The sequence below is a fragment of the Rahnella sp. RFA10(1/100) genome, from assembly GCF_004195115.1.
In the GTDB taxonomy this organism is placed as follows: Bacteria; Pseudomonadota; Gammaproteobacteria; order Enterobacterales; family Enterobacteriaceae; genus Rahnella; species Rahnella perminowiae.
Map to the genome: position 1 here is coordinate 1,211,103 of NZ_SEWR01000001.1, position 56,928 is coordinate 1,268,030.

General features: G+C 54.2%; 58 protein-coding genes and 1 pseudogene (2 of these 59 running past the window's edge). 40 read left to right on the forward strand and 19 right to left on the reverse strand.

Annotation, left to right across the window (positions count from 1 at the left end; genetic code table 11):
* Positions 1–1,113, forward strand: the 3' portion of a protein-coding gene (gene cycA, locus ETV65_RS05490) for a D-serine/D-alanine/glycine transporter (RefSeq protein WP_129951877.1). Its footprint begins 288 nt before the window's first position; only the last 1,113 of its 1,401 coding nucleotides appear in the window; the start codon falls outside the window, past its left edge; it ends in the stop codon at positions 1,111–1,113.
* A gap of 48 nt (positions 1,114–1,161) precedes the next feature.
* On the opposite strand, the gene ETV65_RS05495 is transcribed toward cycA, so the two are convergent.
* Positions 1,162–2,151, reverse strand: a complete 990-nt coding sequence (locus ETV65_RS05495; protein WP_129951878.1) for a metal-dependent hydrolase — start codon at positions 2,149–2,151, stop codon at positions 1,162–1,164.
* Positions 2,152–2,160: 9 nt separating this feature from the next.
* A complete protein-coding gene (gene rutR, locus ETV65_RS05500; protein WP_129951879.1) occupies positions 2,161–2,850 on the reverse strand; it encodes an HTH-type transcriptional regulator RutR in 690 nt (229 codons plus the stop codon).
* A 335-nt stretch (positions 2,851–3,185) separates the two neighbouring features.
* Here rutR and rutA point away from each other — a divergent pair, with 335 nt between their 5' ends.
* The 16 genes from rutA to ETV65_RS05580 all read left to right on the forward strand — a co-directional run bounded on the left by rutA (position 3,186) and on the right by ETV65_RS05580 (position 20,113).
* The gene (rutA, locus tag ETV65_RS05505; protein WP_129951880.1) at positions 3,186–4,277 is read left to right on the forward strand and encodes a pyrimidine utilization protein A; all 1,092 of its coding nucleotides are present in this window, start codon (positions 3,186–3,188) and stop codon (positions 4,275–4,277) included.
* Positions 4,274–5,026, forward strand: coding sequence for a pyrimidine utilization protein B (gene rutB, locus ETV65_RS05510; RefSeq protein ID WP_015690206.1), 753 nt, complete (start codon positions 4,274–4,276; stop codon positions 5,024–5,026). Before rutA ends, rutB begins: the two co-directional genes overlap by 4 nt.
* A gap of 26 nt (positions 5,027–5,052) precedes the next feature.
* Positions 5,053–5,439, forward strand: coding sequence for a pyrimidine utilization protein C (gene rutC, locus ETV65_RS05515; protein WP_129951881.1), 387 nt, complete (start codon positions 5,053–5,055; stop codon positions 5,437–5,439).
* 42 nt (positions 5,440–5,481) lie between these two features.
* A complete protein-coding gene (rutD, locus tag ETV65_RS05520; RefSeq protein WP_129951882.1) occupies positions 5,482–6,321 on the forward strand; it encodes a pyrimidine utilization protein D in 840 nt (279 codons plus the stop codon).
* Entirely contained in the window at positions 6,306–6,896 is a 591-nt protein-coding gene (locus ETV65_RS05525) for a malonic semialdehyde reductase (protein ID WP_129951883.1), read from the forward strand. The genes rutD and ETV65_RS05525 overlap by 16 nt, the downstream gene beginning before the upstream one ends.
* Positions 6,897–6,925: 29 nt before the next feature.
* On the forward strand, positions 6,926–7,513 hold the full coding sequence (gene rutF, locus ETV65_RS05530; RefSeq protein ID WP_235173151.1) for an NADH-dependent FMN reductase RutF: 588 nt from the start codon (positions 6,926–6,928) through the stop codon (positions 7,511–7,513).
* 31 nt (positions 7,514–7,544) lie between these two features.
* Entirely contained in the window at positions 7,545–8,894 is a 1,350-nt protein-coding gene (gene rutG, locus ETV65_RS05535; protein WP_129951884.1) for a pyrimidine utilization transport protein G, read from the forward strand.
* Positions 8,895–9,166: 272 nt separating this feature from the next.
* Entirely contained in the window at positions 9,167–10,807 is a 1,641-nt protein-coding gene (locus tag ETV65_RS05540; protein ID WP_129951885.1) for a TIGR04028 family ABC transporter substrate-binding protein, read from the forward strand.
* Between the two features lie 17 nt (positions 10,808–10,824).
* Positions 10,825–11,787, forward strand: coding sequence for an ABC transporter permease (locus ETV65_RS05545; RefSeq protein WP_129951886.1), 963 nt, complete (start codon positions 10,825–10,827; stop codon positions 11,785–11,787).
* Entirely contained in the window at positions 11,784–12,647 is an 864-nt protein-coding gene (locus ETV65_RS05550; protein ID WP_129951887.1) for an ABC transporter permease, read from the forward strand. The genes ETV65_RS05545 and ETV65_RS05550 overlap by 4 nt, the downstream gene beginning before the upstream one ends.
* Positions 12,644–14,263: an ABC transporter ATP-binding protein gene (locus tag ETV65_RS05555; RefSeq protein WP_129951888.1), complete on the forward strand. Its 1,620-nt coding sequence runs from the start codon at positions 12,644–12,646 to the stop codon at positions 14,261–14,263. Before ETV65_RS05550 ends, ETV65_RS05555 begins: the two co-directional genes overlap by 4 nt.
* A gap of 26 nt (positions 14,264–14,289) precedes the next feature.
* The gene (locus tag ETV65_RS05560; protein ID WP_129951889.1) at positions 14,290–15,351 is read left to right on the forward strand and encodes a putative FMN-dependent luciferase-like monooxygenase; all 1,062 of its coding nucleotides are present in this window, start codon (positions 14,290–14,292) and stop codon (positions 15,349–15,351) included.
* A complete protein-coding gene (locus ETV65_RS05565) occupies positions 15,348–16,457 on the forward strand; it encodes an alkylhydroperoxidase domain protein (RefSeq protein ID WP_129951890.1) in 1,110 nt (369 codons plus the stop codon). Before ETV65_RS05560 ends, ETV65_RS05565 begins: the two co-directional genes overlap by 4 nt.
* Entirely contained in the window at positions 16,450–17,310 is an 861-nt protein-coding gene (locus ETV65_RS05570) for a VOC family protein (protein WP_129951891.1), read from the forward strand. Before ETV65_RS05565 ends, ETV65_RS05570 begins: the two co-directional genes overlap by 8 nt.
* Before the next feature lie 314 nt (positions 17,311–17,624).
* Entirely contained in the window at positions 17,625–19,106 is a 1,482-nt protein-coding gene (locus ETV65_RS05575) for a sugar ABC transporter ATP-binding protein (protein WP_129952145.1), read from the forward strand.
* Positions 19,107–19,117: 11 nt separating this feature from the next.
* Positions 19,118–20,113 carry an ABC transporter permease gene (locus ETV65_RS05580; RefSeq protein WP_129952144.1) on the forward strand — a complete coding sequence of 332 codons (996 nt, stop codon included), beginning with the start codon at positions 19,118–19,120 and terminating at the stop codon, positions 20,111–20,113.
* Positions 20,114–20,617: 504 nt separating this feature from the next.
* Here ETV65_RS05580 and ETV65_RS05585 read toward each other — a convergent pair.
* Both ETV65_RS05585 and ETV65_RS05590 read right to left on the reverse strand, forming a co-directional pair.
* The gene (locus ETV65_RS05585) at positions 20,618–21,154 is read right to left on the reverse strand and encodes a GNAT family N-acetyltransferase (protein WP_129951892.1); all 537 of its coding nucleotides are present in this window, start codon (positions 21,152–21,154) and stop codon (positions 20,618–20,620) included.
* A gap of 25 nt (positions 21,155–21,179) precedes the next feature.
* Positions 21,180–21,749, reverse strand: a complete 570-nt coding sequence (locus tag ETV65_RS05590) for an XRE family transcriptional regulator (RefSeq protein WP_129951893.1) — start codon at positions 21,747–21,749, stop codon at positions 21,180–21,182.
* A gap of 180 nt (positions 21,750–21,929) precedes the next feature.
* Between ETV65_RS05590 and ETV65_RS05595 the strand changes: the two genes are divergently transcribed.
* From ETV65_RS05595 to ETV65_RS05635, 9 genes are read left to right on the forward strand one after another with little or no spacing between them, the layout of a single operon-like run.
* Complete coding sequence (locus tag ETV65_RS05595; protein WP_129951894.1) at positions 21,930–22,790, forward strand: MerR family transcriptional regulator; 861 nt, start codon at positions 21,930–21,932, stop codon at positions 22,788–22,790.
* Complete coding sequence (locus ETV65_RS05600; RefSeq protein ID WP_129951895.1) at positions 22,783–23,235, forward strand: nuclear transport factor 2 family protein; 453 nt, start codon at positions 22,783–22,785, stop codon at positions 23,233–23,235. Before ETV65_RS05595 ends, ETV65_RS05600 begins: the two co-directional genes overlap by 8 nt.
* A complete protein-coding gene (locus ETV65_RS05605) occupies positions 23,235–23,951 on the forward strand; it encodes an SDR family NAD(P)-dependent oxidoreductase (RefSeq protein WP_129951896.1) in 717 nt (238 codons plus the stop codon). Before ETV65_RS05600 ends, ETV65_RS05605 begins: the two co-directional genes overlap by 1 nt.
* A 1-nt stretch (position 23,952) precedes the next feature.
* A complete protein-coding gene (locus tag ETV65_RS05610; RefSeq protein WP_129951897.1) occupies positions 23,953–25,311 on the forward strand; it encodes an FAD-dependent oxidoreductase in 1,359 nt (452 codons plus the stop codon).
* Positions 25,308–26,024, forward strand: a complete 717-nt coding sequence (locus tag ETV65_RS05615; RefSeq protein ID WP_129951898.1) for a DUF1365 domain-containing protein — start codon at positions 25,308–25,310, stop codon at positions 26,022–26,024. The genes ETV65_RS05610 and ETV65_RS05615 overlap by 4 nt, the downstream gene beginning before the upstream one ends.
* 2 nt (positions 26,025–26,026) lie before the next feature.
* Positions 26,027–27,259 carry a cyclopropane-fatty-acyl-phospholipid synthase family protein gene (locus ETV65_RS05620; protein WP_129951899.1) on the forward strand — a complete coding sequence of 411 codons (1,233 nt, stop codon included), beginning with the start codon at positions 26,027–26,029 and terminating at the stop codon, positions 27,257–27,259.
* Complete coding sequence (locus ETV65_RS05625) at positions 27,256–27,759, forward strand: DUF2878 domain-containing protein (protein ID WP_129951900.1); 504 nt, start codon at positions 27,256–27,258, stop codon at positions 27,757–27,759. The genes ETV65_RS05620 and ETV65_RS05625 overlap by 4 nt, the downstream gene beginning before the upstream one ends.
* The gene (locus ETV65_RS05630) at positions 27,756–28,283 is read left to right on the forward strand and encodes a hypothetical protein (protein ID WP_129951901.1); all 528 of its coding nucleotides are present in this window, start codon (positions 27,756–27,758) and stop codon (positions 28,281–28,283) included. The genes ETV65_RS05625 and ETV65_RS05630 overlap by 4 nt, the downstream gene beginning before the upstream one ends.
* Positions 28,284–28,303: 20 nt before the next feature.
* Positions 28,304–28,840, forward strand: coding sequence for a DUF3833 domain-containing protein (locus ETV65_RS05635; protein WP_129951902.1), 537 nt, complete (start codon positions 28,304–28,306; stop codon positions 28,838–28,840).
* 39 nt (positions 28,841–28,879) lie between these two features.
* Here ETV65_RS05635 and yedA read toward each other — a convergent pair whose 3' ends face one another.
* Entirely contained in the window at positions 28,880–29,797 is a 918-nt protein-coding gene (gene yedA / locus ETV65_RS05640) for a drug/metabolite exporter YedA (protein WP_129951903.1), read from the reverse strand.
* 224 nt (positions 29,798–30,021) lie between these two features.
* Here yedA and ETV65_RS25360 point away from each other — a divergent pair.
* Positions 30,022–30,123, forward strand: a pseudogene (locus ETV65_RS25360) (hypothetical protein); the annotation flags it as partial.
* 63 nt (positions 30,124–30,186) lie between these two features.
* On the opposite strand, the gene ETV65_RS05645 reads toward ETV65_RS25360, so the two are convergent.
* Genes ETV65_RS05645 through ETV65_RS05660 form a run of 4 tightly spaced genes read right to left on the reverse strand, consistent with a single transcriptional unit; the run spans position 30,187 to position 34,063 of the window.
* A complete protein-coding gene (locus ETV65_RS05645) occupies positions 30,187–30,957 on the reverse strand; it encodes an ABC transporter permease (protein WP_129951904.1) in 771 nt (256 codons plus the stop codon).
* Entirely contained in the window at positions 30,954–31,898 is a 945-nt protein-coding gene (locus ETV65_RS05650) for an ABC transporter ATP-binding protein (RefSeq protein ID WP_129951905.1), read from the reverse strand. Before ETV65_RS05650 ends, ETV65_RS05645 begins: the two co-directional genes overlap by 4 nt.
* Positions 31,895–33,064 (reverse strand): ABC transporter permease, encoded by a 1,170-nt coding sequence (locus ETV65_RS05655; protein WP_129951906.1) that lies wholly within the window; start codon positions 33,062–33,064, stop codon positions 31,895–31,897. The genes ETV65_RS05650 and ETV65_RS05655 overlap by 4 nt, the downstream gene beginning before the upstream one ends.
* A 60-nt stretch (positions 33,065–33,124) precedes the next feature.
* Complete coding sequence (locus tag ETV65_RS05660; protein ID WP_129951907.1) at positions 33,125–34,063, reverse strand: ABC transporter substrate-binding protein; 939 nt, start codon at positions 34,061–34,063, stop codon at positions 33,125–33,127.
* A gap of 406 nt (positions 34,064–34,469) precedes the next feature.
* On the opposite strand from ETV65_RS05660, the gene ETV65_RS05665 reads away from it, so the two are divergent.
* Entirely contained in the window at positions 34,470–35,969 is a 1,500-nt protein-coding gene (locus tag ETV65_RS05665; RefSeq protein ID WP_129951908.1) for an MFS transporter, read from the forward strand.
* Between the two features lie 119 nt (positions 35,970–36,088).
* Here the strand turns inward: ETV65_RS05665 and ETV65_RS05670 are convergent, their stop codons facing one another.
* Together ETV65_RS05670 and ETV65_RS05675 are read right to left on the reverse strand one after the other, a co-directional pair.
* Positions 36,089–37,195 carry a suppressor of fused domain protein gene (locus ETV65_RS05670; protein WP_129951909.1) on the reverse strand — a complete coding sequence of 369 codons (1,107 nt, stop codon included), beginning with the start codon at positions 37,193–37,195 and terminating at the stop codon, positions 36,089–36,091.
* A gap of 140 nt (positions 37,196–37,335) precedes the next feature.
* Complete coding sequence (locus ETV65_RS05675) at positions 37,336–38,232, reverse strand: LysR family transcriptional regulator (protein ID WP_129951910.1); 897 nt, start codon at positions 38,230–38,232, stop codon at positions 37,336–37,338.
* Positions 38,233–38,434: 202 nt separating this feature from the next.
* Between ETV65_RS05675 and ETV65_RS05680 the strand changes: the two genes are divergently transcribed.
* The 3 genes from ETV65_RS05680 to abgT all read left to right on the forward strand — a co-directional run bounded on the left by ETV65_RS05680 (position 38,435) and on the right by abgT (position 42,822).
* Complete coding sequence (locus ETV65_RS05680; protein ID WP_129952146.1) at positions 38,435–39,751, forward strand: M20 family metallo-hydrolase; 1,317 nt, start codon at positions 38,435–38,437, stop codon at positions 39,749–39,751.
* Positions 39,751–41,205, forward strand: a complete 1,455-nt coding sequence (locus ETV65_RS05685) for a M20 family metallopeptidase (protein ID WP_129951911.1) — start codon at positions 39,751–39,753, stop codon at positions 41,203–41,205. The genes ETV65_RS05680 and ETV65_RS05685 overlap by 1 nt, the downstream gene beginning before the upstream one ends.
* Positions 41,206–41,298: 93 nt before the next feature.
* On the forward strand, positions 41,299–42,822 hold the full coding sequence (abgT, locus tag ETV65_RS05690; protein WP_129951912.1) for a p-aminobenzoyl-glutamate transporter: 1,524 nt from the start codon (positions 41,299–41,301) through the stop codon (positions 42,820–42,822).
* A 3-nt stretch (positions 42,823–42,825) separates the two neighbouring features.
* Here the strand turns inward: abgT and ETV65_RS05695 are convergent, their stop codons facing one another.
* Together ETV65_RS05695 and ETV65_RS05700 are read right to left on the reverse strand one after the other, a co-directional pair.
* Complete coding sequence (locus ETV65_RS05695; protein ID WP_129951913.1) at positions 42,826–43,692, reverse strand: oxygenase MpaB family protein; 867 nt, start codon at positions 43,690–43,692, stop codon at positions 42,826–42,828.
* 17 nt (positions 43,693–43,709) lie between these two features.
* Positions 43,710–44,369 carry a TetR/AcrR family transcriptional regulator gene (locus ETV65_RS05700; protein WP_129951914.1) on the reverse strand — a complete coding sequence of 220 codons (660 nt, stop codon included), beginning with the start codon at positions 44,367–44,369 and terminating at the stop codon, positions 43,710–43,712.
* Between the two features lie 198 nt (positions 44,370–44,567).
* On the opposite strand from ETV65_RS05700, the gene ETV65_RS05705 reads away from it, so the two are divergent.
* The 7 genes from ETV65_RS05705 (at position 44,568) to ETV65_RS05735 (ending at position 48,645) form a co-directional block, all read left to right on the forward strand.
* On the forward strand, positions 44,568–44,825 hold the full coding sequence (locus ETV65_RS05705; RefSeq protein WP_129951916.1) for a hypothetical protein: 258 nt from the start codon (positions 44,568–44,570) through the stop codon (positions 44,823–44,825).
* A 414-nt stretch (positions 44,826–45,239) separates the two neighbouring features.
* The gene (locus ETV65_RS05710; protein WP_129951918.1) at positions 45,240–45,497 is read left to right on the forward strand and encodes a YdgH/BhsA/McbA-like domain containing protein; all 258 of its coding nucleotides are present in this window, start codon (positions 45,240–45,242) and stop codon (positions 45,495–45,497) included.
* Positions 45,498–45,666: 169 nt separating this feature from the next.
* Positions 45,667–45,924 carry a DUF1471 domain-containing protein gene (locus tag ETV65_RS05715; protein ID WP_129951920.1) on the forward strand — a complete coding sequence of 86 codons (258 nt, stop codon included), beginning with the start codon at positions 45,667–45,669 and terminating at the stop codon, positions 45,922–45,924.
* A 152-nt stretch (positions 45,925–46,076) separates the two neighbouring features.
* Positions 46,077–46,334: a DUF1471 domain-containing protein gene (locus tag ETV65_RS05720; protein WP_129951921.1), complete on the forward strand. Its 258-nt coding sequence runs from the start codon at positions 46,077–46,079 to the stop codon at positions 46,332–46,334.
* A 243-nt stretch (positions 46,335–46,577) separates the two neighbouring features.
* The gene (locus ETV65_RS05725) at positions 46,578–47,792 is read left to right on the forward strand and encodes an MFS transporter (protein WP_129951923.1); all 1,215 of its coding nucleotides are present in this window, start codon (positions 46,578–46,580) and stop codon (positions 47,790–47,792) included.
* A gap of 177 nt (positions 47,793–47,969) precedes the next feature.
* Complete coding sequence (locus tag ETV65_RS05730; RefSeq protein WP_129951924.1) at positions 47,970–48,323, forward strand: type II toxin-antitoxin system RelE/ParE family toxin; 354 nt, start codon at positions 47,970–47,972, stop codon at positions 48,321–48,323.
* The gene (locus ETV65_RS05735; RefSeq protein ID WP_129951925.1) at positions 48,307–48,645 is read left to right on the forward strand and encodes an XRE family transcriptional regulator; all 339 of its coding nucleotides are present in this window, start codon (positions 48,307–48,309) and stop codon (positions 48,643–48,645) included. The genes ETV65_RS05730 and ETV65_RS05735 overlap by 17 nt, the downstream gene beginning before the upstream one ends.
* A 68-nt stretch (positions 48,646–48,713) precedes the next feature.
* Here the strand turns inward: ETV65_RS05735 and ddlA are convergent, their stop codons facing one another.
* On the reverse strand, positions 48,714–49,811 hold the full coding sequence (gene ddlA, locus ETV65_RS05740) for a D-alanine--D-alanine ligase (RefSeq protein ID WP_129951926.1): 1,098 nt from the start codon (positions 49,809–49,811) through the stop codon (positions 48,714–48,716).
* 73 nt (positions 49,812–49,884) lie between these two features.
* Positions 49,885–50,214 carry a DHCW motif cupin fold protein gene (locus ETV65_RS05745; protein WP_129951928.1) on the reverse strand — a complete coding sequence of 110 codons (330 nt, stop codon included), beginning with the start codon at positions 50,212–50,214 and terminating at the stop codon, positions 49,885–49,887.
* A 334-nt stretch (positions 50,215–50,548) separates the two neighbouring features.
* Here ETV65_RS05745 and ETV65_RS05750 point away from each other — a divergent pair, with 334 nt between their 5' ends.
* Entirely contained in the window at positions 50,549–51,928 is a 1,380-nt protein-coding gene (locus ETV65_RS05750) for an NAD-dependent succinate-semialdehyde dehydrogenase (protein WP_129951929.1), read from the forward strand.
* A 283-nt stretch (positions 51,929–52,211) separates the two neighbouring features.
* Entirely contained in the window at positions 52,212–53,333 is a 1,122-nt protein-coding gene (locus ETV65_RS05755) for a cupin domain-containing protein (protein WP_129951931.1), read from the forward strand.
* A 68-nt stretch (positions 53,334–53,401) separates the two neighbouring features.
* Here the strand turns inward: ETV65_RS05755 and phnE (ETV65_RS05760) are convergent, their stop codons facing one another.
* The 4 genes from phnE (ETV65_RS05760) to phnC form a co-directional block, all read right to left on the reverse strand.
* Entirely contained in the window at positions 53,402–54,325 is a 924-nt protein-coding gene (phnE, locus tag ETV65_RS05760; protein WP_129951933.1) for a phosphonate ABC transporter, permease protein PhnE, read from the reverse strand.
* Entirely contained in the window at positions 54,325–55,188 is an 864-nt protein-coding gene (phnE, locus tag ETV65_RS05765) for a phosphonate ABC transporter, permease protein PhnE (RefSeq protein WP_129951935.1), read from the reverse strand. Before phnE (ETV65_RS05765) ends, phnE (ETV65_RS05760) begins: the two co-directional genes overlap by 1 nt.
* Before the next feature lie 63 nt (positions 55,189–55,251).
* Complete coding sequence (gene phnD / locus ETV65_RS05770) at positions 55,252–56,184, reverse strand: phosphonate ABC transporter substrate-binding protein (protein ID WP_129951937.1); 933 nt, start codon at positions 56,182–56,184, stop codon at positions 55,252–55,254.
* A gap of 71 nt (positions 56,185–56,255) precedes the next feature.
* Positions 56,256–56,928, reverse strand: partial view of a phosphonate ABC transporter ATP-binding protein gene (gene phnC / locus ETV65_RS05775; protein WP_129951939.1) — the 3' portion only. 164 nt of this gene lie beyond the right edge of the window; the window shows 673 of its 837 coding nt (coding positions 165–837); the start codon falls outside the window, past its right edge; its stop codon occupies positions 56,256–56,258.

A 56,928-nucleotide genomic window follows, 5' to 3' on the forward strand; every position in this document is an offset into this window, starting at 1 on the left:
CCGTGGGCCGGGTATTTCACCGGCTGGACCTACTGGTTTTGCTGGGTGGTCACGGGTATCGCTGACGTCGTGGCGATTACCGCCTACGCACAGTTCTGGTTCCCCGGCCTCTCGCAATGGGTCGCCTCGCTGATCTGCGTGCTGGTGCTGCTGAGCCTGAATCTCGCTACCGTGAAAATGTTTGGTGAAATGGAGTTCTGGTTCGCGATGATCAAAATCGTCGCCATTGTCGGGCTGATCATCGCCGGGCTGGTGATGGTGCTGACTCACTTCCAGACGCCAACCGGCACCGTCGCGTCATTCAGCAACCTGTGGAATGATGGCGGATTCTTCCCGAAAGGTGTCAGCGGTTTCTTTGCCGGTTTCCAGATCGCCGTGTTTGCGTTTGTCGGCATCGAACTGGTCGGCACCACCGCCGCCGAAACTAAAGATCCGCAGAAATCCCTGCCGCGTGCCATCAACGCTATCCCTTTGCGCATCATCATGTTCTATGTGTTCTCGCTGATCATGATTATGTCGGTGACGCCCTGGAGCCATGTGGTGGCAGATAAGAGCCCGTTTGTTGAACTGTTTGTGCTGGCCGGTCTGCCGGCGGCGGCGAGCATCATCAATTTTGTGGTACTGACCTCTGCCGCCTCTTCAGCTAACAGTGGCGTATTCTCCACCAGCCGCATGCTGTTTGGTCTGGCACAGGAAGGCAACGCGCCGAAAGCATTCGGTAAGCTCTCTTCCCGCGCAGTGCCGTCGAACGGCCTGACCTTTTCGTGTATCTGTCTGCTCGGCGGTGTGGTGCTGATTTACCTGATCCCGAATGTGGTGACGGTCTTCACACTGGTCACCACCGTTTCTGCGATCCTGTTTATGTTCGTCTGGACCATCATCCTCTGCGCTTACCTGGTCTACCGCCGTAAACGTCCGCAACTGCACGAAGCCTCAATCTACAAAATGCCGCTCGGCAAACTGATGTGTTGGGTCTGTATGGCATTCTTTGCTTTTGTTCTGGTACTGCTGACCTTGCAGGATGATACGCGACAGGCGCTGTTGGTCACGCCGCTGTGGTTTGTGATCCTGGGGATAGGCTATGGGTTGCGCAGCCGCAGTCGTAAAGCCTGAATGATGAACTCATGATGTCAAAAAGGAGCCATCTGGCTCCTTTTTGTTTTAATCAACGTCCAGTGCCTGCCTGAACTGCTCCCACATTTTTGTGGCAGACGGTCTGGCCGACGCCACTTTCACCGGCAGTGCCGGCGGCGCACCGGCTTTCATATCGCCGAGATCGAATACAAACGTGTAATCAGGTTCCTGCCCCATGCGTAAGTCACTGACCAGAATATGGCCGCCCTGCTCTTTAACGCTGAAAAAACCGTGGCTGAACCAGGCGACACGCGCCAGAAACGGGTTATCTTTGTGGGCTTCATACAATGCCTCACCGCGGGGATAGAAGCGGAAACGGATCGGTGAATCCGGGTGCAGCAATGAGGTGAAACCTTCGCCGTAACTGTCTTTACTCATCACGACCACACGCCACACCAGCGAATTGAGGGGTGTCGGCGTGACCAGAACCTGCGTACTGTCAATATTTTGCCGTTGCAGCTCTGTACCGACATGCCGTGTCACCTGATATTGTTCAATCATGGTACAGGCCAGATACAGGCAACTGATGCCCAGTAACACGTTATTCCACATAATGCCGCGCTGCTGCTCGCGATACAGCGCCAGACCAACACCGGTAATCAGCGGCAGGGTATAGAGCGGATCGATAATAAAAATGCTGCCGACCGCAAAAGGATAATGCGTAAAAGGGATACCGAGTTGGGTGCCGTAAACCGTCATCACATCCAGCAGCGGATGGGTGATCAGAGCCAGCCAGACAGTTCCCCACCAGCGCCGGAAATGTTGCCCGGCGCTGAACAGTTTGGCCATCAGCCAGGCCATCAGCGGAGATATCAGCGTCAGATAAAACAACGCATGGCTTTCGGTGCGGTGCAGGGTCATATTGCTGATGACATCACCGTGATCGTAAAACACATCCAGATCGGGCAAGGTTCCGCAGACCGCGCCAGCCAGTGCAGATTTCCATACCGGCGCACGTTTGCCCATCACCGCAATGCCCACTGCAGCGCCAAGCACTAATTGTGAAACTGAATCCATTCTGCCCCCTTAAGCCCGAAGCTGAATGCCTTCGGTAATAATGCGCTGCACATTACACACGGTTTGTTCAAAGAATTCAGGATCACTGAGCGTTTTACCGGTGATGGCTTCGACCTGTACCCCGAAATCGGCGTAGTGCTGCGTGGTCGCCCACAGCATAAAAATCAGCTGCATCGGATCAACCGGCGCGATCAGTTCTGCTTTAATCCAGCCGCGGATCACATCCGATTTATCTTCCACCAGCGTTTTCAGGCTGCCGCCCAGCTCCTGTTTCAGCAGCGGTGCCCCCTGTACCATCTCGAGACAAAACAGCCTGGATGCCTGCGGGTGATCGCGGGAAACGCACAGCTTCAGGCGGATATATTCACGGATAGCTTCCAGCGGATGCTGATCAGATTGCAACGCTTTCAGCGGTGCCAGCCAGATATCCAGCAACCCTTTGAGCACGGCGATATACAAATCTTCTTTTGACGGGAAGTAATACAGCAGATTGGTTTTGGACACATCGGCACGCTCGGCAACCTGATCCAGACTGGTGCCATGCATGCCGTACAACGAGAAAAACTCAAGTGCCGCTGCCATGATATTGCCACGTTTGGCAGCGACTGCCCGCGAACGTCGCGTCGGGGCTTTCGTCAGCGGCTGGCGGGATTTCTTCTCTCCGGCGTCAGCCTGCACAGATTCGACCAATGGCTTCACAATGTCTCCCTGAGACGAATAGCAAGGCTGAAATCATAGCAAATGGCGATACAAGCGACTATCGCTATGCATCCCGGTGATTGCAGTAACACCCACGACAACAATCAGTAACCACAAAGAGTTATGAATTTAACAAATTTGCACCATTTCCGTTCAATCCTGCCTGATAAACGTGCAGCCATTTTTGACCAGATGGTCTGAAACAGACCATTTGCTCTACCAAAAACCAACACCGAAATTTAACTCACTGATAATTAAAAAGATTAAAAAACTGGCATCCCGCTTGCAATACCCATCATGAATTCCTTCCTTCGCGTTGCATCATGAGGTGAGCTATGAAAATCGGTGTCTTCATTCCTATCGGCAACAACGGCTGGTTAATTTCAGAAACTGCGCCGCAGTACAAACCCACCTTCGAACTGAACAAAACCATCGTGCAGAAAGCGGAGCACTATCATTTTGATTTCGCGCTGTCGATGATCAAACTGCGCGGCTTCGGCGGCAAAACCGAATTCTGGGAACACAATATGGAGTCGTTCACGCTGATGGCCGGTCTGGCCGCCGTGACTTCCCGCATTCAGCTGTATGCCACCGCCGCCACGCTGGTGATGCCACCGGCAATCGTTGCGCGCATGGCCGCTACCATTGATTCCATCTCCAACGGCCGTTTCGGCGTAAACGTCGTCACCGGCTGGCAGAAACCCGAATACGAACAAATGGGCATGTGGCCGGGCGATGATTATTTCAGTCGCCGCTATGACTACCTGACCGAATACGTCAGCGTATTGCGCGATCTGTGGGGCACCGGTCACTGCACGCTTGACGGTGAATTCTTCAAAATGGACGACTGCCGCGTCAGCCCGCGTCCGCAGAGTGAAATGAAAGTCATCTGTGCCGGGCAAAGTGATGCCGGCATGGCGTTCTCCGCTAAACACGCGGACTTCAACTTCTGCTTCGGCAAAGGCGTCAACACGCCAACCGCCTTTGCGCCCACCGCTGCCCGCATGAAAACGGCGGCTGAAGCTGAAAACCGCGATGTTTCCTCTTATGTGCTGTTTATGGTGATTGCCGACGAAACCGACGCCGCCGCCCGCGCTAAATGGGATTTGTATAAATCCGGAGCTGACGCCGATGCGCTGGCATGGCTCACCGATCAGAGCAGCAAAGACACCAAATCCGGCAGCGATACCAATGTCCGCCAGATGGCCGACCCGACCTCCGCCGTGAATATCAACATGGGTACCCTGGTCGGTTCTTACGCCAGCGTGGCCAGAATGCTCGACGAAATCGACACCGTGCCCGGGGCCGGCGGCGTGCTGCTGACCTTTGATGATTTCGTGGAAGGCATCGAAAACTTTGGCCGCTACATCCAGCCATTAATGAAAACCCGCCAGCACATCGGCACTGAGCAGAAAGAGGTCGCATGATGAACGTTGTTGAGAATCAAACTGTGGTCCGCCGCGAACCCCACAATACCGGCGAGGAAACGATCCTCACAGCACGCCCTGAAGCCATTGCTTTCACGCCGCAGCAAACGGCGCTGATTGTGGTGGATATGCAAAATGCCTATGCCTCACAAGGCGGCTATCTGGATCTGGCCGGTTTTGATGTCTCCGCTACCGCGCCGGTGATTGCCAATATTAAAGTGGCGATTGCCGCCGCCCGCGCCGCTGGCATTAAAGTGATTTTCTTCCAGAACGGCTGGGACAATCAATACGTCGAAGCCGGTGGGGCCGGTTCGCCGAACTTCCACAAATCCAACGCACTGAAAACGATGCGCAAGCGTCCGGAACTGATGGGCAAACTGCTGGCGAAAGGTGACTGGGATTATGACCTGGTCGATGAACTACAGCCGCAACCCGGCGATATCGTACTGCCCAAACCGCGCTACAGCGGCTTCTTCAATACCCAGCTCGACAGTCTGCTGCGCAGCTACGGTATCCATCATCTGGTATTTACCGGTATCGCCACCAACGTCTGCGTGGAGTCCACACTGCGCGACGGATTCTTCCTGGAATATTTTGGCGTGGTACTTGAAGACGCCACCCATCAGGCCGGACCGGAGTTTGCGCAAAAAGCCGCGATTTATAACATTGAAACTTTCTTTGGCTGGGTCTCCAGCGTGCGCAATTTCTGCGACGCCGTGGGTTATAAAACTGAACAAAACGCGGCCTGACCGCTTTCTTAAAAGGACAATTGACGATGCCTAAAAGTGCCATTATTCCGGCTGGCAGCGGCGTTCCGCTGGCTCCTTTTGTTCCGGGTACCCTCGCCGACGGCGTGGTATACGTTTCCGGCACGCTGCCATTTGATAAAGACAATAACGTCGTACATGTCGGCGATGCCGCCGCACAAACCCGTCACGTACTGGAGATCATCAAAAACGTGATTGAAACGGCGGGCGGCACAATGGATGACGTCACCATGAACTCTATTTTCATCACTGACTGGGCGAACTACGGTGCCGTTAATCAGGTTTACGCTGAATACTTCCCGGGCGAAAAACCGGCACGGTTCTGCATTCAGTGCGGGCTGGTGAAACCGGATGCGCTGATCGAAATCGCCTCCGTGGCGCATATCGGTAAATAATCATTTTGCAACAACCTGTCCTGAACACCTTGAGGAATCAGCATGTATTACCAGGTATTGGGGAAAAAAAATGCCGATGCGGAAACCGTCGTGCTCTCATCGGGGCTGGGGGGGACGGGAAGCTTCTGGCAACCGCAACTGACAATGCTGGCGGCGCATTTTCGCGTGGTGGTGTACGACCAGCACGGCACCGGCGTCAGTCAGGGCACAGTGCCCGCCGGGTACCGGATGGAAGACATGGCCGATGAACTGGCCGGCATGCTCAATGAGCTGGATATCAGCCGCTGTCATCTGGTCGGCCATGCGCTCGGCGGCATTATTGGCCTGCATCTTGCTCTGCGTTATCCGGCACTGCTGCAAAGTCTGGTGGTCATCAACGGCTGGACGAAACTCGACAGCCAGACGCGCCGCTGCTTTGAAGTGCGCCAGAATCTGCTGCTCAACAGCGGGGTCGATGCCTACGTGCAGGCGCAGCCGCTGTTTCTGTATCCGGGTGACTGGCTTTCAGCTAATGATGCCTTATTACAGAAAGAGCGCCGGCATCAGGTGGCGCATTTTCAGGGAATGGAAAACTTACTGCACCGTTTGCAGGCGCTGATGGAGTCTGATCTGACTGCCAGCCTCGGGCAGGTGATTACGCCGACGCTGGCGTTCAGTTGCAAGGATGACCTGCTGGTACCGTGGTCGCGTTCGGTCGATCTCGCATCCCGCCTGCCCCACGGCGAACATACGCAAATGCTGTACGGCGGCCATGCAATGAGCGTGACCGACCCGGAAACCTTTAACCCGATTTTACTGGACTGGCTGCGGCGGCATTCATCGTCATCTTCCGCCACCCCGTCCGGTCACCTGCCCACGGAGACATCATGGCCGAAGCATTAACCGCCAGCGCACTGGCAACTTTATTCACCGAAGCCCGCACACATAACGGCTGGCTGGATAAACCGGTCACCCGCGAACAACTTAAGACGGTTTACGAACTGGCGCGCATGGGACCCACATCGGCCAACTGCAGCCCGGTACGTATCGTGTTTGTTCAGAGCCAGGCGGCGAAAGAACAACTCGCACCGGCGCTTTCAGGCGGCAATCTGAAAAAAACCATGACGGCGCCGGTCACCGCGATCATTGCCTGGGATGCGGAATTCTACGAACTGCTGCCGGAACTGTATCCCGCCGGTGATGCCCGTTCCTGGTTCACCTCCAGCCCGCAACTGGCACACGACACGGCATTTCGCAACAGCAGTTTGCAGGCCGCGTATCTGATCATGGCCTGCCGCTCACTCGGCCTGGATACCGGGCCGATGTCCGGTTTTGACAACACCATCGTCGATAAAACCTTTCTGGCGCAGGAAGGCTGGAAATCTAATTTCCTGATCAATATCGGTTACGGCGACAGCAGCAAAGTGTATCCGCGCGCGCCGCGCCTCGATTTCGACCGCGCCTGCCGCGTGCTGTAAGCATCACTGAAAAATCAGAGGACATCACCATGCCATCAACCCTGAACGCTACATTACCGGCAACCGGCCGCCCTTTCGCCCCGGTGCCTGCGGTGGAAAAACAAGCTGCCGCTGACCAATACGCTGCCGTTGAGAAACAAGAGTATCGCGATGCGATGGCGCGCCTCGGTTCGGCCGTCAACATCATCACCACCGACGGCCCCGGCGGACGCGCAGGTTTCACCGCCTCCGCCGTATGCAGTGTCACCGATTCGCCGCCGACATTGCTGGTATGTCTGAACCGTTCAGCCTCGGTGTATCCGGTCTTCAAAGAGAATCAGGTGCTGTGCGTTAACACGCTGGCCGATTGCCATGAGTCTCTGTCCAATTTATTCGGTGGAAAAACACCAACGGAGCAACGTTTCGAAGCCGCCCGGTGGATGCGTCTCGCTACCGGCTCACCGATCCTTACCGACGCGCTGGTGTCGTTTGACTGCAAGGTTACGCAGATCACCAGTGTCGGTACCCACGACATTTTGTTTTGTGAAGCCGTTGCGTTACGGCGCAACGACGACAGCCACGGACTGGTGTATTTCGACCGGCGCTATCACCCGCTGATGCGCCAGTTAGCCTGTTAACTCCATCCCCTCAACTTAGTAAGGGTCGTGCATGGCAAAGACTTCCTGGTTTCCACAATGGCGTAAAAGAGAAGGCAATCTGGATGGCGCGGTGATCGCGCCGGATGAACGGCTGCCGTTAGGAGCAACGGTCATCATGGGGCTGCAGCATACGGTCGCGATGTTTGGCGCCACCGTGTTAATGCCATTGCTGATGGGTTTTGATGCCAACATGGCAATTTTGATGTCAGGCATCGGTACCCTGCTGTTCTTCCTGCTGGTCGGCGGACGCGTACCGAGTTATCTCGGTTCCAGCGCCGCTTTTGTCGGGCTGGTGATCGCGGTGACCGGCTACAGCGGCCATGGAGCGAACCCGAATATCGGGGTGGCGCTGGGAGGGATTATTGCCTGTGGCGTGATTTACACGCTGATCGGTTTTGTGGTGATGGCGCTCGGTACACGCTGGATTGAGCGCCTGATGCCGCCGGTCGTTACGGGTGCGGTGGTGATGGCAATTGGTCTGAATCTGGCACCGATTGCCATTAACAGCGTGTCGGCATCCTCATTTGACAGCTGGATGGCGGTGATGACCGTGCTGTGTATCGGGTCGGTGGCAGTATTCACCCGCGGTCTGGTGCAGCGTCTGTTGCTGTTACTCGGACTGGTGGCGGCGTACCTGATTTACATGGTGATCACCAACGGCCTGGGGCTTGGCGCACCGGTTGATTTCAGCGCCGTGGCACAGGCACCGTGGTTTGGCATCCCGACCATTACCACGCCGGTGTTCAGTTCTCACGCCATGCTGATGATTGCGCCGGTGGCAGTGATTCTGGTGGCGGAAAACCTGGGCCATATTAAAGCGGTGGCGGGCATGACCGGCAAAAACCTCGACCCGTACATAGGCCGCGCGTTTGTCGGTGACGGTCTGGCGACCCTGCTTTCCGCCTCGGCGGGCGGTACCGGTGTTACTACGTACGCAGAAAACATCGGGGTAATGGCGGTCACCAAAATTTACTCCACGCTGATTTTTGTTGCGGCGGCAATGGTTGCCATTGTGTTGGGCTTCTCGCCCAAATTTGGTGCACTGATCCACACCATTCCCGGCCCGGTGCTCGGTGGCGCGTCGATTGTGGTGTTCGGTCTGATTGCCGTGGCCGGTGCCCGCATCTGGGTACAAAACCAGGTGGATCTGGGACTTAACGGAAATTTGATCATGGTGGCGGTCACGCTGGTGCTGGGCGCAGGCAACTTTACCCTGAGCCTGGGCGGCTTCAGCATGGGTGGCATCGGCACGGCGACGTTTGGCGCCATTTTGCTCAATGCCTTCCTGAGCCGCAGCAAACAGGCAAAAATTCAGCCTGAAATAAAAACTGGCACAGAAGCTGCATTAAAAGATCACTGACGACCTCAGTTTCTCCTTAGCTCATCATTTTTGATGATCGCCAGCGGTTAGCCGGTCCACCCGTCCGGATTAGCCGCTGGTTTTTTTCTTTCTGCCTCCCGTACATTTCTTCTCATGCCATTTTCTCTCCTAATGCTGTTTCCAGCTAACGATTGCAAAATTCCTTCGTTCACCTGTCCTTTAAATTGGTTTGTTATGGGTTCAGCACTTTGGTTCTAAGAACGCCAAAGTCATCACCTGCAACCATGCCAGATAAGAAAAAGGGTTTAACGATGAATAACATTCGCCGGATTAACGCGGTTACCCGCGCACTGGCTTTAGGGGCACTTCTCACCAGCACATTTTCCGCCATTGCCGCTGACGGTACGCCCGTGCAGGGTGGCACGCTGATTTATCTTGAACAGCAGGCACACACCAATCTGTATCCGCCTGCGGGCGGCTTCTATCCGAACGGCGGTATTCTCAATCAGATCACCGACAAACTGACCTACCAGAATCCGAAGACACTGGAGATAGAACCCTGGATCGCCGAATTCTGGTCATTCAACGCCGATAAAACTGAATACACTTTTAAACTGCGACCGGGTGTGACCTTCTCCGACGGCACGCCGCTGGATGCCAACGCGGTGGCCAAAAACTTTGATACTTACGGTCTGGGCAATAAAGAGCATCATTTGCCGGTCTCCGAAGTCATCAACAATTACGACCACAGCGAAGTGATTGATCCGCTGACGGTGAAGTTCTATTTCAAAAAATCGTCGCCGGGCTTCCTGCAGGGTACCGCCACGATTGGTTCCGGGCTGGTGTCACTGAGCACCCTGAACCGTAATTTTGACGCGCTGGGCGACGCCACACATATCATCGGCTCCGGCCCGTTCGTGGTCAGTAAAGAAACCCTGGGTCGCGAAGTCGATCTGACTGCCCGTAAGGATTACCACTGGGGGCCGAAAAACCTTAAACAGCAAGGGCGCGCTAATCTTGACGGCATTAAAGTGATCGTCACCGGTGAAGACAGTGTGCGTATCGGCGCATTGCTGGCCGGTCAGGCTGATTTCATCCGTCAGGTTCAGGCATATGACGAGAAACAGGCCAAAGACCAGAACTTCCCGATTTATGCGGCGCCGACCAAAGGCGTCAATGACAGCATTTCGTTCCGCCCGGACAACGCGCTGGTGTCTGACCTGAAAGTGCGTCAGGCGCTGCTGCACGCCACCAACAGCAAACAGGTGGTCGATACGCTGTTTTCGCCAAACTATCCGCAAGCCACGTCTGTGATCGCCAAAACCGCCGCCGGTTATGTCGACCTGAGCAGCAAACTGACTTACGACCCGACGCTTGCCAAAAAGCTGCTGGATGAAGCGGGCTGGAAGCCAGGCCAGAACGGCATCCGTCAGAAAGACGGCAAAACGCTGTCGCTGACCATTTATGAATCACTGCCGCAACCGCAAAACAAAGAAGTATTACAGCTGGTTTCCCAGCAATGGAGCCAGGTTGGCGCGAAGCTGAATATTCTGGCGGGCGATGCGGGCAGCCGCGTGGCGGATAACCTTGATCCGGAGAAAACCCCGGCTAACGTGGTGGAAGTCGGACGCGCCGATCCGGACGTGATTAAAAGTTCCTTCTACCCGACCAACCGCGATGCATTGCTGCAAAAGGGCGGCCTGAGCAGCAAGGTGAAAAACTTCCGCGACGACAAACTTAACGACCTGCTGACCGCAATTTCTGCCGAAGTGGATCCGAAAAAACGTCTGCAGCTGACCGGTGACGTGCAGAACTACCTGCTCGATCAGGCATACGTCATTCCGATTTTCGAAGAGCCGCAGGTGTATGCGGGGGCGCCATATTTCAAAGGCGTGAGCTTCGAAGCCGTCGGGCGTCCGAGCTTCTACGGTGCATGGCTGGAAAAGCATTAACAGACGGGGAGTAAATCATGAGCCGATACGTGAGCGGTCGATTCGGGCAAGCCTTACTGGTGTTATGGGCGGCGTTTACCGTCTCCTTCATCCTGTTACAGGTGCTGCCCGGCGATGCCATTCTGATTAAATTCCAGAACCCGGACATGGGATTAAGCCCGGCACAAATCGCCGATATGCGTGCCGCGTACGGTGCGGATGTGCCGGTCTGGCAGCAATATCTGCACACGCTGGGCAATTTCCTTCACGGCGATCTGGGCTATTCGATTCAGGCTGGCGTACCGGTGACTGAATTACTCAGCAGCAACTTTCCGCCGACACTGCGTCTGGCACTGATGGGCTTCGCACTGGCCGCCGTGGTGGCCTTTGCACTGGCGTTTCTCTCCAGCCTGCTGCATTTCGGCTGGCTGAAGAATGCTTTACAGGCGGTGCCTTCGCTGTTCATTTCCATTCCGACGTTCTGGCTGGGCATCGCGCTGATTCAGTTTTTCTCATTCCATTTACGCTGGATCCCGGTGATTAATCCGGGTGAATGGGTCGGGCTTATTTTGCCGGTTATCACCCTTGCAGTGCCGATTTCTGCGCCGCTGGCGCAGATCCTGATCCGCAGTATTGATCAGGTGCAAACCCAGCCGTTCGTCGCTGTCGCCCGCGCCAAAGGGGCCAGCCGCAGCGGCGTATTATGGCGTCATGTGGCGCGCAACGCCCTGCTTCCGACGCTGACCATTGCCGGTTTGCTGTTTGGCGAACTGATTGCCGGGGCGCTGATCACTGAAACCGTCTTCGGTCTTAACGGCCTCGGGCAACTCACGCAGCAGGCGGTGAATAATCAGGATGTCGCCGTGTTACAGGCCATTGTGGTCATTTCCGCCACCGCCTTTGTCGGCATCAATTTGCTGGTCGATTTACTGTATCCGCTGCTCGACCCGCGCCTTAAAGCCTCTGCTTCTAAAAATTCACGGGGAGGAGCCACTGCATGAGCAGCTTACCGCTTGGCAAAAGCACGCTTTCATTGCCGCTAACACAGCGTCGCCGCCGGATACCCGCACGCCTGCAACCGGGCTTAATCCTCGCCTGGCTGGTGATGGCGACCGTCATTTTGTGGGCGATTGCCCCCGGCTTATTTACTGATTACAGCGGCACTGAAGGGATTGCCGGTGCACAGCGTCTGGCCCCGCAGGCCGGACACTGGCTGGGTACGGATCAGCTCGGCCGCGATGTCTACGCCCGCATTGTGTATGGCGCGTCACATTCCCTTTCCGGCGCGCTGGTCGCTGTGGCGCTCGGGCTGGTATTTGGCACCGCACTGGGGCTGGCGGCCGGAGCCAGCGGCGGTCTGACCGACGCCATTATTATGCGCATCAATGATGTTTTACTGTCGATCCCCGGCCTGCTGTTGTCACTGAGCGTGATTATTTTGCTTGGTTTCGGCACGGTGCACGCGGCGATTGCCGTCGGTGTCACGTCCGTTGCCAACTTCGCCCGCCTCGCCCGCGCCGAAGTGGTACTGGTACGTCATAGCGATTACGTCGAAGCCGCGTACGGCAGCGGCGGCTCGTTCCTGTCGGTTTTGTGGCGGCATATTTTACCCAACTCGCTGACCTCGGTAATCGCTTTCTCAGCGTTGCAGTTCGGTAGCGCCATTCTGGCCATTTCTACCCTCAGTTTTCTCGGTTACGGCACACCCCCACCGACGCCGGAATGGGGCTTGCTGATCGCCGAAGGCCGCAATTACATCTCCACCGCCTGGTGGCTGACGACCTTCCCCGGCGTGGTCGTGGTTCTGGTGGTGCTTTCCGCCAACCGCATCAGCCAGTCATTACGCAGGAGAACGCGATGAACGCGCAGGCCACTTTTACGCATAACGCCCCACCGGTGCTCGAACTGGATAATCTTTCCATCGCCTACGACGGTAAACCGGTAGTGCATAACGTGTCGTTTTCGATTAATGCCGGTGAAGTGCTGGCGCTGGTTGGCGAATCCGGCTCCGGCAAAACCACCACTGCACAGGCGATCATCGGTCTGCTGGCAGAAAACGGCCATATTGAACAGGGTGAAATCCGTCTGAATGGCACGGACATCAGTCAGTGGTCACAGCGCCGCCTCGATGCTTTGCGCGGTGCCCGCATCAGCCTGATCCCGCAGGACCCGACCAGTTCGCTGGATCCGGTCAAAACTGTCGGTTCGCAGGTCGCGGAAATTCTGGATATCCATCAGCGACTGCCACGTCAGCAGCGCGACGCCCGCGTGGTGGAACTGCTGTCCCGCGTGGGTCTTTCACACCCTGAACAACGGGCGAAACAGTATCCGCACGAGCTGTCCGGCGGTATGAAACAGCGCGTATTAATCGCCATAGCCATTGCTCTGCAACCGGCACTGATCATCGCCGATGAACCGACCAGTGCGCTGGATGTCACGGTGCAAAAACGCATTCTGGACTTGATTGACGACCTGCGCCGCGAGTTTGGCACCGCCGTTTTACTGGTCACCCACGACCTGGCGATTGCCGCCGAACGCGCTGACCGGTTACTGGTGTTCCGTCACGGCAAAGTCCAGGAGCAGGGCATCACCCGTGAAGTCCTTGATGCACCGAAAAGTGATTATACCCGTCAGCTTTTCGCCGACGCCCCGGCCCTGTCCGGCCATCATCGTACGCATCTGCGCACTGCGGAACAGCCGGTGCTGGTGGTTGAAAACATCACCCATGATTTCACGCTGGGCGGCAAAAATCAGCCCGCGTTCCGCGCGGTAGACCATGTGTCATTCAGCATTCCGCGCGGTACCACGCATTCACTGGTCGGTGAATCCGGCTCCGGCAAAACTACGCTGGCACGCATTCTGCTGGGTTTTCAGAAACCGGACAGCGGACGTGTGCTGATCGACGGCGAAGACATCACGCGGCTGAAAGGTGAAGCCTTGCGTCAGTTGCGCAAGAAAATCCAGCTGGTGTATCAGAACCCGTTTGCCTCGCTGGATCCTTCGCAAACCCTGTTCCGCGTAATCGAAGAACCGTTGCTGAATTTCGAAAAAATCCCGGCGGCGGTGCGCCGTGAACGGGTGCTGGATATTGCCCGACGCGTAGCGCTGCCGGAGACATTACTCAGCCGTAAACCCCGCGAATTGTCCGGCGGTCAGCGCCAGCGTGTGGCGATTGCGCGGGCACTGATTTTAGAGCCGAAAGTCCTGATCCTGGATGAAGCGACATCGGCGCTTGATGTCACCGTGCAGGCGCAAATTCTGACATTGCTTCAGCAGTTACAGGATTCACTCGGTCTGACCTATTTATTTATCTCACACGATCTGGCGACAGTCCGTCAGATCTCACACAGCGTCTCGGTGTTAAACCGCGGGCAGCAGGTGGATTCCGGTCCTGTGGAAGATGTTTTCGCCCTGCCTTCCAGCGATTACACCCGCCAGCTTATTGATGCCATTCCCGGACGCCACCGCGCCGCATGAACAGCACACGAAACAAGAGGGACATTATGAGCAGTAAACGTCTTGGATTTTTCACCCGCCTTCTGGACAACACCAGCGCGCAGGAACGTTACCGGCTGGCGACAGAACAAATTATTCACGCCGAACAATTGGGTTTTGATTCTGCCTGGGTCGCGCAGCACCATTTTCATGAAGCCGAGGGCGGCCTGCCTGCACCGCTGGTTTTCCTCGCGCAAGTTGCGGCACATACCCGCTTTATCCGTCTGGGCACCGGTGTCATTACGCTGCCGATGGAAAATGCCCTGCGTGTGGCCGAAGACACCGCCGTGCTGGATTTGCTCTCCGGCGGGCGGCTTGAGGTCGGTTTAGGCTCCGGCGGCACGCCGTCATCCTTCCCGCCCTTCGGGCTGGAAAGTCACGAGCGCGGTGCGGTATTTGGCAATAATCTGCAAACCCTGCTGACCGCCTGGCGCGGTGAACCGCTGGCGGGCACCGGTAACCGTCTGTACCCGGCTGCCCCACAACTGGCGAACCGCATCTGGCAGGCGACCTTCTCGGTTGACGGCGGCGCGCGTGCCGGTAAATCCGGTGACGGTCTGATGCTTTCGCGCACCCAGCCACGTCCGGCTGACGCGCCGGATTTACGCCTTGATGAACTGCAAAATCCGATCATTGATGCCTATCTGGATGCTCTGCCAGACGGCGTTGCGCCGCGCATCATGGGGTCACGTACCGCGTTTGTTACCGAAAACGGCGATGAGGCGCGGGAACTGGCGCAAAAAGGCTTACGCCGTCAGGCCGAAAATCATCGTGCCAGCGGGCAGAGTGTAAAAGGCGACACGCTGGATGATTACATCCGCGCCTTCGATGTGCATCTCGGCACAGCGGCCCAGGTAACCGCTTCCTTGCAGGCTGATACCGCACTGGCCCGCGTCACCGATCTGGCATTTCAGGTGCATTCCATCGATCCGCCGCATCCGTATATTTTACGTTCCATCGAACTGATTGCCCGTCACGTTGCGCCTGCGCTCGGCTGGGTTCGCCGCACGCCGCAGCGCAGTGTTTCCTCTCCATCCGCCGATTCCTCATTTTCAAGGGAAACCCTATGACCACTTATTCGACCGACCTGCTGGAAAAACTGGCTGAAATCGCTCCGGATTCCGCACTGAAACAGGCCCGCGAGACCCGCGACGCCGCCACCCGTCACACCCAGGGCAGTTACGATGCGCTGTTTACCGAACAGGATGGCGTGGATTTTTCGCTGGCAGAACGCCTGCGGCTGGCGCAAAACGTCGCGCGCTGGCACGGCGATTCGCAACTGACCAATCACTATTCCGAGCGTTTGCAGGATTTACCGGACATCGACGAAACCGCCCGCCTCGATGCTGCACTCACGCACGGTGAACGCCTGAGCTTCAAACCCGCCAGCGCCACACCTGCCCATTTGCAGGCACTGAAAAAAGCGGGCTGGTCAGCAGATGCCATTGTCACGCTGTCGCAACTGATCGCCTTCGTCAGTTTCCAGAGCCGCGTACTGCGCAGCTACCGGCTGATTGGCGGAAAACCGGTAGACAATGGCAGCAACAAACCGGTCGGCGCTGCGTTCTGGCGCACCGAACCGAATACCCACAGCGGCCGCGATGCACCGCAGGCATTTACCCAGGAAGAACTGGGTTGGGAACCGTGGATCCCGGCGAAGAAACTGGAAGAATTCGATGACGCCCAGCAGGCAATTTTGGCGAAATTTGGTCATACCGGTTCTGACTATTTCCGCCTGTTAGGCCGCAATTTACCGGTACTTGAACAGCGGACCCTGACGGACAAAGGCATTTTCTATACCTCCGGCGGGCTACCGCGAAAAGAGCGTGAACTGGCTGCCACGGTCGCCAGTAAAATCAACGGCTGTATTTATTGCGCGTCAGTGCATTCGCGCAAAGCCAGCCAGTTGTCGAAACAGACTGAAGATGTTCAGCGCCTGATCGACACCCCGCCGGGCGGCATTCTCAGCAAAGAACAATCCCCGCGCTGGCAGGCCGAAATTGATTTCGCCGCCGCGCTTTCCGCTACGCCACCGGTTGCCTCCGGGCAACATATTACGGCGCTGCGTGAACAGGGGTTAAGCGAACTGGAGATTGTCGATCTGGCCCAGTCCGCCGCCTTTTTCGCCTGGGCCAACCGTCTGATGTTAACGCTGGGAGAACCTTTCAATGACTGAAGCACAACATTCACAGCCCCTGCGCCCGCAGCTTGATCACGCGGTGATTAATGTCAGCGAACAGCTGAATCAGGCGGCACAACAGTTCCGCCGCCTGGGTTTTCATCTCACGCCGCGCGGCCATCATTCGCTGGGTTCCAGCAATCATCTGGCGGTTTTCAGCGAAAATTATCTTGAACTGCTCGGCTATGAGCCGGGCAACGCCCACACCCGTACGGATCTGTGGCAGGCTCCGTTAGGCCTGACCGGGCTGGTGTGGAAAACACAGAACTCCCCTGCAGTGTACGAACATCTGCAACAGCAACATATTGCGGGTTCTGCGCCAGCCGAATTCTTCCGCCCCGTCGCCCTCAACGACGGCACCTCGCCGAATGCACGCTTTCGCACCGTACCGCTGGCTGCCAGCCGCGTGCCGAATGGCCGCAGTTTCTTTTGTCACCATCTGACTCCGGAACTGGTCTGGCGTAATGAATGGCAAAACCATCCGAACGGTGTCGCGGATATTACCGGTTTCGTGATTTCCGCAGACAGTCCGCAGGATGCCTCGCAGGTGTATGGTGAGTTATTTGGTGCGGCTGCGCTGGGCATCAAACCGCAGGAAGTGGTGTTGCGCGCGGGCCGCGCCACGATCCGGTTTATCACACCCGCACAAGCCACAGCGGAATTCGGCGTTGTGCCGGAAGGCGAGAACGGCAGCGCCCGCATGATCGGGCTGGAATTTGCCACACGCTCGCTGGATGCGGTACGCAACAGTTTGCGGGTGGGGGAAATCGCCTTTGACGATAATACGTCTCAGGTAAACGTGCGCGCAGCGGATGCCTTAGGGGTAGCGCTTAAATTCAGCGAGGAATGATCTGCTTTTCTCCTCCCCCTGCGAAGGGGGAGGCCGGGAGGGAGTGTTAAGTATTAACGCCAATGCCTGTCCGGTAACTTGACCCGCTGATTTGTCTTTAATATCCCAACCCTCCCCTTCGCAGGTGAGGGAGTCGATCAAGTTTCCGCTGAAGACTTTAGATCTTTTCGCTCTTAGTTATCACTTTTATTTTGTTGCTTAAATTCCCCGATATGTTAAAACTCTGCTACTGCGAGTCTTAGACGGCTAAACGTCTAAATACCCATCCGTCTATTAATAAGGCCCAACGCCCAGTGACTTCCTCCCTTCTTGAGATGCGTAATATCTCGATTTCATTTGCCGGTTTCCCTGCCCTGCGCCAGGTGGATTTCACACTGGAAGGCGGCTCCGTACATGCATTGGTCGGGGCGAATGGCGCGGGAAAATCGACGCTGATGGCCGTGCTTTCCGGTACGCATGATCATTACACCGGGCAGATAAACATTGACGGCGAAGCAGTCAATATCCGCCTGCCGCATCATGCCCGCCAGCACGGGATCCATCTGGTACAGCAGGAAGTCGATGTTGCTCTGGTGCCAACGCTCAACGTCGCTGAAAACATTATGCTGGACCGGCTTTCGGAGCCGGGCCATTTGCACAACTGGTCGCAGCTATACCATCAGGCGCAGTTGCTGACCGAACAACTCGGGCTGAACATCAGCCTGCGGGCGCGGATCGAAAGCTGCACGCTGGCTGAGAAGCAACTGATTCTGCTGGCGCGTGCGTTATCGCATAAATGCCGTTTTCTGATCCTCGATGAACCGACTGCGCCGCTGGATCAGGCGGAAAGTGCGCGACTGTTCGCGCTGGTGCGCAAGCTGAAAGCGGCCGGAATGGCGATCGTATTTATCTCACACCGCATCCATGAGCTGCGCGACATCTGCGACCGCATGACAGTGCTGCGCGACGGGCGTCTGGTCAGCGATGACAGCATGAACGGTCTGAGCAATGAACACATTATCGAGAAAATGATTGGTCATCAGCTTGACGATATTTATCCGCCCCGCCGCCCGCCTCACAGCGGTGAAACCCTGCTAAGCATCCGCGGGATGCACGATAAAGACAAACTGCGCGATATTTCACTGCGTCTGCATCGGGGAGAAATACTCGGGATCGCCGGGCTGGCCGGGGCCGGAAAAACCGAACTTTGCAAAGCGCTGTTCGGCGCGACGCCGAGCCAGATCGACAGTGGTGAGCTGAATGGCAAACCGTGGAAGCCAAAGGAGCCGCACCTGTCCGTGGAACAGGGACTGGCGTTAGTGCCGGAAGAACGGCGCAAGGAAGGGATTTTCATTGACGAAGATATCCCGATGAACCTGAGTGTGACCGCTGACGATACGTTTTCGCGCTGGAGTATTTTCAGTACGCGTCAGTCGCTGTCGTGGGCGAAAGACATTATCGGCCGCTTAGGCATTCGCGCCTCCGGGCCAATGCAAAAGCTGGCACGGCTTTCCGGTGGCAACCAGCAAAAGGTCGCCATCGGAAAATGGCTGCGCAGTGAGAGTCAGGTGCTGATCTTCGACGAACCGACCAAAGGCGTAGACATCAAGGCCAAAACGGATGTGTTCAGGTTGATCGACGGCCTGGCGCAACAGGGAAAAGGCATTATTTATGCGTCCGGTGAGTTCGCCGAACTGGTCGGTTTGTGCGACCGCATTCTGGTGTTATGGGACGGCCGTATCGTCGCCGAACTGAACGCCGCAGACATCGACGAAGAAACGTTATTAGTCTATTCAACCGGAGGAATACCCGCGTGAACAAAGCCGTGGTGAGTAAAGAAAATGTGCCCGATGCCCGCCAGCCGTGGCGTCATCAACTGTTCGAGTTTTTGTATAAATGGGGCATGTTGCTGACCGTGGTATTGCTGATCGCCGCGTTTGGCCTGGCGTCAGATAATTTCCTCGAACCGTCGAACATCATCAACATTCTGCGTTCAATTGCTATCGTGACAGTCATTGCCATCGGCGTATCGATTTCCCTTGCGGTCGGCGGCTTCGATTTATCGGTCGGCTCAACGGCGTCGCTCGCCAATGCGCTGGTGATTTCAATGTTCGTCTGGCATGGTTTCGGCACCACCGAAGCGATACTTATCACGCTGGCGTTGTGTACGCTGGTCGGACTGTTCAATGCCTTTCTGATCGTCATCCTGAAAATTCCTGACATGCTGGCGACGCTCGCCAGTCTGTTCGTGATCCAGGGTGCGGCAATGACCTACAGCTATGGCGGTTCCATCACTGAAAACATGTTATTGCCAAGCGGTGATATGGCCGAAGGCACAGTGCCTGCGGTGTTCAGCCTGCTCGGCCAGGTGCCGGTGATCGTGATCGTGATGGCCGTCGTCACCCTTGCGGTACAACTGTTTATGTCGCTGACCAAACATGGACGCCGCATGTACGCCATCGGCGGCAACCCGCTGGCGGCACGCCTGGCGGGGATCCGCACCGCCCGTTATCGGGTTATCGCGTATGTCATGTCATCGGTACTTGCCGGTGCAGGCGGGATTTTGCTGGCTTCGCGCATCGGCTCCTCGCAGGTCAACGCCGGTGGCGGCTATCTGATGGACGCCGTTGCCGCCGCGTATATCGGTTTTTCGCTGGCAGGTTCCGGTAAACCTAATGCGCTTGGCACACTGCTTGGTGCGGTGATCCTGGGCGTGCTGTCGAACGGGCTGGTGATGCTGTCAGTACCCTATTATGCGATGGATATCATCAAAGGGCTGGTGCTGGCAGTGGCGCTGGCGCTGACGTATATTCAGAAACGGTGATTTTTTGGGTCCGGCACCCAAGCTGGCCCTTAAGGTCAACACCTTGGGTTGCCACCCAAACTGGCCTCAAGGGGCGCCTGTCGCCGCACCCCTTGAGAATCCCGGGCTCTTTTAACTGCGCGGTACCTTCATTTCGGGATTGCAGCCTTAGGTCTGCAACCTCTCATTCAGCAAGCTTTCTGAAACGCCCGCAGCATCTTAAATTCAAGGGCAGACAGTTTTTAGATTTCAAAATCAGTCAGGTTGTGAATTAAGAGCCTGAGGCCGGTTTCAAAATACCGCCGGACGAGAGGTGGAAAACCGCGCATCTTTTTGCGCAGGTTGTAACCCGATGGGAGGGAACCGCGCAGCGGCGGGATTTTGCGGCTATCACTGCGGCTTATGAAACATAGTCAGCGAGCGGAGCGTGCAGTGAAAGAGCCCGGGGGTCTTGGGGGGCGGCGGCGATAGGCCGCCCCCCAAGTCGGTGTGGGCCGACGCCCACGGTTTTGACTTTAAAACATTTCACATCAGCACTTTATACATCACGCTGGTGGACTCCAGCATCCCCGCCGTCGACATCGCATAGTGCGGGATCGTTCCGCTCAGGGTAAAGCCCAGATTTTCATACAGCGTTTGCGCCGGGCTGCCCGTCACCGTATCCAGCACCAGCAGCGTTTTACCCTCCTCACGCGCCAGCGCTTCAACCGCTGTCATCAGTTGGCGCGCAACACCTTTGCGGCGGCCATCAGGATGAACCATCAGTTTAACCACGTCACCACGGTGCGCGCCGTTGGCGGGCTGATCAACCACCAGCTGCACCGTGCCGATGATTTTGCCCGCCAGACGCGCCACCAGCAGACGTTTTTCTCCCCGCGCAAAAGCCGGTAATAACTTTTGCCAGAACGCCTGCGCCTGCACAAAACCGAACGGCAGAATAAAACCGATGCTGGCACCCCGCGCCACGGACTGCATCAGGGTTTCGGCCAGCGCATCCAGATCGTCCACCGGCAATACACCCCCCTGCACTTCACTGATCACCACTTCATGATTATGTTGCATCGGAACCAACCTTTCTCATCAGACATTAAGGACGTGAAATAACAATGGCGTAACGTGCATCAGCCGGGCCGGGAACGTGAAAAGAAGACGCGCCGTGGAGATGAAAACGCAGGCAGTCGCCCGCTTCCAGCCGGTAGCTACGGCTATCGAGCGTGAATTCCAGTACGCCTTCCAGCAGCCAGATGTGCTGTTCGAGGCCCTCTACCGGCGGCGAATCATACGAGATAGTCGCGCCCGCTTTCAGCACGCCGGTAATGAGTTCGGCGCGAAATCCCGGTGCCGGCGCGGAGACAGAACGACGCTCGAAGCCGGTTTGCCGGTCATGCCAGACCGGTTGTTGTGAAGCGCGGATAAGCTCCGGCGGATTATCTTCCAGCGCCATCAGCAAACGGGACATCGTCAGCCCGTAAGCTGCACTCAGTTTGCCAAGTAACGAGGCGGTCGGGCTGGTTTCTGCCCGTTCTACGCGTGAAAGCGTTGCGCGGCTGATGCCGGTCAGCTGCGCCAGTTGTTCGAGTGACCAGCCCTGACTGACGCGCAATGCCGTCAGCCGTTCCGCCAGCCGGCGGTCATGACTCTCCTGCCCTGCGTCCATTTGTTGTCCTGCCGCAAAATCTCAATAAAGGGAAAATATCTCTGATGTGAGAATATTGCAAGTTAAAAACCTGTAACCCAAAAGAATGAGACAAGTTGTACAAAAATAATAAAGTTGTACAAGTTTGAAATCTGGCGCTAGAGTTAGCTTATAAGTGGTATGAATATTTTGGATTGAATTATGTCTCTGTATAGCATCGGCGAAGTCGCTCGAATTTGTGGTATCAACCCGGTCACGCTGCGTGCCTGGCAGCGGCGTTACGGCCTGCTGAAGCCGCAACGCACGGAAGGCGGTCATCGTCTGTTTAATGATGATGATCTGGATACCATCCGCACCATCCTGGGGTGGATCAATCGCGGCATTCCGGTCGGACAGGTGAAATCGCTGCTGGAAGGCAAAGTGGATGCGCTACCCGGCGGCTGGTCACAGTCAGAACATCAGTTGCTCACCGCCTTACAGGACGGCCGCCCGCAGAAAGTTCGTCAGCTGATGATGGAGTGTGGCCGTGAATATCCGGCGGCGGCATTCGTGAATAATGTGCTTCGTCCGCTTCGTGCGCGTCTGAGTTCCGGCGATTCACGACTGCTGATGTTACGCAGCCAGCTCGATGGCCTGATCATTGAACATTCGGTGATGAGCATGAACGCGGCGCGTAAACGTCCCGGCCCGCTGGCCACCCTGGTCGGCTGGGGTCAGGTGGACAGCACCGAGTTGTGGCTCGAAGCCATTGTGCGTTGCGAGGCAGGATTGCAGATCGAGATATTGCCGGTTCAGCTCAGCGAACCTTACCTGGAAAACCTGAGCGGTTCACAAATTCTGTTGTGGTCTGAAGGCCGTCTGACACAGGTTCAGCGCCAGCGGTTGTTGAACTGGGTGGAACAGGGTTTGTCGATAGTCCTGCTGGGCAGTACCGCCGTGTTGCTGGGGGCAGAAGAAACAGACGTAGTGGAAGATGAGTCCGGCGAGCACCTGCATGAGGATGACCGTCATGCCGGTCTTCATATCGTGCCAGTCCCTCAGCAAGGAAAAAATAATGATTAAACATTTTCCTGAGACCACCCTATCCGCCGATGTTCTTGCGCAGCTGTGCGAGTTTTACAGCTATCTCGACACCAGCCGCCTGCCGCAGCTTTCACGCATTTATCATCCGCAGGTAGTGTTTATCGATCCGGTATCGCATTACGAAGGCGTTGATGCGCTGGAACACTATTTTGCGCAACTGCTTAAAAAAGTGAATTACTGCCGTTTTGAGATCCAGCCTCCGCTGGTTCAGGGCGATGAAGCCTCACTGTTCTGGCAGATGGGATTTTCGCATCCGGCACTGAAAAAGGGTCAGGAGATGTTCCTTAACGGCGCAAGCCATCTGCGTATGAATGAAAACCGCATTATCTATCAGCGCGATTATTACGATCTCGGTGCAATGTTGTATGAACACGTTCCGGTGCTCGGCAGTGCCGTACGCGCTGTCAAAGCCAGGTTGAAATAATGCGCCGCGTGCTGATTACCGGTGCCAGTTCAGGTATCGGAAAACAACTGGCGCAGGATTATGCCGCCGGAGGCTGGGAAGTCATTGCCTGTGGGCGCGATGAGGAAAAGCTGATGGCGGTCGCCGCAGCCAGCCCGCTCATCATCCCGCTACGTTTTGATATCACTGATTTACACGCAACCCGTGAGGCCCTGCAGGGCCGGCAGGTCGATTTAGCGATTCTTTGCGCCGGCACCTGCGAATATCTCGACAATGGCGTCGTCGATGCCGAAAAAGTCATGCGGGTGATGAACACCAATTTTACCGGTCCGGTCAATTGCCTTGATGCCCTGCTGCCCGGCTTAGCACCCGGCAGTCGGGTGGCACTGGTGGGTTCCGTCGCCTGGTTGCTGCCATTTGCACGCAGTGAAGCTTATGGAGCATCCAAAGCCGCGCTGGCCTTTTTTGCCCGTTCTCTGGCGGTTGATCTGGCGAAACGTCAGATTCACATTTCCCTGATCCAGCCGGGGTTTGTCGAAACGCCGCTGACATCGCGCAATGATTTCCCGATGCCGATGATGGTAAGCGTCACGCAAGCCTCAAAGCATATCCGTAAAAAACTGGCGCGCGGTGACAATGAAATTGCTTTCCCCCCGCTTTTTGTTCGTTTACTCAAGGTAGCTTCGTTGCTGCCCGTTAGTCTGCAACAAAGGTTATGCCGGAAAATGGTGAAATAAAATGACAACAAAAGTCGCGATTGTGGGCAGTGGGATCTCAGGGCTGAGCTGTGCGTGGTTGCTGGCAAAAAGTCAGCCAGACTGCGAGATTACCGTCTTTGAAGCCGCGGAAACGTTAGGCGGACATACTGCCACGCGGGATGTGATTTCCGACGGAAAAGAATACGCCATCGACACCGGTTTTATCGTCTATAACTCGCGGACGTACCCGCATTTTATTGCCCTGCTCAAAGAACTGGGCATTGAAGGCCAGCCGACGGAAATGAGTTTTTCCGTACGCAATCCGGTTAACAAACTTGAATACAACGGCCACTCGCTGAACAGCCTGTTTGCCCAGCGCCGCAATCTGTTCAGGCCGCAATTCTGGCGGTTTATCCTTGAGATCCTGCGGTTTAACAAACTGTGCAAAGCACGCCTGCTGAACCCGCACAATGACGAAGATACGCTGGCTGATTTGCTTGATCAAAACGGTTTCACGCCGTTTTTCGCCCTGCATTATGTGCTGCCGATGGGGGCGGCCATCTGGTCTTCTTCGCTGAGCGATATGGCGGAATTCCCGCTGTCGATGTTCCTGCGCTTTTTCGATAATCACGGGCTGCTGGACGTCAGCAACCGCCCGCAGTGGATGGTGGTACCCGGCGGGTCGCGGGAATATATCCGCCGGATGCAGGAAAAACTTCCGGCCAACGTCAGGCTGCTCACGCATGCGCCGGTCAGTAACGTCATACGCACGCCTGCCGGCGTGACGCTGCACTCGCCGTACGGCGAGGCGCATTTTGATCAGATTGTTTTTGCCTGTCACTCCGATCAGGCACTGGCGATTCTGGGTGATAACGCCAGCGCAGATGAGCAGAGCATTCTCAGCGCCCTGCCTTATCAGAGCAATGATGTCATTTTGCATACTGATACACATCTCCTGCCACGGGAAAAACGCGCCTGGGCGAGCTGGAATTATCAGTTGCCCAATTCACTGCATCTGACGGACCGCGCAGATATGCGCGACAGTAATGCAGCACACCATCGCCGTGCCAGTGTGACCTATAACATGAATATTTTGCAGGGACTGAACGCACCGCAGACTTTTTGTGTGTCACTCAACCCGCTGACACCGATTGATGAAAACAAGGTTCTGTTCCGTACCACCTACATGCATCCTGTTCTCAATCTCGCCAGTCATCACGCGCAGCAGGAACGCTACCGGATCAATGGTCACAACCGCACCTGGTTCTGCGGGGCCTATTGGTACAACGGCTTTCATGAAGACGGCGTTAACAGCGCGCGTGACGTAGCGGAGAAACTCAACCTGCAACTTTTCAGTGGCCGGTTACACAATGAGCATGAAAAACAGGAAGCGTCATGAACAGCCAGTTGTATGTCGGCACGGTGCGCCATCGCCGGTTTACGCCGGTTGAACACCGTTTCGACTACGATATTTTCATGCCGCTGATTGACCTGGATGAACTGGATCAGTTACCTGCAAAAGGTATTCAGCTCGAACGGTTTTCCGCCGCCAGTTTTCGCCGCAAAGATTATCTCGGCGGCGGTGATATCAAAACCAAAGCGCAGGCGCGAATTGAAGCACTGACCGGCGAACGCCCGGACGGACGGGTGATGTTGTTGTGTCAGTTATGCTATTTCGGCTGCTATTTTAATCCGGTGAATTTTTACTATCTCTATGATCAGCAGGGTGTTTTGCGCTGGATGCTGGCCGAGGTGCGTAATACACCCTGGAACGAGCGCCACACCTATGCCGTCCTCCCTGACGGTTCGCAACCGGTGCCGAAAGCCTTTCATGTGTCGCCTTTTAATCCGATGGACATGGTCTATCACTGGCGGCTGACACCGCCGGGAAAGCAGTTGCATATCACTATCGAAAATCACCGCCAGACACGGGAATTCGATGCAACCCTTTCACTGACAGCCCGTCCGCTGACCCGCACGGCGTTGCGTCAGCAATTGTGGCGACTGCCTCTTATGACCGCAAAAACCGCACTGACCATTTACTGGCAGGCGCTGAAACTGTGGCTGAAACGGGCCCCCGTTTATTCTCATCCTCCCGTTGATAAGGACTGACCATGAGTCAACCTGAAATGCAGCTCGCCCGTGACAGGGCGAATAACAGGCGCAGCAAGGCGGCACGCGCATTGATTCTTGGTGTACTAAAGCAGCTCAAGGGTGCCGGCCTGACCCTGCGGGAACCCGGCGAGGAGGCAATATTATTTGGCGATCCGACTGCGGTATTACAGGGTGAAATCGACATCCGGCACCTGCGTGCCTACCGTCGTGTACTGCTGGGTGGCAGCGTCGCCGCCGGTGAAAGCTTTATTGATGGCGACTGGACAACGCCCAATCTGACCGTTGTTCTGCAACTGCTGGCCGAGAACCTCAGGCTGGTCGACAAACTCGAAGCACGCCTCAGCTGGCTGAGTACGCCAGCCAAAAAAATCGTTCATTTTTTCCGCCGTAACAGTCTGTCACAGGCGCGTAAAAATATTTCAGCCCATTACGACCTGGGCAACGATTTTTACCAGGGTTTTCTTGATGAGAAGATGCTTTATTCATCGGCCTGGTATCAGGAACCGCAGATGACCCTGGAACAGGCGCAGGAAGCCAAGATGCGCCGTTTATGTGAACAGCTGCAATTGAAAGCGGGCGATCATTTATTGGAGATCGGCACCGGCTGGGGCGCCATGGCCGAATTTGCCGCGCGGGAATACGGCTGTCAGGTGACCACGACCACCATTTCCCGCGAACAATATCGCTTTGCCTGTGAACGGATCGAACAGGCCGGGCTGAGTGACCGCGTGACGGTGCTGTTTGAAGATTATCGTTCATTGCGGGGTCAGTTCGACAAACTGGTGTCGATAGAGATGATCGAAGCGGTCGGCAAGCAGTATCTTTCCACCTTTTTCAAACGCTGTAACGCGCTGCTCAAACCTCACGGGCGGATGGCCATTCAGGCAATTACTATTGCAGACCAGCGTTATGCCGCCTACAGCCGTAATGTCGATTTTATTCAGCGTTATGTTTTCCCCGGTGGCTTTTTGCCTTCCATTACTGCCATGAATGACGCGATGACCCGCTGCACCAGTCTGGTGGTGCGTGATCTGTTCGATATCGGTTCCGATTACGCCCGTACGCTTCATGAATGGCGGGAACGGGTTCAGCGCTACTGGAGCACGCAGACAGACGGAGTGCAGGACGAATATTTCCGCCGCCTGTGGTTGTTCTATCTGTGCTACTGCGAGGCAGGTTTCCGTGCCCGCACCATCAGCACCGTTCAGCTTGTTGCCGAGCGACGCGGATGAAATCTTTGCGCTTCTGGCTGCTGACACTGGGCTTTGACGTCTGGTGGACATTGGCCGTGTGGGGGCGCGGGCGCTTTATCCTCTTCCTGCTGTTAAGCAGTTTTCTGATGCTGGCGTTTACGCCAGCAAAACGCCGGTTATGGGTCGCCGTTGCCTGCACGCTGGGCATCATAATGGATTCGCTGTGGTGCATTTTGGGGCTGTTTGAATTTACGGGTTCTTCCGCCGTCCCACCGTGGATGATGGCGTTATGGCTGGGCTTCAGCGCCTGGTGGCTGTGGTTACTCAGCAATTTACGGCTGACGTGGTACTGGCTGATACCCCTCGGCGCGGTCAGTGGCCCGCTGGCCTATTACCTGGGAATGCAACTCGGTGCCATGCAACTTCTCGCTACACCCGTTTATGTCTGGCTGCTGCTGGCAACAGGCTGGGCGATATTCTTACCGCTGATCAGCCTGCCGGTACTGCTCAGCCATAACACAGGACGGAAAACCCGATGACACGCCTATTGCTGGCAGCACTTTCGCTGATGATGTCTTTCTCTGCCCTGGCTGCCACACCATGGGGGGCATGGCAACAGGTCGGACGCGCCACCCTGAGCTGGGGGCCTTTTGAGGTTTATCATTCGCAACTGCTGACACCTGACGGTAAATATCAGACCGGAAAATGGCCGCAGGCGCTGGTGATTGAATATCTGCGCAGCATTGATCATCAGGAACTGACCAAAGCCACCGAAGAACAATGGCAGGCTCTGGGCATACTGGCAGAGGCACAAAAAAATGGCTGGCCGGACGCGGTGCAAAACACCTGGCCGGATGTCAGTAACGGCAGTGAAATCGTGTTTGTCGCGACTGAAAAAGGCGGCCAGTTTTACAGCCAGCCCGCCAACAGCGTGCTGAGTACGCCGGTGGGACGGCCTTTCAGCCCGGCATTCCGCGATGCCTTTCTGGCAATCTGGCTCTCGCCTGCCACGCAGTATCCTGATTTACGCAGTAAGCTGACCGGCGCATCCGCGCCCGATTAATGGCATCTTATGGAGGTTTTATGACTGTTCTGCGCAAGATTTTTGTCACGCTGGTCGTCGGCGGTATGCTGTTACTCACCGGCTGCAAAGCCAATATTCAGGATTACGCACAGGCGCAACCGAAACTGGATATTTTCACCTGGTTCGCCGGTGACAGCATCGCCTACGGCATGGTGCAGGATCACAGTAACAAACAAACCCGGCGTTTCACGGCGAGAATCCACGGTGACGTGGCGGGTGATACGCTGACGTTGCATGAAAATTTTGTGTATGACGATGGTGAGAAACAGACCCGCATCTGGCGTATCCGCAAACTGGCGGACGGCAGTTATACCGGTACGGCAGGCGACATTATCGGCACCGCCACCGGGCAATCCGCCGGCAATGCCTTTAACTGGAAATATGTGATGGATGTGAAATCAGGCGGCAGCACCTATCGTCTGACGTTCGATGACTGGATTTACCAGCAGGATCAGCAGCATCTGTTTAACGTCACCGCGCTGAAAAAATTCGGCGTAGAAGTCGCGCGGGTGACAATCTTCTTTGAGAAGCAGTGAGGTAAGCTCGATCGGCTCCCTCCCCTGCAAAGGGGAGAATTAAACCTTCACTTCTTTAATCTCAGTCTTCCTGCGCCCGAACACGAATTTTCCCAGCGTCACCAGCAATACCGCGCAGAGAATAACACCTAACGCCACCCATTCGACCGGTGAGAGGGATTCGCCGCCGAAGCCGATGCCCAGCAGAACAGCCACAATCGGGTTCACATAGGCATAACTGGTGGCCACGGCAGGTCGGACGGTTTTCAGCAAAAACATATAGGCGCTGATGGCAATCATCGAGCCAAATACCACCAGATAACCGAGCGCCAGAAAACCGCTCATCCCGGGGACTGCCGTCAGATGTTCACCGCTGAACCGGCTGGCTACCAGCAGCACCACGCCTGCAATAATCATTTCTGCTGCACCGGCCATTAAGCCTTTTGGTAACGGCAGACGCGAACTCCACACCGAACCGAATGCCCAGCTTAACGAGGCAAGCAGGATCAGCGCCGCACCCCACGGGTTGCCTACCAGATTGCTGCCGGTATTGAGCAGCACGATCCCGAACAGGCCTATCGCGACACCGGTCCACTCGAGGCGGCTGTTGGGCATACCCCACAGACGACTGAAGCACAATGTAAACAGCGGCACGGTCGCGACCATTACCGCAGCAATGCCTGACGGCACCTGCATATGTTCAGCCACCGTCACCAGCCCGTTACCGACCGAGAGCAGCAAAACTCCCACCGCACCGGCGGCCATCCACTGTTTAAGCGCCGGCACTTTATGCCCGCGTAACAACAGAAAGCTAAAAAGAATGCACCCGGCGAGGAAGAAACGCAGCCCGGCCATCATCAGCGGTGGCCAGCTTTCTACGCCCACGCGGATGACGAAATAGGTAGAACCCCAGATAAAATACAGTGCAAAAAGTGCAGCGATCAGTGGCAGCAGAGAACGGGTAGCAGAACCAGTCATAGGAATAACTTATTAGCGTGATAACGAAGGCAGACAGTTAACGCTATTGGCGCGAATAACGGCAAGGAAATCTGTGCGATCGCGTCAAAATGTTGTTAAAAAGTTTCTGTATATGACGAAAAATGCGATGGCATCCCCCCTAAAAGTAATCACAGCATGAATAGTCTGTTGCAGGGGTGAGGAAACGATTTATAATTCCCCGTTCAAAATCCTGAGGTACTTACATGAACTCGCTTGGCAAAAAATTATTTATCGCGCTGTTTGGTCTGATGGCAATCGGCGCAATTGGTGGCGTGATGGTTGCCGGTTATGCGGTGGTGATTCAGGACGACGCTAAACCGGTCAGCGACAGCGACGCCCCTTCAGTAGTGCCTGCACCAGCGCCGGCATCAGCGAACTGATTTGCCCACTGACCGTTGCTGCCAGCGTTGTAACCATTGGCTCCAGCGTTCAAATAGCATATCCACACAAATCGCCAGCAGTGCGACAATCACCGCGCCCTGCAATACATAAGCGGTATTAAAACCGCTCAGGCCGATGATAATCGGCGAGCCGAGGCTCAAGGTACCGACCGACGAGGCTATTGCCGCCGTCCCGATATTGATAATCACGGACGTGCGGATCCCTGAAATAATCACCGGTGCCGCCAGCGGAATTTCCACTTTTCGCAGCATCTGCCAGCGGCTCATCCCCACGCCCTGCGCAATCTCGCGCGCCGACGCCGGGACCGATTCAATACCGGCAATCGTCCCCTGTAAAACCGGCAACAACCCGTAAAGCACCAGCGCAATAATCGCCGGTTTTTCGCTAAACCCCATCACCGGCACCGCCACGGCCAGCACCGCAACCGGCGGAAAGGTCTGCCCCATGGCCACCAGCGTTTCCACCAGAGAGCGGAATTCTTTGCCTGCCGGACGCGTCACACCGACGCCCGCCGCCACGCCAATCACCACCGCGATCAGACTGGAAATCCCCACCAGCAACAGATGCGCCTGTACCAGCGCGGCGAAACTTTCCTGCTGATACACCGGCCTGCTGAGTGCCGGGAACATCCAGTGGAACAGGCCGCCGAGCGACGTCATGCCGAAAATCAGCGCCAGTAACAGCGCGAAAAGCCAGAGTAAAGGATCGGTGATAATCCGCACTACTGTCTGTTTCATGCGCCGCTCCTGGGTGCCGTCAGATCTGCAAAATGCAGCACGCCCAGCGGCTGCCCCTGCTCATCAACCACCGGCAATTGCTGAACCTGCTGTGCGACAAAGGCTGACAGCGCCTGACTCAGGTTCATATTTTCGGTCAGCGGAGGCTGGCTGCCGGAATACGGCTCGCCGCGTCGCGTCAGTGAGCCAACTTCGCACAGCGACAACAAACGGATCCCCATGTCGCTGCCACCGAAGAAATCGCGCACAAATGACGTCGCCGGTTGCGTCAGCAGTTCCAGCGGCGTGCCCTGCTGCACCACCTGCCCGTCATTGAGCAGTACGATGCGGTCACCCAGCGCCAGCGCTTCATCGATATCGTGTGTCACCAGCACGATGGTGCGGTGAGTGATTTTATGGATACGAGCCACTTCTTCCTGCAACGTAGCACGGGTCACCGGATCGAGCGCGCCGAAGGGTTCATCCATCAGCAACACTTCCGGGTCAGACGCCAGCGCCCGCGCCACACCAACGCGCTGCTGCTGGCCGCCGGAAAGCTGGTGCGGATACCGCTGACGGAACTGTTTCGGGTCAAGACTGAGCAGTTCGAGCAGTTCGGTCACACGGTCACGGATTTTCGCTTTCGGCCATTTCAGCAACTGCGGCACAGTGGCGATGTTTTCTTCCACCGTCCAGTGCGGAAACAGCCCGATGGACTGGATGGCGTACCCCATCCGGCGGCGTAAATCCTGCGCCCGGAATTTTTCTATCGGTTCTCCGGCAAACAAAATCTCCCCGCGATCGTGCTCCACCAGCCGGTTGATCATTTTGAGTGTGGTGGATTTCCCGGAACCGGAGGTGCCGATCAGCACGGTGAATTCGCCTTTGGCCATTTCCAGCGTGAGATCGCGCACGACCGCTTTTCCGGCAAAGTGTTTGCTAACCTGCTTGAAATGGATCATCTGCGTGTGGTTTCCAGAATTGAAACTGCGAATTTAAATATACTGTCGACGACCACGGCCATCAGTACCGCCGGGATCACCCCGAGTAATACCAGATCCAGTGCGCTGCTGAGCAACCCCTGGAACATGATGGCACCCAGTCCGCCCGCGCCGATAAGCGCCGCAACCATTGCCATACCCACGGTTTGCACTGCCACAATGCGGATACCGGTCAGGATCACCGGCAAGGCGATCGGCATCTGCACACGAAGAAAGACCTGTGCGCGGTTCATGCCCATGCCGCGCGCGGATTCAGTCACCGCTTCCGGCACTGACTCAAGACCGGCAATCACACCACGTACCAGCGGCAACAACGAATACAGCACCAGCGCGATAATCGCCGGTGCCAGCCCGATACCGCTGATACCGTGCTCCGCCAGCCACGGCAGCGCTTTTGCCAGCCCCGCCAGCGGCGCGAGCAGCAAACCAAACAGTGCAATCGATGGCACGGTCTGAATAATGTTCAGTACCGACAATACCGGCCCGCGCCAGCGGGGCTGGCGGTGACAGAGCAAACCGACCGGCAATCCAATCAACACAGCAGGCACCAGCGTGCCAGACAAAATGCCCAGATGCTGCCACAGTGCGTCGTTAAACACATCGGAGCGGTTATCGTATTCTTTGAGCAACGAAAGCTCAGCGAGCTGGCCGTACGCCAGCAGCAAAATCACGGGCACAATCATCTGCACATTGAGCAAAATGCGCAGGCTGTGATTACGGGTAAAACGGGAAATAGCATCGGACGCGATCAGCAGACAAAGCGCTGCGCCGGCCCAGAAACCGCCGCCCAGCGAAGTGCGTGCGATACTGTCTTCATTGCCGCCAGACAGTTGTAATGCGCTGTGCCCTGCCAGCCAGACCAGGGCGGTCAGCAGAATTTCTGCCAGCATCATCACCAGTAAATGATGACGGCCATACAGTGTGAGAAAGGCACAAATCAGCAGCAACGCGGCAGGCAGCAGAAGTAACACAGAATAGCCCTGCAACAGGCTCGCCAGCGAAATGCCTTTACCGGACACCAGCCGGTTAGGCGCATGGCTGACGAAAGCCAGACCGAAACCGGCCAGCAACAGCAGCAAAACCAACGTCAGCAGGACGCGGTTTTTGACGGGTGAGTGATAAGTCAAAGCATTACCTGATATCAAAGAGCACGATCCGAAGATCGTGCTCAGGGCGTCACTGCCCGGTTATTTTTTAACGAAACCTTTTTCCTGCAAATACTTCGCAGCCACTTTTTTCGCATCCTGTCCGTCAACGGCGATTTTCGCGTTCAGGCCCTGCAACGTTTTAGTATCAAGGGAGGCAAAAACGGGTTTGAGCAAATCAGGAATATTCGGATGCGCTTTCAGCGCCGCCTCGCGGATGACAGGCGCTGGTGCGTAAATCGGTTGCACACCTTTTGGATCTTCCAGCGTTTGCAGGCCAAGTGCCGCCACCGGGCCATCCGTACCATAGGCCATCGCCGCATTCACACCGGAGGTTTGTTCCGCCGCCGCTTTGATGGTCACCGCCGTATCGCCACCCGCCAGGGAGAGCAACTGTGCCTGACTGAGTTTGAAACCGTAGGCATTTTCAAAGGCCGGTAAGGCATCCGGGCGCTCAATAAATTCTGCCGAGGCCGCCAGTTTAAAATCGCCACCGCTGCTGATGTATTTGCCTAAATCACCGAGAGATTTCAGGTTGTGCGCACTCGCCACATCCTGACGCACAGCGATAGTCCAGGTGTTATTGGCCGGAGACGGGCTCAGCCAGACAATTTTGTTTTGATCGTAATCCAGCTTTTTAACCTTATCGAAACCAGCCTGCGCATTTTTCCACGCGGGGTCTTTATCATCAGAGAAGAAGAACGCGCCGTTACCGGTGTATTCAGGATAGATATCGATTTCACCGGCGGTGATAGCGCCGCGCACCACTTTCGTCGTTCCCAGTTGCAATTTGTTGGTGGTGTGGATGCCGTTCGCTTCCAGCACCTGGATAATTATGTTACCGAGCAGCGAACCTTCGGTATCAATTTTTGAACCGACACGCACAGCATCATCAGCGGCCTGTGCGCTGAAACTTAATGCAGATACCAGCGCCAGTGCTGCCACTGAAAATCCCCGTACTCGCCCAGTTGTTACAGTCATGTTCTATCCTCTTATCGGGTTATGTTGGTTTTGTCGCCCGGCGACTGCTCCGTCATTCAATCTGCTTTCATCGGTGAAAACTTTCGTTTGTGAAAACAAGCTGCTAACAAGAATAGTCCAATTTTGCGCAGGGGAATGGATGGTGATCTATAAAAGCAGGCGGTGATAGCCGGGTAAAATGCCGAAATGTACGAAGCTTATCCGTGAAATCGCTGAGGCGACGTGCCGGCGGGTCTGGCCGGTGGCGGTAACGTGACCAGCACGATTTTATACTGGCTGACATACGCTTAGATCATTGGGTTTTAAGTTATAGCCATTTGTTTTCATGCAATGCTTAATCAGGACTTGTGACCGGTATCACCTCGCCTCTATGCTGGCTTTTTTGTCAAAAAGCGTAAACACAACAATGTCTGACTTAATTGCGGCCTCACAGACCGCCTCTTCAGGGGATTACAGCGCAGCCGACACGGCGACTGACCAGCCGGTGGTGATTCGTTCCGCTGCCGATATTACTCAGTTAGTGAACCGCGGCGCAGCGAAAATCAGCGACGCGCGCATCGTGATTGCTATCGCACTGGGCGGCGTTTTCCTCGACGCTTACGACCTCGGTGCGCTGGCCTTCGGGATGAAAGATATCACCCGCCAGTTCGGCCTGACACCTTCCGGCGCAGGCTTTGTGGCCTCGGCGATTACTTTCGGGGCGATTGTGGGCGCACTCTTCGGCGGCTATCTGACCGACAAAATCGGCCGTTACCGCGTCTTTATGGCCGATATGTTCTTCTTCGTCATTGCCGCTCTGGCCTGTGCCTTTGCACCCAATGAGTGGGTTCTCGGCGGATCACGCTTTGTGATGGGTCTCGGGGTCGGCATCGATTTACCGGTGGCGATGGCATTTCTGGCGGAGTTTTCAAAACTGCAGGGCCGCGGCAATAAAGCCTCGCGCGTGGCAATGTGGTGTCCGACGTGGTACGCGGCGATCAGCGTCTCCTATCTGCTGGTGCTGCTGCTTTACGCGGTGCTGCCCGCGACGCATACCGACTGGTTGTGGCGTCTGATCCTCGGTTTCGGCGCGGTGCCTGCGATTCTGATTATCGCTATCCGTCACCGCTATATGAATGAATCGCCGGTCTGGGCTGCCAATCAGGGTGACCTGCAAAGCGCTGCGGCGATCCTGCGTAAGTCTTACAACATTCACGCAGTCGTGGCTGAAGATGCGGACAAAGCACCGCAGGTGAAAGTGCGCAAAGCCGCATGGCGTAACTACGGTACGCTGTTGCAGGGTATTTATCTGCGCCGCACTGTGCTGGCGACCGTGACGGCAGTGGCTTCATCCTTTGCCTATAATGCGGTGGCTTTCGGGCTACCGGTTATCTTATCCAGCTTCCTGCAACAATCGATGATCAGCACTATCCTGTTCTCGCTCGGCCTGAACCTGTGCTTCGCCTTCGTCGGCGGCCTGATTGCGGTGCGGTATGTCTCGAAATTTGGTGCATGGAAAATGACCTATGCCGGTTACGCCTGTCAGTTGGTCGCGATGATCGGCCTGGCACTGGTCGGTCGCCCGGCAGATGGCGGTGAAGCAGCAATTTCCATCGCCATGCTGGCACTGTTCCTGTTCGGTCAGGGCTTCGGCCCGGGATCGCACACCATGACCTTTGCGTCACTGAGCTACCCGACATCACTGCGCGGCATGGGTGTCGGCTTCAACCAGACGCTGATGCGCGGCAGCTCGACGGTCTCGCTGTTCCTGTTCCCGGTACTTTCCGCAGCACTCGGCACCGGCGTGTTCTGGGTGATCGCGTTAGCGCCACTGGCGGGCTTAATCGTGCTGACAGCGGTACGCTGGGAACCGTCGGGATATGATGTGGATGCTGAGGATTTTCAGCAGGAAGTTAAACCAGTTTAGGTTTTTGCCTTGTTCCTCCCCCCGCGAAGGAAAGGATTTTCTTGCTTCTCCCCCTGCGAAGGGGGAGGGCGCAGATCGGTATTCTTACTCCTCTCGGTTAGAAAACTGAGAGAGTGTCATCAAACCACCGCGCTTCTCGGCGCAAACACATACCCGATATCGTTTTCGATCATCGCGGACACCAGCTCAAAACCGCCATTCGGTTTGGCCTGTGCAAACGCCAGTTCACTGGTGAACACCGGGCTGACCCAAAACTGATTCACCGGATCACCATAGATTTCCGGCAGGCGCATTTTGTCTGCCGGACCGCATAACGCCGAGGAAATGACGTGTCCTTCAAAACCGAGCGGTGCCATCGGTGACATCAGGGTGTGACCTTCACCCAGCCAGCTGAGCGTCGTCCAGGGGATCTGCGCATAACCGGATAACGCACTGGCCATCTGCACGGCATTTTCTTCTGTCACATATTCTTTGCCGACCGAAAAAGCCAGCTCAATACGGCGGTGTTTTTCAGCCTCATCATTGAAAATAATATCGACTTGCGGCATCGGACGGATACTCATGCCAACCGTGAAGAAGTAATAATTTTCTTCATCTTCATGCTGGGAAATCGCCATCGGTGGCCAGTGCCCCTGGTTAATCAGATAATATTTCAGTGAAGGGCCAAAGCGGGCTTCGTAGGATTCCAGCAGCTTGCGCTGGATTTTCGGCCACGGATTGCTGAATTCATTTTGCCAGTCGCGCCAGAACAGACGGGTTTTTTCCGCCAGCTCACATTGCGTATTGGTCGAGGCTGAACCCAGCGGGAAGGTCAGCGGATTCTGTTTAATGCAACCGGCGGAATAACACACCGAATGATCGATATACAAACTCCAGCCGGGGATCACTGCCAGCAACAATCCCTGATACCACAATGCCGCGCCGTCATCGCTTTCATTCCACAGGATCTGGATTTGGGCCGGATCCAGCGGTGCTTCGCCTTCCAGATTGCGGCAATATTGCGCCGCCAGCATCGGGGCAATCCCCTGCTCCATCGCGTCGGTATCATCGTTCGCCGGTGCGGGCACCAGATTGCGAACCCAGCAGGCGCGCATTTTCGGAAAGCGGTCACGCAAATCTTCGCGGGCGAAAATATAGAAATACACCACGCGGTTGTCCTGCTCGACCAGCGCGGTCAGGGTTTGTTTGTCGTTACTGACTTCAGCAACAATGTCGGACTGGCGCATATGACCTCAACAATATAGGAAGTTTATTATTTCCTGTGAGGGTCAGTGTAAAGCGGATAAGCCAGCCCGATAACGGGCAATATTCCCAAAAAAGCCCGATAAATCATTAAAACAGGTGTTTTTTTGTCGAAATATCGACATCAGCGGCAATACATCCGAAACAGATGCGCCAGGTGCGCGGCCATCGGTGTGAGTGTGGTATCACGTCGCTGAATAAGATAGAACGTGGCTTTCGGCAGTGACAGATCGAGATCTAGCGCGATCAGGCTCTGACCGATCACCGGATCATTAATCGCATCAACGGACAATATGCTGAGAAAATCAGTTTTGGCGATCAGGCTGGTGCACGACATAAAGGTTTCACAAATCACGCTGATATTGGGTTCGGTATCCATTTCGCTGAACATTTCGCTGAGCAATTTATAATAACTTCCGCGTGGCGTCGGCATCGTCCAGTCGCAATGTAAAAGCGCCTGCATCGAGCGGGCGTTCTGCATCGGATGGCCGCGTCTTGCGACCACCCGATACTCTTTATCCATAAGTTTTTCATATAACAGTTCGTTATCAAAAGGGCCGTGATAATAGGTATTCACGGTGAAATCCAGCTCGCCCTGTCGCAGCTCGGGGATCATCGACACCAGTTGTCCCTCGGCTATCCGGACCTTCACATCGGGAAATTCGCGGTGAAAACGCTCAATCACTTCCGGCATGATGGTGCGGGCAATACTGGCACCCACGCCGATATTTACCCTGCCGCTGGTGCCGCCGAGACGCTGCGTGATGTCTTCCTGCGCCACCCTCAGCTCTTCCAGAATCAGGCTGGCGTGTTTAAAAAACGCGTCACCACAATCAGTTAGCGTCACACCCTGACGGCGGCGGACAAATAATTTCGTCCCCAGATTTTCTTCCAGCTCTTTAATCGATTTAGTCAGCGCGGGCTGCGAAAGATTCAGCACCCGGCTGGCGGCACGAATGCTGCCCTGACGTGCGACCGCAACAAACGCCCGCAACTGATGCATTTTTATTTGTGATGGCATGAGATTCTTTGATAACCCCTGATTATCACTAAAAAGATTTTGGCATCTTATATGCCCCGAACGCTTTATGTACATTAAAAATCTTATAAGGCCGCCTTTCGCCGCTTTCTGCGTGCGGCTCTGCACTTCCCAACGCTTTGATTTCCTCCTTTCTGCCGCTGCGCGGAAAGCCTGCATGTCTGTGTCAACAAGAGAGTCTGTGATGGTTAATGAGATTTCTGAACGTGTAGAAAAGCTGTTTCCTTCCCTGCAAAAGCAACGCCGTGACCTGCATAAATACGCCGAATCCGGCTGGCTGGAATTTCGTACCTCCACGCTGGTGGCCGATCGGCTGGAAAAACTGGGTTATTCACTGCAACTGGGCAAAGAAGTCATTGACGCGGATTCGCGTATGGGGCTGCCTTCCGCCGCTGTGCTGGCCGAACAAGAGCGGCGTGCTCTGGAACAAGGGGCGATTGCCCGCTGGATGCCACATTTCTCCGGCGGTTTCACCGGTATTGTCGCGACGCTGGAAACCGGTCGTCCCGGCCCGGTGATGGGTTTTCGTGTGGATATGGACGCGCTGGATTTATGCGAAGTCCTGGACGAGGCACACCGCCCGTTCCGGGAAGGATTTGCTTCGGCCAATAACGGCATGATGCACGCCTGCGGTCACGATGGCCACACTACCATTGGCCTCGGGCTGGCAGAAGTGCTGATGCAGGTGCGCGATCAGTTATGCGGCACCATCAAGCTGATTTTCCAGCCTGCCGAAGAAGGCACGCGCGGCGCAAAATCCATGGTTGAGGCGGGGGTGGTGGACGATGTGCAATATTTTACCGCTGTACATATCGGCACCGGCGTACCGGCTAATCACATTGTGTGCGGTAACGATACTTTCATGGCGACAACCAAGCTCGATGTGCACTTTACCGGCGTGGCTTCGCATGCAGGCGGCAAACCGGAAGACGGGCGCAACGCCCTGCTGGCGGCGGCACAGGCCACGCTGGGGTTGCATGCTATCCCACGCCACAGCGGCGGCAGCTCGCGGGTGAATGTCGGCGTGTTGCAGGCGGGCACCGGGCGCAATGTGGTGCCGTCCACCGCCATGATGAAAGTCGAGACACGCGGTTCCACCAATGAAGTAAATGATTTTATTTATCAGCAGGCGCTGAAAGTTATCTCCGGCGCAGCCGAAATGCATCAGGTGAAATTCGACATCAAACTGATGGGTGCGGCGCAAAGCAGCACACCAACGCCTGCCTGGGTAAATTACATTCACCGTCAGGCAGAAAAACTCGGCGAGTTCGAACAGATTATTGACCATCAGGAAGGGGCTGCCGGTTCAGAAGATGCCACTTACATGATGGAGCGCGTCAAAGCCCGTGGCGGTGAAGCCTCTTATGTCATTTTTGGCACGGATCTGAGCGCTGGTCATCACAATGAACTGTTTGATTTCGATGAGAAAGTGATATCTCAGGGCATCAAAACGCTGGCGGCCCTGGCACTGAATATCGCTGAATTCAAAGGGGATATTTAATGGCGACACAACAAAATATCGTCAATTTTATCAACGACTTTATTGATAACCAGCAACCTGCCCTGGCAGAAATCAGTGATGCAATCTGGGACCATCCGGAGACCCGTTTCGCGGAATCGTTCTCCTCAGCATTGCTGGCCGACAAACTGGAAGCCAGCGGCTTTAGCGTGGAACGCGGTGCCGGCGGCATGGAAACCGCATTCATCGCCAGTTCCGGCCAGGGCAAACCCGTGATCGCCCTGCTTGGCGAATTCGACGCACTGGCCGGTTTAAGCCAGAAAGCCGGTTGCGATGTGGCGCAGCCACAGGTGGAAAACGGTAACGGCCACGGCTGTGGTCATAACCTGCTCGGCACGGCGGCACTCGGTGGTGTGCTGGCAGTGAAAGCCTGGATGGAACGTGAAAAAATTCCGGGTACGGTACGTTTTTACGGTTGTCCGGGCGAAGAAGGCGGCTCCGGTAAAACGTTTATGGCCCGCGAAGGGCTGTTTGATGATGTCGATGCCGCACTGACCTGGCATCCGGAAACCTACAGCGGCATGTTCAGCAATCAGACGCTGGCCAATATTCAGGCGTCGTTCAGCTTTAAAGGCGTGTCCTCACACGCCGCTGCCGCGCCACACCTTGGCCGCAGCGCGCTGGATGCCCTGACGCTGATGAACACCGGTTCGAATTTCCTGCGCGAGCACATTATTCAGGAAGCACGCCTGCATTACGCCATCACCAACGCGGGGGGAATTTCGCCAAACGTGGTGCAGGCCGATGCCGAAGTGTTGTATCTGGTGCGCGCACCGCAAATGGATCAGGCGCAGGCAATTTTTGACCGCGTAGTGGATATCGCCAAAGGCGCAGCGCTGATGACCGGCACGCAGATGTCGATGCGCTTTGATAAAGCCTGTTCCAACTACGTGCCCAACCGCACACTGGAAAGCGCGATGTATCAGTACGTGCAGGCGTTTGGCACACCGCATTACACCGCCGGAGAGCGGGCGTTTGCGGCATCAATTCATGCCACGCTGAGCGAACAGGATATCGATAACAATTTGCTGAATATCTCCCGCACCAGCGGCGCGGAAGGCGTGGAATTCGCCGACACCCTGCGCCATTCCCCGCTGACTGACCGCGTTGCTCCGTATGCCCCGAACGGCAATATCCTCTACGGCTCAACGGATGTCGGCGATGTCAGCTGGCTGGTGCCGACGGCGCAATGCTTCAGCCCGTGTTTTGCTGTGGGATCGCCGCTGCACACCTGGCAAATCGTGTCACAGGGACGTACATCCATTGCCCATAAAGGCATGTGCCTGGCGGCAAAAGTCATGTCATCAACTGCGATAGACCTGTTCTCCCGGCCGGATTTACTGGCGGCCTGTCAGAAAGAGCGTGATGCACAACGTGCACGACGTCCCTATCAGTGCCCGATCCCGGCTGGCGTGAAACCGTCGCCGTTGAAATAAATCCCGAATGAGTACACCGCGTATTCGCACCCCGTTCCGGCGCAAATACGCGGCATAAATATAAAAAAGACAAACATGACAGAGGGTTAACAGATGAGTATTCAGGCGCAAGATTCCGGCCGGAGTCCGGGAGGATTTCTTCATTGGGTGGAACGTGTCGGGAATAAAATTCCCAACCCGTTTTTGTTATTTGTTTATCTGATCGCCGTGCTGATGGTCGCCAGTGCGGTAATTTCATGGCTGAATATTACGGCGGTGAACCCGACTAACGGTGATGTCATCCACGTAAAAAACCTGCTGAGTGTGACAGGCATTCAGTGGATTTTGCCGAACGTCATTAAAAACTTCAGCGGATTTACCCCGCTCGGCTCGATTCTGGCGCTGGTTATTGGTGCCGGACTGGCGGAGCGCGTCGGGCTGCTGCAAAGCCTGATGTACAAAATGGCGTCCAAAGTCAATGCCCGTTACGCCAGTTATATGGTGATTTTTATCGCCTTCTTCAGCCATATTTCGTCTGATGCCGCACTGGTGGTGATGCCGCCGCTGGGCGCGTTAATTTTCCTCGCGGTCGGGCGTCATCCGGTGGCCGGTTTACTGGCGGCTATCGCCGGCGTCGGCTGCGGTTTCACGGCTAATCTGCTGATTGTGACTACCGATGTGTTGCTGTCGGGGCTCAGTACCGAGGCCGCGAAGGCGATTAATCCGGCGGTTCAGGTGAGCGTCATCGATAACTGGTACTTTATGGCTGCCTCCGTCATTGTGCTGACAATTGTGGGTGCCATTCTCACCGATAAATTCGTTGAACCGCGCCTGCCGGTGTATCACGGCGAGCGTAACGAAGAGATGAAAAAACTGACACCGGAACAGAATCGCGGCCTGATGGCGAGCGGTATTGCAGCATTGGTGTTTATCGCACTGGTGGCATTGCTGGTGGTGCCGGAAGCCGCACCGCTGCGCAATCCTAAAACCGGCGGTATCATCCCTTCGCCGTTTATTCAGGGCATCGTACCGCTGATTATTTTGTTCTTCTTCGTGATTTCTGTGCCTTACGGCATGGTAACAAAACAGATCCGCAGTGCCAGTGATGTGCCGGATTTGCTGGTGGATCCGATGAAATCCATGGCAGGTTTTATCGTGATGGTGTTCCCGCTCTCCCAGTTTGTGGCATTTTTCAACTGGAGCAATATGGGGAAATTTATGGCGATCGGGCTGACCGATGTGCTGGAAAACTTAGGCATGACCGGTATCCCGGCGTTCCTCGGCCTGATTTTCCTGTCGGCGTTGCTGTGTATGTTTATCGCCAGCGGCTCAGCAATCTGGTCGATTCTCGCACCGATTTTCGTGCCGATGTTTATGCTGCTCGGTTTTCATCCGGCGTTTGCGCAAATCGTATTCCGCGTTGCGGATTCGTCGGTGATCCCGCTCGCGCCCATGTCACCGTTTGTGCCGCTGTTCCTCGGGTTTCTCCAGCGGTACAACAAAGAGGCGAAACTGGGTACCTATTATTCACTGGTGCTGCCGTATCCGGTTGTGTTTTTCGTCGTGTGGCTGCTGATGCTGGTGGGGTGGTATTTGCTGGGTCTGCCCATTGGTCCGGGCGTTTATCCGCATCTTTAACGGTCAGGTCAGACGTCCCATACGGCGCATGGCCCGGTGCCATGAGCCGTTTCTCACCGCCCAGCGCAGTACACCGGCAATACGGCGGGTGGCGAAACGAATCCTTCGGCGCTTTGGCGGGGAAAGGGAAATCCCCAGTTGCGTCGCCGCCCATTCGGGCAATAACTCAATGCCAGCCTGGATCATCAGGCTGCCCACCGGTTTCGCCAGACGGCTCGGAGCCGGTGCATTCTGCAATAATTTCACCACTTCAAGCGTGCGTTCATCGCAGCGTAATTGCGGACGCATCGCCTGCAGATAATGTTCTACCGCATCGACACTCTGCGGCACATCTGCCGCACCCAGGCTTTTCGCCACACGGGAAAACTCCCGATAATAAAGGTTCTGCCCGGCCAGACTGAGCGAAGGGTTGCGATACCGCAAATGTGATTGCAGAAAGCTGTACGCTTCAGCCACGTGCACCCAGACCAGTAATTCCGGATCGCTGGCCGCATAAGGCGTGCCGTAAGCATCAGTACCCGTGACCCGCAAATGAATGGATTTTACTTTTTCGATTAATGCATTGGCATCATCCAGAGGCGCAAAAGTCGTACCCGAGATAAACTGACTGGTGCGACGAAGCCGCCCAAGCATATCTTCACGAAATGAGGAATGATCCCAGACACCGGCAAGCGCCAGCGGATGAAGCATCTGCAGCAGCAAGGCACTGACGCCGCCGCAAAGCATGGACGAGAAATCTCCGTGAATTCGCCAGGTGATGCTTTCAGGGCCAAACAGCCCCGGGTCACCCGGCGGATCCTCAAAGTCTATGCCGCCTAACGCCAGGCCCGAAATACTCAGTACCTGACGTTCTATTCTCTTTCTCAACAATTATCTTAACTCAGTGGTTAATGTTCGGCCTGACTGACTGCCGTCGCTTTGGTCAGTTCCGGCCACAGGTTCATAACCACATCAATCAGGCGGTTCAGTTCATCCGCACTCGCGCCATCACGGGCCTGTACGGAGAAGCCCTGAATGGTGCAGGCCAGGTATTTCGCCAGCAGGGCGCTGTCGCTTGCTGCTGTCAGATCACCACTGTGTTTTTTCTTCTCGAAATATTCAAACAGAGTGCGTTCCTGCGAAAGATGGCGCGCACGCAGCATTTCGGCAATATCCGCCGATGACGAAGACATGCCGGATGATGCGCTGATCATAAAGCAGCCACTTGGCGTGTCACAATCGGTAAACAGTTCGACGATGGCACGCAAATAGCGCCCGACCGTATCCTCAACGGACAAATCTGTTCTGCTCAGTAAACACGAGCTCTTTTCGTAAAAGTTTTTCAGATAATGTTCAACGGCTGCGCGGAAAAGCCCTTCTTTGTTACCAAATTCAGCATACAAAGTTGGCGCTTTTGCACCGGTTGCTTCGACCAAATCGGCTAATGAAGTGGCCTCGTAACCATGGCGCCAGAATAAATTCAGGGCCTTGCTCAGAGCAGTTCCACGATCGAACTGTTTTGGGCGCCCGCGACTTTTCCGGACCAAAGCCGTCTGTTCAGTGCTCATACACCCTCCTTCCATCACCATTGTGATTATGGTTATTAAATTTTTATAGAAATAACTTAACGATCATTATTAAAAATAGTTGCGCACAAGTCCAGCGGAGTTTATTATTTAATTATCGAGCGATAAGAAAATCGCTCAAACCCGCAAAACTGCGCAGCTAAAAACGCTTTTTAAGCATACTATCCAGGACGTAACATCATGAGTAACTTCAAAATCCTTCTTGCAGTTCTGGCATTAACCGCTGTGCCGGTTGCCAATGTTGCCGCACAGCAGGTTATCATGATGCCTTTACAGAGTCAGGAAGTGAGGATGGTCAATGTGACCGGTGACAGTAACTTCTGTAACCCGGGCACCTGTACGAATAAAAAAATCGAACAGGGCCGTATTCCTACTTCTCCTACTCAGCCACCTGCACCCTCGATCCCAAGCCATCGGCCCGCTTCTATTTACTACTAACGAACGCGGTGCCTGACGACAAAGAGTCAGGGCAGGAATAATGATAAGGCGGCTAATGTCGCCTTATCTTTTTATCAGCCGCCCCTGTTTTATCACCCTATCCGGCCAGAACCAACCATTAACTTAGCGATCATTAAAGATTCATTCAGCAAAATTATGCATAAAGGATTTTCCATCCTTCGCATCAATCATTTTAAAAACAATAAATTAACAAAATAAAAACAATGCAGGCATTTAATGTGATATTCGTCACAGCACGATTAGTTAACGATCATTAAAAAAACATCTTGCACAAACTCCCAACACTCCCTATCATTTACTTATCGAACGTTAACTAATAAATAACGTTGACCCAAAACTGAGGTTCCTGAAGAAGGCACCCCAAATAAAAACTGAAGAACAGGAATTAACACCATGAAAAATATCGCTATGACAATCGCTGCACTGACACTGGCTACTGCTTCTTTCTCTACCTTAGCGGCAACTGAAGTTCAGTCTGCACCTGCAGGTGAGCAAACTATCGGTACTGTCAGCGCCTCTTCAAACGGTAACCTGAGTACATTGCAATCCAAACTGAATGCAAAAGCTACTGAAGCTGGTGCAACCTCATACCGTATCATCGGGGCTTCTGGTGAAAACCATCTGTACGGTACTGCTGAGCTGTACAAATAAGTTCTGAAGGTGCTGTTAGCATATTGTTCCGCACAATAAGTTAACGATTAATAAATAAATGAGTTGCACAGAATGTGATCCCGGTCTAACATTTACTTATCAACTGTTAATAAATAACAGTCGGACCGAATAATCACCTGCTGATAAACAGATAAAAAGGAAAACTACCATGAAAAATATCGCCATGACTTTAGCCGCAATCGCACTTGCTACTGCTTCTTTCTCGACTCTGGCTGCGTCTGAAGTTCAGTCTGCACCAGAAGGTCAGCAAGCAATTGGTGTGGTAAGTGCTTCTTCAAGCAATGATTTATCAAGCCTGCAGAATAAACTGAATGCCAAAGCCAATGAAGCGGGTGCAAGCTCATACCGCATCATCGGGGCTTCAGGTGATAACCACCTGTACGGTACTGCTGAACTGTATAAATAAGCATAAAGTACCTGCCATTTTAGGGTAAAACGGCATTTAGTTAACGATTAATAAGCTAGATGTTGTATCGGACAGACGAGAGCTTTGCACATTAAATGAACGTTGATGACAACGCCTGGCAAAGCTTAAAAATACGAAATGAGGAAAATATCATGAAAAACTTAACAATGACCCTTGCAGCTATCGCACTGGCAACCGCTTCATTCTCCACTCTGGCTGCAACAGAAGTTCAGTCAGCGCCGGCAGGTCAGCAACCGATTGGTGTTGTCAGTGCAACATCCGGTAACAGCCTGAGCAGCCTGCAAAACAAACTGAATGCTAAAGCCAGCGAAGCCGGTGCCAGCTCTTACCGTATCATCGGTGCTTCAGGCGATAACCACCTGTACGGCACAGCTGAACTGTATAAATAAGCTGTAATAAGCAATAAAAAGCAGTAAGCAGAAGAGGCGGCGTTTGCCGCCTTTTTCGTGTCTGTGTTACTGAAAATTTCCCGAAAGCCTCCCCGCCTGCCTGACCTTGTGCTACATTTTCCTCTTCTTTTGCCTTCAGGTTCTGCTTCCCAATGTAACGAATTCTCATCACTAACATTTTTTCTTCTCCCGTTGCCTGCGTGCAAGGCGGGGTTTGTGTTATTTCTGATGAGAATCTTTCAAATGAATTCGTTATTGATTGCGCTCGTACGCGCACTTCGCAGCCATTGCTGGCTGCGGTTGCTGGGTTGTGCCTTTATTTTATCCTCTCTGGGCAATGGCCTGACGCAGGTCATGGTATTTGGCCAATTGCTGCGCTGGAATGCCTCCCCCGGCACGCTGACTTTCGCTTATATGCTGGCAACCTTGCCCGGCTTTATTGGAAGTGTTTGGGGCGAACGTTTGTGCAGGAAGATGTCGCCGCTGCGAATTTTGATCCTGACTGAAGTATTTGGCATGGTGGCACTGGTATTTCCACTGTACGGTCTGCTGTCACATCATATTCCCGCACTGCTGGTCATTCAGTCTGCTGAAGCGTTATTCAGCGGGATGAGTTATCCGGCGCTCACCTTGCTATTCAAACGCGGGCTAAGCGCTGAGGAGTTACCGGCGGCGACGGCAATGGAAACGCTGATTTTTTCTGCGCAGGTTTTGCTTGGCACCGGCGCCGGGGTTTTGCTGTTCAATGTTGTTTCGCCGCTGTGCATTTTACTGCTCGATGCGCTGAGTTTTGCCGCATCTGCTATTTTGCTTCTGACCACCCGGAAAAAATTTCGGGTCAGGGACGCTCAAACAATGGCGGCTGATTTTCCTGCACACCTGCCATTGCATTGGAAACATTACTCCCCGCTGCAAAAACAAAGCATCTTGCTGTTACCGGCGCTCGCCGCTGTCGGTTCTCCCGCGATGGCATTATTACCCGCACTCGTGCAGCAAATTCGCCCTGAAGAAACCACCGGTCTGGCACTCCCTTTGCTGTTTGCCCGCAGCCTCGGGCAACTATTCGGCCCGCTGCTGCTCAGTGCTGACAAACTCCGGCAGTTCAGCACCAGTAACAGACGAATATTGTTATGCCTGGTGTTATTTCTGGGGGGATACTTTCTGCTTTCCCCCCTGTCAGCCTGGCCGGCAGTCAGTCTGGCGTTAATTTTTAGTGCTCACCTGGCCTCAAATGTGGTGTTCGCATTAGGCACTTTCGGCGTGCTGCAAAATTTTACGGGCAGACAGGTCGCCACAGCCAGCGCGCTGGCCTGGCGCGGACAAGTTATGGTGGCGGGTTTAGCCACCGGCGCCGCCGGTTTACTGGCAGAAAGTATCGGCGCAACCGGCGCGCTTTATAGCATTTCTCTTGCCAGTCTGACCGGCGTTGTTATCTTACTCTGGCGCTACAGGACGTAATCAGAAAACACAAAAGGCAGGGATTTCCTCCCTGCCTTTTAACACCGTATAAACGCTTTCTTTCGGCACATCTCGCAAGAATTCTCCTTAATTATCTCACCCCCTTTTAGCTGCCGTATAAAGACGTTGGCATAAGGCCCATTTAGGTATAAAATTTTATACACAAGGATAGTGACGGTGATTAAAGATATCGACTGGCGTGGAAGTTCGTTGAAGGACTTACGTGATTTTCCCACAGACGCCAGAAAAAGAGCGGGCTATGAGCTTGAGCAAATTCAGCAAGGGCTTCCCCCAACACAATGGAAGTCAGTCAGCGACTGGGGTACTGGCGTGGTTGAAATCAAACTCGATGTACGCGCCGGTACTTTTAGGGTTGTCTATCTCGCTAAATTCGACGAGGCCATTTACATCCTGCACTGCTTTGCGAAAAAGAATCAGCAAACCAGCCCGAAAGATATTTCCATTATAAAAAGCCGCTATGCCCAAATTGTACGGGAGCGCCACAGGAGAGAAAATGAAAAAGGATATTGATGTCGCATCACGACATATCACGCAAGCTGGCGGAAATGTGTTCGCCGATTTGGGATTCAGCGCTGTCGAAGCCCAGGCTTTACATGCAGATTCACAGAGTAAAATTGCTCATACTCTGGCGCTCAAAGAGCAACTGATGACGGAAATTGGCCTCTGGATCATCCATCAGAATCTGCGGCAGAGTGATGCTGCAAAGGTTTTACAAGTTTCGCGCCCGCGCGTTTCTGACGTCGTAAACAAAAAGACGGATAAATTTACGCTTGATGCCCTGATTCTGATGCTGAGACTGGCCGGAAAACAGGTGAAGCTGGTGGTTGAATAATCAGCAAGGTAAACACAAAAGGCAGGGATTTCCTCCCTGCCTTCTTCGTATTGCCTTAAACCAGCCGGTCAGTTAGCCGAACTTTTCAACTGATTATTCTGCTGATGTTGCTCCATCGCCAGCGCGATCAGGCGCGTGATCAGATCACGGTAACCTAAACCACTGGCGGCCCAGAGTTTCGGATACATACTGATATTGGTGAAGCCCGGCAAGGTATTAATTTCATTGATGACGACTTCACCCTGTTCTGTCAGGAAAACGTCCACACGTGCCATGCCGCGACACTCCAGCACCTGAAATGCCTGCAAGGCGATGGCGCGGATACGATCATGGGTTTCCTGCGGTAAATCAGCCGGAACAGCGATGGACGCGCCAGTTTCGTTGATGTATTTGGTATCGTAGGAATAAAATCCGTCATGCAGGATCACTTCGCCGCACACGCTGGCCTGCGGGTGATCATTACCTAATACAGCGCATTCAATTTCACGACCTTTGATAGCCGACTCCACCAGCACTTTGTGGTCGAAGCTGAATGCTTCATCCAGAGCACGCTGATAGCTCTCTTCATCGCTGACTTTACTGACGCCCACCGATGAGCCCTGATTTGCCGGTTTGATAAACAGCGGCAGGCCGAGTTGTTGCGAAACACTGGCAAAGGTATTTTTCTGACGATTCACTCGCGTGAGGCACACGAAAGGAGCAACGGCCAGACCGGCATCACGCAGCAAACGCTTGGTGACATCTTTATCCATACTGACGGCGGAGCCCAGTACGCCGGAGCCGACGAAGGCTATATTTGCCATACGCAGCAGCCCCTGCAGGGAACCATCTTCCCCCAGCGTTCCATGCACAATCGGGAAGATGACATCCACCTGCGACAATGCGCTGGCGCTGTGGGTTTCGATTAGCTGATTCTCGGTCTGGCCCGGGATCAGCGCAACCTGGTTATTCGAGCGATTCAGGGCAATCAGCGACGGATTTTCAGCATTGATCAGGTAATTACTGGCGTCATTAATGTGCCACTCCCCTTTCTTATCAATACCCAGTAATGTCACATCAAAGCGTTCTTTATCAATCGCATCCACGATATTTTTTGCCGACTGCAGTGACACTTCATGCTCTGCCGATTTACCACCAAAAATAATACCAACCCGTAATTTACTCACCTGCTGCTCCTTGCCGTCTGCCTCAGCAGACGGCGAATGTTTCTATAAACAACCACGCAATAAACCAACACGACTAATCAACAACAAACAGTTTCGCGCCAACCGGTGTAGATGAACGGTGTGCTTCGGCATTGTCCGCTACCTGATAACTCATGCCCGGCGATAAGGTGAACGTACGTCCATCTTCAAGGCGTGTATGAAGCTCCCCTTCAAGGCAGAACAAAACATGGCCTTTACTACACCAGTGATCAGCCACATAGCCTGCTGAATATTCAACGATACGCACACGGATATCGCCAAATTTTTGCGTACGCCACAGCGCCATGCCGGTATCACCAGGATGTTGCGTTGGCGTGACATCACTCCAGTCAGTCGTGCAAAACGGAATCGCATCAAGCTTCATGAATTTCTCAGTGTCGGGAAAGGGAAGGAAAGTCAGCATAAAAGTGAGCGGTAAATTTATCAATCGCTTGCTGAAAACAATTCATTTACTGCCAGTCGCAAAGTTACGTAAAGGCGATTGTTCTTAGAGACAGGCGACAGCAGGCGTATGGCAAGGCCAGTGAGAAAAAAGGACAGAACGCGTCATACCGTTGTGTTGCATGAGATGTCTGTGGGACAGGGGTCACATTTTTTCGACTATGCTTAATGTTCTGTTGAGAACGCAAAAGGCGTACGCACCTCAATTCCAACGTGCCGTTGTTTTCGACGACACGCCACAAAACAAGGAGCAACACATGCCATATCAGACAATAAATCCGTTCAACAATAAGCTCATCAAAGAATATCCAACACATAACGATCAGCAGGTTGAAGAGGCGCTCTCTGCAGCCCATGCTTTATATAAATCTGACTGGGGTCAGGGCGATATTAAGCAACGCGTTAAAGTACTGCATAAATTATCCGAACTGATGGCTTCCCGCGTTGATGAACTGGCGGAAGTGATCAGTGTAGAAATGGGCAAACTTATCGGTCAGAGTCGTGGCGAAGTGCAGATTTGCGCGGATATTGCGAAATTCTATGCCGAAAATGCAGAAGAGTTCCTCAAACCTGTGCCGTATAAATCCGATCTCGGCGAAGCCTGGGTCGAGCATCACCCGATTGGGGTGATCCTGGCCGTCGAGCCGTGGAATTTTCCGTTCTACCAGTTAATGCGCGTACTGGCACCGAATCTGGCCTCCGGTAACAGCGTGGTGGTCAAACACGCCAGCATCGTTCCCCATTGTGCGGAAACCTTTGAGAAACTGGTTACCGAAGCGGGGGCGCCAAAAGGCGCTTATACCAACCTGTTTATTTCTCAGGATCAGGTCAGTGCCATCATTGATGATGACCGCGTTCAGGGTGTCGCGCTGACCGGTTCGGAAAAAGCCGGTGCGATCGTGGCTTCACGGGCGGCCTCTAAGCTGAAGAAATCAACGCTGGAACTCGGCGGTAATGACGTGTTTGCCGTACTCGATGATGCCGATATCGATAAAGCCGCCAAAGCCGGTGCGCAGGCTCGTGTTTCCAACGCCGGGCAGGTATGTACGGCGGCCAAACGTTTCATTATTCATGAAAAAGTTGCCGATGAATTCCTTCAAAAATTCACCGGCCACTTTAAGGCACTGAAGACCGGCGACCCGCTGGATACATCCACCACGCTGGGGCCGCTGTCCTCTGCAGAAGCGGTGAAAACGCTGAGTGAACAAGTGGATAATGCTGTGAAACACGGGGCGAAACTGCACTTTGGCGGAAAAAAAGTGGCAGACAATCCGGGCAACTTCTTTGAACCAACGATTCTGACGCACATTACCCGCGATAATCCGGCCTATTTTGAGGAATTCTTTGGCCCGGTCGCACAGGTGTATGTAGTGAAAAATGATGAGGAACTGGTGAAACTGGCCAACGACTCACATTACGGCCTTGGCGGTTCACTGTTCACCTCCGATTTGTCTCGCGCCCGTAAGCTGGCCAGCCAGATTGAAACCGGTATGGTATACGTCAACTCACCTACAGATACCGCAGCGGAACTGCCGTTCGGCGGCGTGAAACGCTCCGGATTCGGCCGCGAACTCTCCGATCTTGGTATCAAAGAATTTGTGAACCAGAAACTGGTCGTGCTGGCCGCGAAGTCATAAATATTTCAACCAGAGTTCTATACCCAAAATAATTCGGGCTGCAGGACAAAAGCTTCAGCTTTTGAGCAGCGCTTGTGCTGGCCCTAATAGGGCAAGGCTTGCCGGGTAACGCGGCAAGTGAAGGGATCCCGATGAGCTTATTCAGGTAAGTGATTCGGGTCACTGAACGTAGCCAACGCATCTGCGGTTCGAATTATGATGGGTAGCCTTGACCCACAACAAAGCGCGGTAACTTGCACCCTCTCTATAATCAGGCCCGTTTGTCTTCCCACTGGTAAATCACATGGCTTATGAACTCAATCTGAACTGGCCGGAATTTCTCGAAAAATACTGGCAAAAAAAACCTGTTGTTATTAAAAAAGCCTTCCCGAATTTTGTCGATCCGATAAGTCCGGATGAACTTGCTGGCCTGGCGATGGAACCGGAAGTGGACAGCCGCCTGGTGAGCCATAAGAACGGTGAATGGCAGGCAAGCAATGGTCCTTTTGAAGATTTTGACGGTCTGGGTGAAACCGGCTGGTCATTGCTGGCACAGGCCGTAAACCACTGGCATTTGCCTGCGGCTGAACTGGTAAAACCTTTTCGCGTATTGCCGGACTGGCGTTTAGACGATCTGATGATTTCATATTCTGTGCCCGGCGGCGGCGTCGGCCCGCACATCGATCAGTATGACGTCTTTATCATTCAGGGCATGGGCAGCCGTCGGTGGCGTGTGGGTGATGCCTTGCCGATGCGTCAGTTCTGCCCGCATCCGGCGTTACTGCATGTAGATCCGTTCACGCCAATCATTGATGAAGATCTTGAGCCGGGCGATATTCTGTATATCCCGCCGGGCTTTCCGCACGACGGCTTTACCCATGAAACCGCCCTCAACTATTCCGTCGGTTTCCGTGGCCCTAACAGCCGTGATTTCATCAGCAGCTTTGCTGACTACGCGCTGGAAAACGATCTGGGCGGCAGTCATTACAGCGATCCGGATTTAACGCTGCGTGACCACGTCGGTAAAGTGGAAGAGTATGAGCTTGAACGCGTACGCCAGATGATGGTTGAGCTGTTAAACCAGCCGGAAGATTTCAAACAATGGTTTGGCCGTTTTGCCACCACGCCGCGCCATGAACTGGATATCGCGCCGGCCGAACCGCCATACGAATCACATGAAATTGTCGATGCACTGATGCAGGGTGAAAACCTGGTGCGCCTGAGTGGCCTGCGAGTCCTCAACGTCGGCGAACGTTTCTTTGTCAACGGCGAGCCGCTGGAAACGTCCCGGTATGCCGCCGCTGATGCGCTGTGCCGCTATACGCTGATCGGTAAAGCAGAACTGGGGGCTGCCCTGCAGGATCCTGAATTTGTCGCTCTGTTAACAGATCTGGTGAATCAGGGCTACTGGTACTTCGACGCGTAACCTGCCCGGAGTTCAGTCACGATAAAAGGCGGCGTCCCTGAAGACGCCGCCTGTTTAGTGCCCTTAACCTACGGGCGGTAAAGTTCGACCGGCGGCTTCATTTTTCGCTCTTCCGGTGCGAACAAATCAATTTCTTCACCCAGAATGTATTTGGCGCGCAGCATGGCGGAAATTTTGTCCATGATCATCACGATCACTACCAGTATCAGGGTGATAAACATCACCACATCCCAGTTCCACAGACGCATATTTTCCGCATACACCAGACCGATCCCACCCGCGCCGACAAAGCCCAGAACGGCGGCTGAGCGGGTATTAGATTCAATCTGATACAGCGACAACGCAAGGAATGTCGGGAAGGATTGGGTGAAAATCCCGAAGCGGTGTGTTTGTAACGGGGAAGCTCCCAGCGCCCGCAAACCGCGGCTCGGCGAACGATCAACGGCTTCATGCCCTTCGGCATAAAGTTTACCGAGCAAGCCTAAATCCTGCATCACAATCGCCAGCACACCTGCCAGCGGTCCCATGCCGACAGCACGAACGAAAATCAGCCCCCAGATCGCCATATCCAGCCCGCGTAAAACATCCAGAAGACGGCGGATAATCATGGAAACAGGTCTGAGAACCGGCGTAGACATCACATTACGCGCCGCGAGGAATGAAAGCGGTAACGCGAGAAAAGATGCGGTGATAGTGCCGGAAAATACAATCGCCAGTGTGATAGCTATTTGCGAAAAATAATACATAAACGGCCATTCGGAAACGTCATGCCAGACAAACATTCGCAGGAAATAACGCCCGATTTCACGGCTGCCGCGCACCACTTCACTCCAGGGAATGCCGAAGTAACTGAAGAAATAGACATAGTACAGCGTAATAACAACAGCCAGTATCGCAAGGTAACGCAGATAGCGGCGTTGCGCGGCAAACAAATGCCCGTGCTGCTGCTTCATGCTGCTGACGACATGAGGTTCGAGCGCATCAGTTAACATCAGAAAGTGCCCTCCACAACGCGTTTGCGTAATTTACCTGAAAGAAAATCCATCACCGACACAACCAGAATAATCAGCAGTAAGGTCATGCTGACCTGATCATAACGATCAAGTTTGATTGACGTCATCAGCTCCTGCCCGATACCGCCCGCCCCGACCAGCCCGAGGATGGTCGACTGGCGGAAATTAATTTCGAGGCGCATAAAGCTGTAGGATAAAAAGATGGGTTTCACCTGCGGCCACATGGCGAAACGCATACGCTGCAAACGGCCCGCGCCGCATGCTCTGAGACCACGCACCGGTTTGTCCGATGCGGTTTCAATGGATTCGTAGAACAATTTGGTCAGGCTGCCGACGGTATGTAACGTCAGTGCGATAAAGCCAGGAATGGCACCCACCCCAAATGCCATCACACACATCACCGCCCAGGCCAGTTCCGGCATTGTGCGCAGAAAAGCGACAAAGGTACGGATGCTGAATTTCACCCATTTAGGCGAATCTGTATTACCGGCGGCGAGAAAAGCCAACACAATAGCCAGCGCCGTCGACAATATCGTCGAGGACAACGCCAGCTGGATAGTTTCCCAAATCAGCGGCAGCTGAATATTGAGACGGTATCCCCAATACGCCAGTGACCCTTCAGTATGGCCGTCAGCAAACAATAATGACCAGTGTAATACCGGTACAGTCTGTCCAATATAATCAAAGAAGCTGGGTGCGGAGAAAAAAATAGTTTTTAAATTAAGCTCGGAAACATTGCCTGACCACAGATATAACAACAGCATCAACCCTGACCAGATCAGTGCCTCCCGCTTTTGTTTACCGCGTATCTGCTGGTAATAACGATTGAAATCTTTGTTCAAAATAATATTTCCGGTTTGCAGATAATCATTATTCCTCCCCTTCGCAGGGGAGGGAGCTACGGGTTAGCGACTGCCTTTAGTTAACTCACGCTTCATATCAATAATCTGCTGATATTCTGCCAGAGACGTCTCGCCGATATGCTGTTTGCCTCCCACTGCTTTCACGAAACAAGCGTGGTCATCTTTATCCAGTTTCTTAATGGCGGAAACCAGCTTAGCTTTAAATGCCGGTGGCAAATCACTACGCACTAAAATCGGGCCATTTGGGATCAGCGGAGATTCCCAAATAATACGAATTTTCTTCATCAGATCCGGATGGTCCATGCGGATCATTCGGTTGAACGCACCGGAGGTATAACCGGTTTCACGGTCGCCGATCATTGAAGCCCAGGTGACGGCACCTTCAAACTGACCGTTCAGCACACCAAGAATATCCTGCTCATGGCCACCGGAGAAGGTGACACTGGAGAAGAAATTGTTATATTTATTATCCGTGGTACCGCCAAATTCTTTCTTGAATGTCTGGTTCGGGATCAGGTAACCGGAAGTGGAATCCGGGTCAGCGAAACCGAATGATTTGCCTTTCAGGTCAGATAATTTCTGATACGGGCTGTCGGCTTTAACAATAACAACGGAGTGATAACCACGAGATTTGTCGGTATCGTCAATCACGATGCCCACCAGATCCACCGCTTTCGGATTATTAATATAAACCGAAGCAAAAGATGAAGGTGACATGCTTAATACCATGTCGACTTTCTTACCTAACAACCCCTGAATAACACCTGAATAATCGGATGAATTACGCAGTTTGGTATCCACATTTAATTCTTTATCGAAGAAATCTTTTACACACTGATTATCACCGATTTGCTGAGTGGCATTCTGCCCGCCCAAAATACCTAAGTTTAATTCTTTAGGAGCATCTTCTGCCATGCTGTACATCGCGGTAAAAGAACCTGCTACGAAGACTGCCAGACGTAATAACTTCTTCATGAAATAATGACCTTGTGTAGATTGAGTGAAAGTAGAAATAAGCACTGCAAAAAAATAAATAACATTATTATTTAACTGTTTATAGCGTCGTGCTCTTCACCGTATAACTGATGCAAAATATCATCAGTTAACTGATCCGGATGTCCGTCGAAAATAATCTGACCTTTCGCGATGCCGATAACGCGGGTGCAATAATCTTTCACCAGTTCTACCGAATGCAGATTGACCATCACGGCAATATTCTCTTCGCTGACTTTTTTCAGCGCATTCATGATGCGCAGGGTATTTTTCGGATCCAGTGACGCCACCGGTTCATCAGCCAGCAGAATTTTTGGGTTCTGCATCAGCGCACGACAAATCGCTACCCGTTGCATCTGGCCACCGGAAAGGTTTTCGGCACGCTGCAACGCATGCGGCAACATGTGCAACCATTCAAGCAAAGAGATGGCACGGGCACGGTCTTCGTCGTCGAACTGATTAAAAAATGATTTGAACGTTGAGGTGTGACTGAGACGCCCCAGTAACACATTTGTCAGAACATCAAGACGAGGTACCAGACAGAAATCCTGGAAAATCATGCCACAACACGAGCGCCAGCGACGCAACGCTTTGCCGGTCAGCCCTGCCAGTTCCTGGTGTTCGCCATTTTCGTAATGGCATACCACACTGCCTTCTGTGAGCGGGATAGTCCCGTTGAGAACATGCAGCAGAGTGGATTTACCTGCGCCGGAACGGCCAATTACC

Excerpts from the sequence above, each read along its gene's own strand:
- ETV65_RS05720 (WP_129951921.1), top strand. The coding sequence starts at position 46,077 with ATGAAAAACTTAACAATGACCCTTGCAGCTATCGCACTGGCAACCGCT.
- ETV65_RS05565 (WP_129951890.1), top strand. The coding sequence starts at position 15,348 with ATGACCACTTATTCGACCGACCTGCTGGAAAAACTGGCTGAAATCGCT.
- ETV65_RS05620 (WP_129951899.1), top strand. The coding sequence starts at position 26,027 with ATGAGTCAACCTGAAATGCAGCTCGCCCGTGACAGGGCGAATAACAGG.
- ETV65_RS05525 (WP_129951883.1), top strand. The coding sequence starts at position 6,306 with ATGGCCGAAGCATTAACCGCCAGCGCACTGGCAACTTTATTCACCGAA.
- ETV65_RS05650 (WP_129951905.1), bottom strand. The coding sequence starts at position 31,898 with ATGATCCATTTCAAGCAGGTTAGCAAACACTTTGCCGGAAAAGCGGTC.
- ETV65_RS05555 (WP_129951888.1), top strand. The coding sequence starts at position 12,644 with ATGAACGCGCAGGCCACTTTTACGCATAACGCCCCACCGGTGCTCGAA.
- ETV65_RS05575 (WP_129952145.1), top strand. The coding sequence starts at position 17,625 with ATGCGTAATATCTCGATTTCATTTGCCGGTTTCCCTGCCCTGCGCCAG.
- ETV65_RS05675 (WP_129951910.1), bottom strand. The coding sequence starts at position 38,232 with ATGCCATCACAAATAAAAATGCATCAGTTGCGGGCGTTTGTTGCGGTC.
- ETV65_RS05545 (WP_129951886.1), top strand. The coding sequence starts at position 10,825 with ATGAGCCGATACGTGAGCGGTCGATTCGGGCAAGCCTTACTGGTGTTA.
- rutC (WP_129951881.1), top strand. The coding sequence starts at position 5,053 with ATGCCTAAAAGTGCCATTATTCCGGCTGGCAGCGGCGTTCCGCTGGCT.
- ETV65_RS05495 (WP_129951878.1), bottom strand. The coding sequence starts at position 2,151 with ATGGATTCAGTTTCACAATTAGTGCTTGGCGCTGCAGTGGGCATTGCG.
- ETV65_RS05630 (WP_129951901.1), top strand. The coding sequence starts at position 27,756 with ATGACACGCCTATTGCTGGCAGCACTTTCGCTGATGATGTCTTTCTCT.
- ETV65_RS05635 (WP_129951902.1), top strand. The coding sequence starts at position 28,304 with ATGACTGTTCTGCGCAAGATTTTTGTCACGCTGGTCGTCGGCGGTATG.
- ETV65_RS05595 (WP_129951894.1), top strand. The coding sequence starts at position 21,930 with ATGTCTCTGTATAGCATCGGCGAAGTCGCTCGAATTTGTGGTATCAAC.
- ETV65_RS05645 (WP_129951904.1), bottom strand. The coding sequence starts at position 30,957 with ATGAAACAGACAGTAGTGCGGATTATCACCGATCCTTTACTCTGGCTT.
- ETV65_RS05755 (WP_129951931.1), top strand. The coding sequence starts at position 52,212 with ATGGCTTATGAACTCAATCTGAACTGGCCGGAATTTCTCGAAAAATAC.
- ETV65_RS05550 (WP_129951887.1), top strand. The coding sequence starts at position 11,784 with ATGAGCAGCTTACCGCTTGGCAAAAGCACGCTTTCATTGCCGCTAACA.
- phnE (WP_129951933.1), bottom strand. The coding sequence starts at position 54,325 with ATGTTAACTGATGCGCTCGAACCTCATGTCGTCAGCAGCATGAAGCAG.
- yedA (WP_129951903.1), bottom strand. The coding sequence starts at position 29,797 with ATGACTGGTTCTGCTACCCGTTCTCTGCTGCCACTGATCGCTGCACTT.
- ETV65_RS05540 (WP_129951885.1), top strand. The coding sequence starts at position 9,167 with ATGAATAACATTCGCCGGATTAACGCGGTTACCCGCGCACTGGCTTTA.
- phnD (WP_129951937.1), bottom strand. The coding sequence starts at position 56,184 with ATGAAGAAGTTATTACGTCTGGCAGTCTTCGTAGCAGGTTCTTTTACC.
- ETV65_RS05670 (WP_129951909.1), bottom strand. The coding sequence starts at position 37,195 with ATGCGCCAGTCCGACATTGTTGCTGAAGTCAGTAACGACAAACAAACC.
- ETV65_RS05570 (WP_129951891.1), top strand. The coding sequence starts at position 16,450 with ATGACTGAAGCACAACATTCACAGCCCCTGCGCCCGCAGCTTGATCAC.
- ETV65_RS05705 (WP_129951916.1), top strand. The coding sequence starts at position 44,568 with ATGAGTAACTTCAAAATCCTTCTTGCAGTTCTGGCATTAACCGCTGTG.
- ETV65_RS05585 (WP_129951892.1), bottom strand. The coding sequence starts at position 21,154 with ATGCAACATAATCATGAAGTGGTGATCAGTGAAGTGCAGGGGGGTGTA.
- ETV65_RS05735 (WP_129951925.1), top strand. The coding sequence starts at position 48,307 with ATGAAAAAGGATATTGATGTCGCATCACGACATATCACGCAAGCTGGC.
- rutF (WP_235173151.1), top strand. The coding sequence starts at position 6,926 with ATGCCATCAACCCTGAACGCTACATTACCGGCAACCGGCCGCCCTTTC.
- rutD (WP_129951882.1), top strand. The coding sequence starts at position 5,482 with ATGTATTACCAGGTATTGGGGAAAAAAAATGCCGATGCGGAAACCGTC.
- ETV65_RS05745 (WP_129951928.1), bottom strand. The coding sequence starts at position 50,214 with ATGAAGCTTGATGCGATTCCGTTTTGCACGACTGACTGGAGTGATGTC.
- ETV65_RS05715 (WP_129951920.1), top strand. The coding sequence starts at position 45,667 with ATGAAAAATATCGCCATGACTTTAGCCGCAATCGCACTTGCTACTGCT.
- ETV65_RS05725 (WP_129951923.1), top strand. The coding sequence starts at position 46,578 with ATGAATTCGTTATTGATTGCGCTCGTACGCGCACTTCGCAGCCATTGC.
- rutA (WP_129951880.1), top strand. The coding sequence starts at position 3,186 with ATGAAAATCGGTGTCTTCATTCCTATCGGCAACAACGGCTGGTTAATT.
- ETV65_RS05665 (WP_129951908.1), top strand. The coding sequence starts at position 34,470 with ATGTCTGACTTAATTGCGGCCTCACAGACCGCCTCTTCAGGGGATTAC.
- ETV65_RS05685 (WP_129951911.1), top strand. The coding sequence starts at position 39,751 with ATGGCGACACAACAAAATATCGTCAATTTTATCAACGACTTTATTGAT.
- ETV65_RS05615 (WP_129951898.1), top strand. The coding sequence starts at position 25,308 with ATGAACAGCCAGTTGTATGTCGGCACGGTGCGCCATCGCCGGTTTACG.
- rutB (WP_015690206.1), top strand. The coding sequence starts at position 4,274 with ATGATGAACGTTGTTGAGAATCAAACTGTGGTCCGCCGCGAACCCCAC.
- ETV65_RS05680 (WP_129952146.1), top strand. The coding sequence starts at position 38,435 with ATGGTTAATGAGATTTCTGAACGTGTAGAAAAGCTGTTTCCTTCCCTG.
- ETV65_RS05750 (WP_129951929.1), top strand. The coding sequence starts at position 50,549 with ATGCCATATCAGACAATAAATCCGTTCAACAATAAGCTCATCAAAGAA.
- ETV65_RS05590 (WP_129951893.1), bottom strand. The coding sequence starts at position 21,749 with ATGGACGCAGGGCAGGAGAGTCATGACCGCCGGCTGGCGGAACGGCTG.
- ETV65_RS05625 (WP_129951900.1), top strand. The coding sequence starts at position 27,256 with ATGAAATCTTTGCGCTTCTGGCTGCTGACACTGGGCTTTGACGTCTGG.
- abgT (WP_129951912.1), top strand. The coding sequence starts at position 41,299 with ATGAGTATTCAGGCGCAAGATTCCGGCCGGAGTCCGGGAGGATTTCTT.
- ETV65_RS05605 (WP_129951896.1), top strand. The coding sequence starts at position 23,235 with ATGCGCCGCGTGCTGATTACCGGTGCCAGTTCAGGTATCGGAAAACAA.
- ETV65_RS05600 (WP_129951895.1), top strand. The coding sequence starts at position 22,783 with ATGATTAAACATTTTCCTGAGACCACCCTATCCGCCGATGTTCTTGCG.
- ETV65_RS05610 (WP_129951897.1), top strand. The coding sequence starts at position 23,953 with ATGACAACAAAAGTCGCGATTGTGGGCAGTGGGATCTCAGGGCTGAGC.
- ETV65_RS05660 (WP_129951907.1), bottom strand. The coding sequence starts at position 34,063 with ATGACTGTAACAACTGGGCGAGTACGGGGATTTTCAGTGGCAGCACTG.
- ETV65_RS05710 (WP_129951918.1), top strand. The coding sequence starts at position 45,240 with ATGAAAAATATCGCTATGACAATCGCTGCACTGACACTGGCTACTGCT.
- rutG (WP_129951884.1), top strand. The coding sequence starts at position 7,545 with ATGGCAAAGACTTCCTGGTTTCCACAATGGCGTAAAAGAGAAGGCAAT.
- ETV65_RS05560 (WP_129951889.1), top strand. The coding sequence starts at position 14,290 with ATGAGCAGTAAACGTCTTGGATTTTTCACCCGCCTTCTGGACAACACC.
- ETV65_RS05700 (WP_129951914.1), bottom strand. The coding sequence starts at position 44,369 with ATGAGCACTGAACAGACGGCTTTGGTCCGGAAAAGTCGCGGGCGCCCA.